This is a genomic window from Antiquaquibacter metalliresistens, assembly GCF_029211225.1.
GTDB lineage: Bacteria > Actinomycetota > Actinomycetes > Actinomycetales > Microbacteriaceae > Rhodoglobus > Rhodoglobus metalliresistens.
Window position 1 is genome coordinate 114,565 of the sequence record NZ_JARGEM010000006.1, and the last position, 57,671, is coordinate 172,235.

Below are 57,671 nucleotides of genomic sequence, written 5' to 3' on the forward strand. Positions count from 1 at the left end.
AGTCCGTGACGCTCGAGCAGCTGCTGGCGATCCATCCCGTCGCCGCGTTCTTCTCGAACGGGCCGGGCGACCCCGCCGCCTCCGACCAGCATGTCGAGCTGCTGCAGGGCATCCTGCGAGAGCGCCTGCCGTTCTTCGGCATCTGCTTCGGCAATCAGCTGCTGGGCCGTGCACTCGGGTTCGGCACTTACAAGCTGCCGTTCGGCCACCGCGGCATCAACCAGCCGGTCGTGGATGTCGCGACCGGCCGCACCGAGATCACGAGCCACAACCACGGATTCGCCGTCGACGCCCCGATCGGGCAGGTCACCGACTCGCCCGCCGGCTTCGGTCGCGTCGAGGTCAGCCACGTCAACCTCAACGACGACGTCGTGGAGGGGCTGCGGGCCCTCGACATCCCGGCCTTCTCCGTGCAGTACCACCCCGAGGCGGCCGCAGGCCCCCACGACGCCAACTATCTGTTCGATCGCTTCCGCGATCTGGTGATTGAGAGCAAGCGTGCCTAAGCGCGATGACATCAACTCGGTCCTCGTGATCGGGTCCGGCCCGATCGTGATCGGTCAGGCCGCGGAGTTCGACTATTCGGGCACCCAGGCCTGCCGCGTGCTGCGCAGTGAGGGCGTGCGCGTCATCCTGGTCAACTCCAACCCGGCCACGATCATGACCGACCCCGACTTCGCCGATGCGACCTATATCGAGCCGATCACCTGGGAGGTGATCGAGTCGATCATCGCCAAGGAGCAGCCCGATGCGATCCTGCCGACCCTCGGCGGGCAGACGGCGCTGAACGCGGCGATCCAGCTGCACGAGCACGGCATCCTCGAGAAGTACGGCGTGGAGCTCATCGGTGCGAACTTCGAGGCGATCAACAAGGGCGAGGATCGCCAGCTCTTCAAGCAGCTGGTGATCGACGCGGGCGCGGATGTCGCCCGCAGCTTCATCGCCCACACCGTCGGCGAGGCCATCGATTTCGCCGAGGAGCTCGGCTATCCGCTCGTGATCCGCCCGAGTTTCACCATGGGCGGCCTCGGCTCCGGCTTCGCCTACGACCGCGACGAGCTGATCCGCATGGTCACCGACGGGCTGCACCAGTCGCCGACCACCGAGGTGCTGCTCGAGGAGTCCATCCTCGGGTGGAAGGAGTACGAGCTCGAGCTCATGCGCGACACCTCGGACAACACCGTGGTGGTGTGCTCGATCGAGAACGTCGACCCGGTGGGCGTGCACACGGGCGACTCGATCACCGTCGCTCCCGCGTTGACGCTGACCGACCGCGAGTACCAGAACCTGCGCGACATCGGCATCGACATCATCCGGGCCGTGGGCGTCGACACCGGCGGGTGCAACATCCAGTTCGCCGTCGACCCGGCCACCGGTCGCGTGATCGTCATCGAGATGAACCCCCGGGTGTCGCGTTCCAGTGCGCTGGCCTCGAAGGCGACCGGCTTCCCGATCGCGAAGATCGCGGCCATGCTCGCGATCGGCTACCGGCTCGACGAGATCCCGAACGACATCACCAAGGTGACGCCGGCATCCTTCGAACCCACGCTCGACTACGTCGTGGTCAAGGTGCCGCGGTTCGCCTTCGAGAAGTTCCCGATGGCCGACACGCGACTGACGACGACCATGAAGTCGGTCGGCGAGGCGATGGCGATCGGCCGCAACTACACGACGGCGCTGCAGAAGGCGCTGCGTTCGCTCGAGAAGCGGGGTTCGAGCTTCCACTGGCAGGGTGAGCCGGGCGACAAGGCGGCGCTGCTCCAGCTCGCGAGCGTGCCCACCGACGGCCGCATCGTCACGGTGCAGCAGGCGATGCGGGCCGGCGCGAGCATCGAGGAGGTCTTCGAGGCCACCAAGATCGATCCCTGGTTCATCGACCAGATCGCCCTCATCAACGAGGTCGCGCTCGAGATCGCCTCGTTCCACCTGCTCGACGAGCGGATGCTGCGCCTCGGCAAGGACCATGGCTTCAGCGACGCGCAGATCGCCCAGTTGCGCGGCATCGCGGAGCACGAGGTGCGCGCACTGCGCTGGCAGCTCGGCGTGCGCCCGGTCTACAAGACCGTCGACACCTGCGCGGGGGAGTTCCCGGCGCTCACGCCCTACCACTACTCGAGCTACGACAGCGAGACCGAGGTGCAGCCGTCGGATCGCCGCAAGGTCGTGATCCTCGGCTCCGGACCGAACCGCATCGGGCAGGGCATCGAGTTCGACTACTCGTGCGTGCACGCATCGTTCGCCCTCTCGGCCGCCGGGTTCGAGACGATCATGATCAACTGCAACCCCGAGACCGTATCCACCGACTACGACACGAGCGACCGGCTCTACTTCGAGCCGCTCACCCTCGAGGACGTGCTCGAGATCATCCACGCCGAGTCGCAGTCCGGCGAGCTCGTCGGCGTGATCGTGCAGCTCGGCGGGCAGACGGCCCTCGGGCTCGCTCAGGGCCTCAAGGACGCGGGCGTGCCGATCCTCGGCACAACGCCGGAGGCCATCGACCTCGCCGAGGAGCGCGGTCTGTTCTCCGCGATCCTCGCCGACGCCGGCCTGCAGTCTCCGAAGAACGGCACGGCGACGGATGCCCCGTCCGCCGTCGTCGTCGCCGAGTCGATCGGCTACCCCGTGCTGGTGCGCCCGAGCTACGTGCTCGGCGGACGCGGCATGGAGATCGTCTACGACACTCCGAGCCTCGAGGACTACTTCGACCGCGTGCGGGAGCAGGCCATCATCGGACCCGGCTCGCCGCTGCTCGTCGACCGCTTCCTCGACGACGCCGTGGAGATCGACATCGACGCGCTCTACGACGGCACCGAGCTGTATGTCGGCGGCATCATGGAGCACATCGAGGAGGCGGGCATCCACTCCGGCGACTCCGCGTGCACGCTGCCGCCCGTGACACTCGGGCGCGACATCCTGCACCGCGTCGTCGAGGCGACCGAGGCGATCGCTCGCGGCATCGGCGTGCGTGGACTCATCAACGTGCAGTTCGCGATCGGCCAGGGCATCCTCTACGTGCTCGAGGCGAATCCTCGGGCTTCGCGCACGGTGCCGTTCGTGTCGAAGGCGCTCGGCATCCCGCTCGCGAAGGCGGCGTCGCTCGTGATGGTGGGCCGCAGCATCCGCTCGCTCGTGGATGACGGACTGCTGCCCGAGCAGGACGGTTCGCGGGTGCCGATGGACTCGCCGGTCGCCGTGAAGGAGGCGGTGCTGCCGTTCAACCGCTTCCGCACCGCCGAGGGGCAGGTCGTGGACTCGGTGCTCGGGCCGGAGATGCGCTCCACCGGCGAGGTGATGGGCATCGACTCGAACTTCCCGAAGGCCTTCGCGAAGAGCCAGGAGGCCGCGTACGGCGGCCTGCCCTCGAGCGGTTCGGTGTTCGTCTCCGTCGCCGACCGTGACAAGCGCGCGATCGTGCTGCCCGTGATGCGGCTGAGTCAGCTGGGCTTCACGATCCTCGCGACCGAGGGCACGGCAGAGGTGCTCGCCCGCTATGGGATCGCGGCCCGGGTGGTGCGCAAGTACTTCATGGGCCAGGCGGTCGTCGAGGGCGAGCCCTCGATCGTCGAGCTCATCAACCAGGGCGAAGTGGATGTCGTCATCAACACCCCGAGCGGCCGCAGCGCCCGCGCCGACGGCTACGAGATCCGCATGGCCACCGTCGCCGCCGACAAGCCGCTGTTCACGACGATCGCCCAGCTCGGCGCCGCCGTGGCCTCGATCGAGTCGATCCGCGAGGGCTTCACGGTGCGCTCCCTGCAGGACTACGCGCGCGATCGCGCCGCGGCGCTGGCGGACTCGCGTGCCTGATTTCGGCGCGCGCCTGGATGCCGCCTTCGATGCTCGGGGGCAGCTGTGTCTCGGGCTCGACGCGCACGCGTTCCTGCTCGAGGCGTGGGGGCTGCCCGACAGCGCGGCGGGCGCACGAGAGTTCGGACTGCGCGCGGTGGAGGCCGCCGTCGGCGTGGTCGGCATCGTCAAACCGCAGATCGCGTTCTTCGAGCGTCATGGCGCGGCCGGGTATGCGGCCCTCGAGGCGGTCATCGCCTCGGCACGCGCGGCCGGTCTGTTGGTGATCGCCGACGTCAAGCGTGGCGACATCGGATCGACGATCGACGCCTACGGGGCGGCGTGGCTCACGCCGGGGTCGCCGTTCGAGGTCGACGCGATGACGCTCGTGGCCTACCAGGGCGTCGGATCGATCGCCGGCCCGATCGACCTCGCCCGGCGCACCGGCAAGGGCGTCTTCGTTCTGGCCGCCACCTCGAACCCGGAGGCGCGTGCGCTGCAGACGGCGGTGCTGGCCGAGGGTCCCTACGCCGGTGCAACGGTGGCCGGCGGTATCGTCGGAGAGGTGGACGAGCTCAACTCCGGCGAGGGTCTCGGGTCGGTCGGTGTCGTGCTCGGCGCGACCGTGGACCTCGCCGACTACCGCATCGAGCCCGGTGTACTCTCCCGCACCCCGATTCTCGCGCCCGGCTTCGGAGAGCAGGGCGCGCAGTTGACGGACCTGCCACGGCTCTACGGCGCGGCGGCGGTGAACGTGGTGGCCAACATCGGACGCGCCGTGCTGCGGGACGGGCCGGCCAGGGTCAGGCCCGAACTCCAGCGCCACGTCGATACGCTGCGGAACGCGTCGGCATGAGTCCGCGACCGGACCCGCCCGAGGTCGACCGCGCCGCTGCAAGCCGCGCGGCGATCGCGGCACGCCGCGCCCGCGCCGCGGTGAAGGCCGCGATCGCGAGCCGAACCAGGACGGCGCTGGATGTCGCGCAGGTCGCGTGGGAGCATCCCGACAGCGTCGAGGCCGGCCTGCGCGTGCGCGAGATGCTGGCGAGCATGCCCTCGCTCGGCCCCACCAGAACCGAGCGCGTGATGAGCCGACTGGAGATCTCCCCGCGCAAGCGCGTCGGCGGCCTCGGCGCGCGCCAACGCGAGCGTCTGGGCGAGTGGCTGCGGTCGCGCGTCGGCGGTTCGCACCGGCTGGTCGTGCTGGCTGGGCCCACCGCCGTCGGCAAGGGCAGCGTCTCGGCCTACATCCGCGAGCACTATCCCGATGTGCTGCTGAGCGTCTCGGCGACGACGCGCGCGCCGCGGCCCGGGGAGATCGACGGCGTGCACTACTGGTTCGTCTCGGATCAGGAGTTCGACCGACGCATCGCGGCGGGGGAGCTGCTCGAATGGGCGGTCGTGCACAACTCCTATCGCTACGGCACGCCACGGCCCCCGATCGAGCAGGCGCTCGCCGCCGGTCGACGCGTGCTGCTGGAGATCGACCTGCAGGGTGCCCGGCAGGTGCGCGCGGCGATGCCGGAGGCGCTGCTGGTGTTCCTGCTGCCGCCGAGCTGGGAGGAACTCGTGCGCCGTCTCACCGGCCGCGGCACCGAATCGGCCGAGGAACAGGCCCGCCGACTCGACACCGCACGGGTCGAACTCGCCGCCCAGGACGAGTTCGATGTGCGTGTCGTCAACAACGACGTCGGCGAAGCGGCACGCGAAGTCGTAGAATTGATGGATGCGCCGTTTCGCGCGACCACTTCTTCCCAAGCCTGAGGAGCTCCACCATGGTTGACAAGCACTCCGGGATCATCGATCCTCCCATCGACGAGTTGCTCTCGAAGGTCGACTCCAAGTACCAGCTCGTGATCTTCGCGTCCAAGCGTGCGCGCCAGATCAACGACTACTACGCGGATCTGCACGAGGGCTCGCTGTTCGACAATGTCGGCCCGCTGGTGGACTCGACGATCGACGACAAGCCGCTCTCGGTGGCGCTGCACGAGATCAACGAGGACAAGCTCGAACTCAAGCGTCTGAGCTCCGAGTAGCGCCAACCACCGCATCGGGTGTCGAGTCCGTCGGGACGCGCATGAACATCGTCGTCGGTATCACGGGCGGTATCGCGGCCTACAAGGCCGTGAACGTGGTGCGTGCGTTCGTGCTCGCAGGCCACGACGTGCACGTCGTCGCGACGCCGAACGCGCTGCGCTTCGTCGGTCGTCCCACCCTGGAGGCGATCAGTCGCAACCTCGTGCACGACGATCTGTACGAGGGCGTCGCCGAGGTGCGGCACGTGGCGATCGGGCAGGCCGCCGACCTCATCGTGGTGGCACCGGCGACGGCGAACACGATCGCCAAACTCGCTGGGGGGTTCGCCGACGATCTGCTCGGCAACACGATCCTCGCGAGCACCGCGCCGTTGGTGATCGCTCCGGCGATGCACACCGAGATGTGGCAGAACCCCGCGACCGTTGCGAACATCGCGACGCTCCGCTCCCGGGGCGTGACGATCGTCGGTCCGGCGACCGGCCAGCTCACGGGCAAGGATGCCGGACCCGGCCGCATGGCCGAACCGGACGTGATCGTGGCCGAGGCGCTCGCAATCGTTGGTCCTCGCGATCTGGCGGGCAGGCGCATCCTGGTCACGGCCGGAGGCACTCGGGAACCGCTCGACCCGGTGCGCTTCATCGGCAACCGTTCCAGCGGACGACAGGGCGTCGCGATCGCGACCGCCGCGGCCGCGCGCGGCGCCGACGTCACGCTCGTGGTCGCCAATCTCGAGGTCGACACCCCCGTGGGCATGGCGGTGCAGCATGTCGGCTCCACGCTCGAACTCGCCGAGGCCGTCGCGGCCGCGGCACCGGCGGCGGACGTCGTGATCATGGCCGCCGCCGTCGCGGACTACCGTCCCGAGTCCGTGGCCGAGGGCAAGATCAAGAAGGAGACGCAGGGGGAGCGTCTCGACCTGCGCCTGATCAAGAATCCGGACATTCTCAAGGCCGTCGCCGAACGGCGCTCGCCCGGGCAGGTCATCGTCGGCTTCGCGGCCGAGACCGAGCCGGATGACGCGGCACTGCTCGAACTCGCACGCGCCAAGATCGCCCGCAAGGGCGCCGATCTGCTGGTCGTCAACAGGGTGGGCTGGAACGAGGGTTTCGCCACCGCCGACAACGCCGTGACCGTCATCGATCGTCATGGCAGCATCGTGATCGAAGCCAGTGGCAGCAAGCGGTCGGTCGCCGACCGTATTCTTGACGTGCTGTCCGACTGAGTCGGCCTCTTTCTGTCACGAACGACGATCCTGGAGCCAAGCCGTATGAGCACCCCCCTGCGCCTCTTCACATCCGAATCCGTCACCGAGGGGCACCCGGACAAGATCTGCGATCAGATCTCGGACAGCATCCTCGACGCGATGCTCGAACAAGACCCCCAGGCGCGGGTGGCGGTTGAAACCCTCGTGACCACCGGCCTCGTGCACGTCGCGGGTGAGGTGACGACCTCCAGCTACGTCGACATCCCGTCGATCGTGCGCCAGCGCATCACCGACATCGGCTACACCTCGTCCGACGTCTGGTTCGACGGTCGCTCCTGCGGTGTGAGCATCTCGATCGGCGGGCAGTCGCCCGACATCGCGCAGGGCGTCGATTCCGCAATCGAGACCCGCGAGGGCACGAGCGAGGATGCCGGCGACCAGCAGGGCGCGGGCGACCAGGGCATCATGTTCGGCTACGCCACCACGGAGACCGCCGAGCTCATGCCGATGCCGATCTGGCTCGCGCACCGGATGGCGGAGCGGCTCGCCGAGGTGCGGCACGCGGGCGAAGTGGACTACCTCCGCCCCGACGGCAAGACCCAGGTGACCATCGGATACGAGGGTGCCGTGCCCCGATCCGTCGACACTGTCGTGCTCTCCACGCAGCACTCCACGTCGGTGAGCAACGAGCAGCTGCGGGCCGAGGTCGAAGAGCTCGTGATCCGCCCCGTGCTCGCGCGCACCGACCTCGACACGAGCGACCTCAAGGTGCTCATCAACCCGACCGGGCGTTTCGAGATCGGTGGCCCTCAGGGCGATGCGGGACTGACGGGACGCAAGATCATCGTCGACACCTATGGCGGGGCATCCCGTCACGGCGGCGGCGCCTTCAGCGGCAAGGACCCGTCGAAGGTCGACCGCTCCGCCGCCTACGCCATGCGCTGGGTCGCGAAGAACGCGGTGGCCGCGGGGTTGGCAGACCGCCTCGAGGTGCAAGTGGCTTACGCGATCGGCAAGGCGGCGCCGGTCGGCCTCTATGTCGAGACCTTCGGCACCGCGCACGTGCCCGAGGAGACCATCATCGGCGCGATCCGCGAGGTGTTCGACCTGCGGCCCGGTGCGATCATCCGCGACCTCGACCTCCTGCGTCCGATCTACGCGAAGACCGCCACCTACGGGCACTTCGGTCGTGAGCTCCCGGACTTCACCTGGGAGCGCCGCGACCGGGTCGACGCATTGCGCGCCGCAGTCGGACTGTAGGAGCGCCGTGGCATCCGTCGCCCGGGTGCTCGTGGACTCGCCCCTGCCGCAACTCGACCGTCTGTTCGACTATGCGATCCCGGACGCGCTGCGCGAGGCAGCGCGGCCGGGTGTGCGGGTGCGGGTGCCATTGCGCTCAGCGGGCCGGATCGCCGACGGCTACATCGTCGAGCTCGCTGAGCCGAGCGCGGACTTCCACGGCACGCTGAGCGAGCTGGATGCGGTGGTCTCGTCGATCCCGGTGCTCACGCCCGAGGTCTGGGCGCTCGCCCGCAAGGCCGCGGATCGCGCCGCCGGCTCGGCGAGCGACATCGTGCGGCTGGCGGTGCCGTCGCGCCAGGTGCGGGTGGAGAAGGCATACCTGGCGAGCACCGAGAACGAGCCGTTCACGGTGGTGCCCGCGCCGCCGATCGCCGGCTACGGCGCCGGGGTGATCGAGGGCGTGGTCGCCGGGGCCGAACGGGCGGCCGTGGATGCGGTCCCGCTCGTGCAGCAGGTCGCCGGCGGCGCCTGGGTGGGAGCGTGGGCGGTCACGATGGCGGCGGCCGCGGCATCCGCGGTCTCAGCCGGACGCAGTGCGATTCTCGTGGTGCCGGACTATCGCGACCAGGAGCAACTGCAGGCGGCGCTGAGCGCGGTGCTGCCCGCGGAGGCGATCGTGCACCTCGATGCGCGGCAGTCGAACCCCGATCGGTACCGCGCGTTCCTGCGCTGCCTGGGGGATGCCCCGCTCGCGATCGTCGGCAACCGCTCGGTGGTCTACGCCCCTGCCGCGAACCTCGGCCTCATCGCGCTGTGGGATGACGGCGATCCGCTGCACAGCGAACCGCTCGCGCCCTACGTGCACAGCCGCGATGCCGCACTGCTGCGCCAGGAGCAGGCCGGGTGCGCGCTGCTCTTCCTCGGGCACTCCCGCAGCACCGAGGTCGAGCGGCTCGTGGAGATCGGCTGGTTGCGGTCGATCGCTCCGGTGCCGCGGGTGCTGCCGAAGGTCGTGCCGACCGCGCAGCAGGCCGGGGGAGACCGCCTCGCGGCGCAAGCGCGCATCCCGTCGTCGGCGTGGCAGACGGCGCGCGCGGCGCTCGAACACGGGCCGGTGCTCGTGCAGGTCGCGCGTCCCGGCTACGCACCTCGGCTCGCCTGCGCCGACTGCGACCAGACCGCCCGGTGCGCGCGCTGCGAGGGACCATTGACGCAGAAGTCCGCGCGGGCGCAGCCCTCATGCGCGTGGTGCGGAGCCCTCGCGGTGGATTGGCGCTGCAGTAATTGCGAAGGAACGCGGTTGCGCTTCGTGGGCACCGGAGCCACCCGCACCGCCGAAGACCTCGGCCGCGCCTTCCCCGGCGTGCGGGTGATCATCGCCGACGGGGAGCGGCCCGTCCTCTCGGTCGGCGCGGAGCCAGCGCTCGTGATCGCCACCCGCGGCGCGGAGCCGATCGCCGCCGGCGGCTATCGCGCCGTGCTGCTGCTCGACGGCGAGCGCATGGTCGCCCGCGAGAGCCTCAGGGTCGGTGAGGACTGCCTGCGCTGGTGGTCGAACGCGATCGCCCTCGCCGCACCCCGCGCCACGACCGTGCTCGTGGGGGTCGGCGGTGCGCTCGCCTCCGCACTCGTGACCTGGAACCACGCGGAGTACGCCCGCAACGAGCTCGCCGACCGGCGTCGGCTTCGCTTTCCGCCCGCCGTACGCGTGGCGACCCTCACCGGCACGCTCGAATCGGTCGCCCGCGCCGTCGCCGCGACCTCGGTGCCCGAGTCGGACGTGCTCGGTCCCGTCGACATCGGCGACTCCACCGTGCGCACGATCCTGCGCTTCGACTACGGCCACGGCCCGGAGATCGCCGCCGACCTTCGCGCCGAGGTGATCCGCGCTGCGACGTCGCGCCGCCGCGCTCCCGGCCAGCGCGGGCCGAGCGCGCCGACGCTGCGCACGCGGCTCGACGACGTGGAGCCGTTCCTCGAGTCCTGAGTGCGACCCGCGGCGGGGGAGAATAGTCGGATGACCGCCCTCCGCCTCGTCTTCGCCGGCAGCCCAGCGGCGGCGGTTCCCAGCCTCCGCGTCCTCGCCGCGAGCGGACACGCTATCGCCGCGGTGATCACCCGCACGGACTCCCCGCAGGGCCGCCGCGGCGTGCTCACCCCGACGCCCGTGGCCGAGGTCGCCGAGGCCCTCGGCATCCCGACGATCAAGGCCAACCGCTTGGCGGGGGATGCCACCGACGCCGTCACCGCGCTGCAACCCGATCTCGGGGTGATCGTCGCGTACGGCGGCCTCGTGCGCGAGCCCCTGCTGTCCACCCCGCGCCTGGGCTGGATCAACCTGCACTTCTCGCTGCTGCCACGGTGGCGGGGTGCCGCACCCGTGCAGCGCGCGATCATGGCCGGCGACGAGCAGACCGGAGCGACCGTGTTCCAGCTCGTCGAGGAGCTCGACGCGGGCGACGTCTACGGTCGCATCGCCGAGCCCATCGGGCGGTTGCAGACCGCGGGCGGCCTGCTCGGTGAGCTCGCGGCATCCGGCGCCGAGCTCTTGCTCAAGGTCGTGGATGCCCTCGCCGACGGCACCGCGAAGGCCGAGCCGCAGCGCGGCGAGGTGACCCTCGCGCCCAAGCTGAGCCTCGCCGACGGCGAGATCGACTGGAACCAGCCGGCCGAGCGCGTGCACGACCTCATCCGCGGGGTCACCCCGGAGCCGGGCGCGTTCACGGACGCCGACGGCGCGCGACTCAAGGTGCTCGCGGCGGCGATCGCCAGGGATGCGCCGCCGCTGGACCCGGGCATGTTCGCGCTCGTCGGCAAGCGCGTGCTCGCGGGCACGACGACGCATCCGATCGAGCTCATCCAGGTGCATCCGGCCGGGCGCAAGGCGATGGATGCCGCCAGCTGGTGGCGCGGACGACCGGCGGTCGCCCAGTGAGCGTGCAGCCCGCGCGCCGGATCGCCCTCGACGTGATCCTCGCGGTGCGCGACTCGGATGCCTATGCCAATCTGCTGCTGCCGGTGCGGCTCGGCAGGGCGAAGCTCTCGGACGCCGACGCGGGGCTCGCTACGGAGCTCACCTACGGCACGCTGCGCATGCAGGGCTACTACGACCGCGTGATCGCGCTGGCCGCGAACCGGCCCGTCGAGCAGATCGATGCGCCCGTGCTCGACGTGCTGCGCCTGGCGTGCCACCAGATCCTCTCGATGCGCATTCCCGCGCACGCCGCCGTCGACGAGTCGGTCGAGCTCGTGCGTTCGGTCGCCTCGCGCTCCGCGGTCGGGTTCGCCAACGGGGTGCTGCGCACGATCACCCGCACCGATGCCGACACGTGGCGTGAACGGGTGCTCGCGACGGCGGGCTCCGGCGAGGAGCGCCTCGCGATCGAGTACTCGCACCCCCTGTGGGTCACGCGCGCTTTCCGCCAGGTGCTCGTCGCTGAGGGCCGGGAGGCCGAGCTCGAGCCGCTGCTGGTCGCCGACAACGTCGCCCCGCGCGTGAGCCTCACCGCCCTGCCCGGCTTCGCCGCGCCGGAGGGCTACACCACCGAGTTCTCGCCCGTGGGCATGGTGCTCGACGGCGGCGACCCGCTGCGCATCCCGGGCGTACGCGAGGGCCGCGTGCGGGTGCAAGACGAGGGTTCCGCCCTCGCGGCCCTCGCGCTCAGCCGCGCGCGGCCGATCGTGCCGGGGGAGCGCTGGCTCGACCTGTGTGCCGGCCCGGGAGGCAAGGCCGCGCTGCTGGCCGCGGAGGCCGCGATCGGCGGCGCCACGCTGACCGCCAATGAACTCGTCCCCGCCCGCGCCGAGCTCGTGCGCAAGGCCCTCGCGGTGTTCGACGCCCCGCCCGAGGTGCTCGAGAGCGACGGCACGACGATCGGCGAGCGGTTCCCGGCGGCGTTCGACCGCATCCTGCTCGACGCCCCCTGCACCGGACTCGGCGCGCTGCGTCGCCGCCCCGAGGCGCGCTGGCGCAAGCAGCCGAGCGACGTCGCGGGGCTCGGCGCGCTCCAGGCGAAGCTGCTGGGCTCCGCCCTCGATGCGCTCAAACCCGGGGGAGTGCTCGCCTACGTCACGTGCTCGCCGCACGCCGCCGAGACGAAGGCGATCGTGGCATCCACGCTGCGCACCCGCACCGATGTCGAGCGGCTCGACACGCCCGCGGTGCTGCAGTCGATCGTGAAGACGCCGCTCGACCTGCCCGAGGCCAGCCACGTGCAGTTGTGGCCGCACCGCCACGGCACCGACGCGATGTTCATCCAGCTGCTGACTAAGGTCGAGGCATGACGGTGCGCATCAACCCCAGCATCCTGGCCGCGGACTTCGTCAACCTCGAGCGCGAGCTGGGTCGCATCGCGACCGCCGACCTCGTGCACGTCGACGTGATGGACAACCACTTCGTGCCGAACCTGACGTTCGGCCCGCAGATGGTCGGTCGCATCCAGGATGTCTCGGCCATCCCGCTCGACGTGCACCTCATGATCGACGACCCCGCCCGCTGGGCGCCGGGTTACGCCGAGCTCGGCGCCTACTCCGTGACCTTCCACGCGGAGGCGACGGATGACCCGGCCGCCGTCGCCCGCACCCTGCGCGCCATCGGGGCCCGCGCCGGCCTTGCCCTCAAGCCCGGCACCCCCGTGGAGCCCTACCTCGAGCTGCTGCCCGAGTTCGACCAGGTGCTCGTCATGACGGTCGAACCCGGCTTCGGCGGTCAGAAGTTCATGGCCGAGACGATGCCCAAGCTCGCGCTCTTGCGCGCGGCCGTCGGTGACCGCGACCTCTGGCTGCAGGTCGATGGCGGCATCGACGAGCGCACGATCGTGATCGCGGCCGAGGCGGGGGCCGACACCTTCGTGGCAGGATCGGCGGTGTTCCGCGCCGACGATCCTGCCGTGCAGATCGAGCGACTGCGCGCGGTCGCGACCGAGCATTCGCATCTCTGATTGACTGGTACGCATGACTGATTCACCCAAGACCAAGCCCGAGATCGACTTCTTCGAGGGTCCCGCCCCGACCGAGCTCGTCATCCGTGACATCGAGGTCGGCACCGGTGCCGAGGCCAAGCCGGGCGACACGGTCGAGGTGCACTATGTGGGCGTCGACTTCGAGACCGGCGAGGAGTTCGACTCCTCGTGGGGCCGCGGCGAGTCGATCGCGTTCCCGCTCGCGGGCCTCATCAAGGGCTGGCAGGATGGCATCCCCGGCATGAAGGTCGGCGGCCGTCGCGAGCTCATCTGCCCGCCCGCGCTCGCCTACGGTCCCGCCGGCGGTGGGCACCGCCTCTCCGGTCGCACGCTCACCTTCGTGATCGACCTGCTCGACGTCAAGTAGTTCACGTCGTCGAGCGACGTCGAGACCGTGAACTCGACGTCGCTCGGCCGCCGTGACGTCGGCGGCCCTCGATCACCGGTACCGTTGTACCCGTGAAGACCTTCGACGATCTCTTCGCTGAGTTGAGCGAGAAGGCCGTGACGCGCCCAGAGGGCTCGGCCACCGTCGCCGAGCTCGACTCCGGCGTGCACGGCATCGGCAAGAAGATCGTTGAAGAGGCCGCCGAGGTGTGGATGGCGGCCGAGTACCAGTCCGACGAGGAGACCGCTGCCGAGATCTCGCAGCTGATCTACCACCTTCAGGTGCTCATGGTCGCGAAGGGGCTGACCCCCACGGATGTCTGGCGACATCTCTAGAGAGACGTCGCCCATCCCACTTCGACCTGAGAGAGAACCATGCTGAGAATCGCCATCCCGAACAAGGGATCGCTGAGCGAGACCGCCGCCGAGATGCTGCTCGAGGCCGGATACACCGGCCGCCGCGACCCGCGCGCGCTGAGCGTGCGCGACGAGCGCAACGACGTCGAGTTCTTCTACCTGCGCCCGCGCGACATCGCCACCTACGTCGGCTCGGGCGCGCTCGACGTCGGCATCACCGGCCGCGACCTGCTGCTGGATTCCCGCAGCCCCGCCGTCGAGATCTCCACCCTCGACTTCGGCGAGTCCACCTTCCGATTCGCGGGCCCGCCCGGGGCGTTCACGACCCTCGACGACCTCAAGGGCGTTCGCGTCGCCACGAGCTACCCGGCGCTCGTCGGCGACTTCCTCGCTCGCGAGGGCGTGCAGGTCATCATCGTGCCGCTCGACGGCGCCGTCGAGTCCGCCGTCAAGCTCGGGGTCGCGGATGCCGTCGCCGACGTGGTCTCGACCGGCTCCACGCTGCGCGCCCAGGGCCTGGAGATCTTCGGTCCCGTCATCCTGGACTCCACGGCCGTACTGATCTCGTCGGGCGCCGACCACCCCGGGGTGGGCACACTGCAGCGTCGGTTGCACGGCGTGCTCGTCGCCCGGCAGTACGTGCTCATCGACTACGACGTGCGGCTTGCCGACCTGGAGCGCGCCACCGAGGTGACCCCTGGGATCGAGAGCCCGACGATCTCGCCACTGCACGACCCCGAGTGGGTCGCCGTGCGCGCGATGGTGCCGCGCGCCGACACCAACCACGTGATGGACGAGCTGTACGAGATCGGCGCGCGCGCGATCCTCGTGAGCGCGATCCACGCGGCACGGCTATGACCCTCGCCGTGCGCGTCATCCCGTGCCTCGACGTCGCCGCGGGCCGGGTGGTCAAGGGCGTCAACTTTCTGAACCTGCGGGATGCCGGCGACCCCGTCGAGCTCGCCGCGAAGTACTACGAGCAGGGCGCCGACGAGATCACCTTCCTCGACGTGACCGCCACGGTCGACGAGCGCGCGACGATGTACGACGTCGTGCGGGCGACCGCCGAGCAGGTGTTCATTCCGTTGACGGTCGGCGGCGGCGTGCGCAGCGCCGATGATGTGGCACGGCTGCAAGCGCACGGCGCCGACAAGGTCGGCGTGAACTCGGCGGCCATCGCGCGACCCCAGTTGCTCGACGAGATCGCCGACCGGTTCGGCGCGCAGGCTCTCGTGCTCTCGCTCGACGTCAAGCGTCGCGGGGATGGCTGGGTGGTCACGACCCACGGTGGTCGCACCGAGACCGACCTCGACGCGCTCGACTGGGCGCGCGAGGCGATCGAACGCGGTGCGGGGGAGTTGCTCGTCAACTCGATCGACGCCGACGGCACCAAGCGCGGCTTCGATCTGGAGCTCATCGCCGCGATGCGCGAGCTGAGCTCCGTGCCGGTGATCGCCAGCGGTGGCGCCGGCGCGGTCGGCGACTTCGCGCCCGCGGTCGCGGCCGGCGCCGATGCGGTGCTCGCGGCATCCGTCTTCCACAATGGAGAACTCACGGTCGGCGACGTCAAGCTCGCGCTGGCCGAGGCAGGAATGGTGGTGCGATGAACGAGACGGATGCCCAGGCCGTCGTCGAGCGCGCGCGCTTCGCCGACAACGGCCTGCTGCCGGCGATCGTGCAGCAGTGGGACACCGGGGAGGTGCTCATGCTCGGCTATCAGGACGCGGAAGCGCTGCGGCGCACCCTCACGGGCGGCCGTGTGACGTTCTGGAGCCGTAGCCGCCAGGAGTACTGGCGCAAGGGCGACACGAGCGGCAACATCCAGGTGCTGAAGTCTGCCGCGCTCGACTGCGACGGCGACACGGTGCTGCTGAAGGTCGAGCAGCACGGTCCCGCGTGCCACACCGGCGCGCACTCCTGTTTCGATGTGGGGCCGATCGATGTCTAGTACCACCACGCCCGAGGACTTCACCGACCGCTTGCAGGCCGGTCACCGCGTCATCCCCGTGATCCGGGAGATCTTCGCCGACGGCGAGACGCCGATCGGCGTGTACCGCAAGCTCGCCGCCGGTCGGCCCGGCACCTTCCTGCTCGAATCGGCGGAGCAGGGCGGCATCTGGTCGCGCTTCTCGTTCGTCGGTGTCTCGAGCTTCGGCGTGCTCACCCAGCACGGGGATCTGGCGACCTGGATCGACTACGGTCTGCCGGTGGAGCGGGCGCTCGGCGCCGATCACCCGACGGCGCCGCTCGAGGCGCTCGCGCACCTCTATGCCCGCTGGAGCACGCCGCGCGTCGAGGGGCACCCGCCGCTCACCGGCGGTCTGGTCGGCTTCATCGGCTGGGAGGCGATCCGCCAGATCGAGCACCTGCCCGATTCGCCGCCGGCCGACTTCGATGTGCCGGGCCAGGCGCTCGGTTTCGTCTCCGAGCTGGTCGTACTCGACCACCGACGTGGCACGGTGCTGCTGATCGCCGCGGCCCTGGGCGATGGCCTCGAGGAGCGCGACGTGTTGTGGGGTGACGCACAGCGACGACTCGACGCCATGCAGGAGGCGCTCTCGCAGCCGACGCAGGCGTGGCTCGCCGAGGTCGACCTCACGATCGTCGCCGACCCGATCTCGCGCGTGGAGCCGGCAGAGTACGCGGAGGCGATCGAACGCTCGAAGCAGTACATCCGCGATGGTGACGTCTTCCAGGTCGTCATCTCGCAGCGCTTCGACCTGGCGGTCACGGCGGAGCCGATCGACGTGTACCGGGTGTTGCGCACCCTCAACCCCTCGCCGTACATGTACCTGCTCACGCTCGTGGATCCGTCCGGCGAGCCGTACTCGATCGTGGGGTCGAGCCCGGAGGCGCTCGCGAAGGTTTCCGAGGGGCATGTGACGATGCATCCGATCGCCGGCTCGCGTCCGCGCGGGGACACCCCCGAGCGTGACGGGGAGCTCGCGGACGAGCTCCTGGCGGACGCGAAGGAGCAGGCAGAGCACCTCATGCTCGTCGATCTCGCGCGCAACGACCTGCTCAAGGTGTGCGTACCGGGCACGGTCGAGGTCACCGAGTTCATGCAGGTGGAGCGCTTCAGCCACATCATGCACCTGGTCTCCACGGTCGAGGGCGAGCTGCGATCGGATGCCGGCGCCGTCGACGTCTTCCGCGCTACCTTCCCGGCTGGCACGCTCTCGGGCGCGCCGAAGCCACGGGCGCTCGAGATCATCGACGAACTGGAGCCCGCGCAGCGGGGCGTCTACGGGGGAGTCGTCGGCTACTTCGACTTCGCCGGGGATGCCGACCTCGCGATCGCGATCCGCACTGCGACGATCGTCGACGGCGTCGCGCACGTACAGGCCGGTGCGGGGCTCGTCGCCGATTCCGACCCGGCGGCGGAGCACGAGGAGTCGCGCAACAAGGCCGCCGCCCCGTTGCGCGCCGTCGCCGTCGCCAATGCCATGCGTCGTATCCAGTGACTCCCGCACGATTGCGCCTCACACTCGTGCTGGCAGGGCTCGCGCTCGGCGCGGCCGTGCTGCTGGCCTGGACGCAGAACTGGGTGGCGGTGACGCTCGTCGATGGCACGGTGCTGTCGGTCGCCGGCCAAGCGGCCGCACCCGTGCTCTCGACGCTCGGCATCGCCGTGCTGGCCCTGAGCGCCGCCCTGACGATCGCCGGGCCGATCCTGCGACGGGTGCTCGGCGTGCTCCAGGCGTTGATCGGTGCGGCGGTCGTCTCCGCGGCGACGACCGCGCTGGTTGACCCGATCGCGGCATCCGCTTCGACGATCACCGCAGCGACCGCCGTCGCCGGCCATGATTCGGTGACGGCGCTCGTCGCCTCTGCGGCTGCCTCGGTCTGGCCGTGGTTCGCCGCCGTCGCGGGCGTGCTGCTGCTCGCGGTCGGCATCGCGGTGCTGATCACCGCACGGCGTTGGCCGCGCGCGAGCCGCAAGTACGATGCCGAGCGCACCGCCGACACCTCGAACGCGGGAGCGTGGGACGCGTTGAGCGAGGGCGACGATCCCACGTCCCGCTAGAATCGAAGCGAACCATCCGCCGAAGAAACCCAGGAGTACCGATGAGCGCTGAGACCGAACCCGGCCACGGAAACTCTCCGGCCGCCTGGACGGCGGTCACGATCATGCTCGTGGCGTTCATCATCGGCACGTTCGCGTTCTGGTTCGATGTGCAGTGGCTCGTGTGGGCCGCGGCCGGCCTGCTCGTCGTCGGCTTCTTCGTGGGAGTGCTGCTCGCTCGCGTCGGCTACGGCGTCGGTGGCGACAAGCTGAAGCCCAAGGCGCACAACTAGCGTGCTCACCGACCTCGTCACCGGAGCGCTCGCCGACGCTTCGGAGCGTCGCGCTGCGCTCAGTCTCGCCGCCGTCGAGACCGCCGCTCTCGCCGCCGTGCCTGCCCTGGATGCCCTCGCAGCGCTCGCGCCCCGCGACCGCGTGCACATCATCGCCGAGATCAAGCGCGCCAGCCCCTCGCGGGGTGCCCTTGCCGAGATCGCCGATCCTGCATCGCTTGCCGTCTCCTACGAGTCCGGGGGTGCGAGCGCGATCAGCGTGCTGACCGAATCGCGACGGTTCGGCGGCTCGCTCGACGACCTGCGCGCGGTGCGCGCCGTCGCGTCGGTGCCGCTGCTGCGTAAGGACTTCATCGCCGATCCCTATCAGGTGTTCGAGGCCCGCGCTGCGGGGGCCGACCTGGTGCTGCTGATAGTCGCGGCTCTCGATCAGCCCACGCTGGCGTCCCTGTTCGCCCTGATCACCGAACTCGGCATGACGCCGCTCGTCGAGGCGCACTCGGCCGACGAGGTCGCCCGCGCCGTCGACCTCGGCGCCGGGCTCATCGGCGTGAACGCTCGCGATCTCAGCACCTTCGAGCTCGATCAGGATCTGTTCGGGCGACTCGCCGATTCCATTCCGAGCGGCGTCATCCGGGTCGCGGAGTCGGCCGTGAAGTCGGCGGCGGATGTCGCGCACTACCGCCGCGCGGGTGCCGATGTCGTGCTCGTCGGCGAGGCCCTGGTGACCGGCGGCGATCCGGCGGCGACCCTGCGCGAGTTCTTGGGAGCATGATGACCGACCTGCGCAATGAACTCGGGCCGTACTTCGGCGACTTCGGTGGCCGCTACGTGCCCGAGTCGCTCATCGCCGCCCTCGACGAGCTGGATGCCGCGTACACGGCCGCCAAGACCGACCCGCTCTTCCAGGCCGAACTCGCCCAGCTGCACGCCACCTACACGGGTCGGCCCAGCATCATCACCGAGGTGCCGAGGTTCGCCGAGCATGCCGGCGGCGCGCGCATCATCCTCAAGCGCGAGGACCTCAACCACACCGGCTCGCACAAGATCAACAACGTGCTCGGCCAGGCCCTCCTGGCGCGTCGACTGGGCAAGACCCGTCTGATCGCCGAGACGGGCGCGGGCCAGCACGGCGTCGCGACCGCCACCGCCGCGGCGCTCTTCGGCATGGAGTGCGTGGTCTACATGGGCGAGGTCGACACCGAGCGTCAGGCGCTCAACGTCGCGCGCATGCGCCTGCTCGGCGCGGAGGTCGTCGCCGTGACCACCGGCTCGCGCACGCTCAAAGACGCGATCAACGACGCGCTGCGCGACTGGGTGGCCAGCGTCGACACCACGCACTACGTGCTCGGCACGGTCGCTGGACCGCATCCCTTCCCGGTGATGGTGCGCGACTTCCACAAGATCATCGGCGAGGAGGCCCGCGCGCAGGTGCTCGAGCTCACCGGTGCGCTCCCGGACGCCGTCACGGCGTGCGTGGGCGGCGGCAGCAACGCCATGGGCATCTTCCACGCCTTCCTCGACGACCCCACGGTCGCGCTCTACGGCTACGAGGCCGCCGGCGAGGGGCACCTCACCGAGCGGCACGCCGCGACCATCACGCGCGGGCGCCCTGGCGTGCTGCACGGCGCGCGCTCCTACATGCTGCAGGACGAGGACGGCCAGACCATCGAATCGCACTCGATATCCGCCGGTCTGGACTACCCGGGCGTCGGTCCCGAGCACGCGTGGCTGCACGACATCGGTCGCGCGAGCTACCTGCCGATCACCGATGACGAGGCGATGCAGGCGCTGCGGCTGCTCTCGCGCACGGAGGGCATCATCCCGGCGATCGAGTCGGCGCACGCGCTCGCGGGCACGATGAAGCTCGGCCGCGAGCTCGGGCCGGACTCGACGATCCTCGTGAACCTCTCCGGTCGTGGTGACAAGGACATGGAGACCGCCGCGAAGTACTTCGAGCTCTTGGACGGCCAGGCGTGAGCCGCGTCGCCGAGGTCATCGCCGAGCGCAAGGCCGCCGGGTCCGGCGCGCTCGTCGGCTACCTGCCGGTCGGCTTTCCCGACCTTGCCACGAGTGTGGATGCCGCGGTCGCGATCATCGACGCCGGCGTCGACATCCTCGAGCTGGGCCTGCCCTACTCCGATCCGGTCATGGACGGCACCGTCATCCAGCGCGCCACCCAGGCATCCCTCGCCGCGGGATTCAAGCTCGCGCACGGTTTCGACGCCGTGAAAGCGATCACGGCCCGCGTGGACGCGCCCGTGCTGGTGATGACGTACTGGAACCCGGTGCTGCAGTACGGCGTCGACCGGTTCGCCGACGATCTCGTCGCCGCGGGCGGCGCGGGGCTCATCACCCCCGACCTCGTGCCGGACGAGGCAGGGGAGTGGATCGCCGCCTCCGAGCGCACCGGGCTCGACCGCGTGTTTCTCGCGGCCCCCAGCTCCTCCGACGCCCGCCTGGCCCGCACGGTGGAGCTCAGCCGCGGCTTCGTCTACGCCGTCTCGACCATGGGCATCACCGGCGCCCGCACCGAGATGGACAGCGCGGCGCGCGACCTCGTCGCCCGCTTGCGTTCGGTGGGCGCGACGAGCACGTGCGTCGGTCTCGGCATCTCGACCGCCGAGCAGGTGCGCGATGTGCTGAGCTACGCGGATGGCGCGATCGTGGGTTCCGCGCTCGTCACGGCGCTCGCGGACGGCGGTGTCGACGCGGTCGCCCGCACGGCGGAGGCCCTCGCCGCCGGTACTAGACTCGCCTAGTTCGCGTGTCCTCTGAAAGGTGACTGGCTTGTCGTTCCTGCCGCTCAGCATCCCCAGCCCGCCCGAAGACTGGCAGATCCCGGTGCGGATCCCGATCGGGCAGTGGCTGCCGTTCCTCGGCGAGAACACCGTCTTCCAGGTCCACACCTACGCGCTGTGCATTCTGCTCGGCATCGTGCTCGCCACGATCTGGGTCAACCAGCGGCTCAAGGCACGCGGCGCCGAGTCAGGTGTCGTGCTCGACGTGATCATCTGGGCGATCCCGCTCGGGCTCGTCGGGGCGCGGTTGTGGCACGTCTTCACCCACCCGAACGACTACTTCTTCGAGGGGGCGGACCCCTGGGAGATCATCCGCATCTGGAACGGCGGCAACGCCATCTTCGGCTCCCTGGTCGGTGGCGCGGTCGGTGCCTGGATCGGCTGCCGCATCGCCGGACTTCGGTTCTGGACCTTCGCCGACGCGCTCGCACCGGCAATGCTGCTTGCGCAGGCGCTCGGCCGTCTCGGCAACTACTTCAACCACGAGCTCTTCGGCCAGCCGACCGACCTGCCGTGGGGCCTCGAGATCGAGTCCACCAACCCCGCGTTCCCCGCCGGGCTGCCCGAGGGCACGCTGTTCCACCCCACGTTCCTGTACGAGATGATCTGGAACGTCGTCGGCATCGTCTTCCTGCTCGCCCTCGAGCGCGCGTGGCACTTCGAGAAGCGGTCCATTCTCGGCGTCACCCTGCCCGTGCCGGTGGGCGCGCGGGTGCCGCGCCTGCAGTGGGGCAAGGTCTGGGCGCTGTACATGATCTGGTACGGCCTCGGTCGCGCGTGGTTCGAGTCGATCCGCGTGGATCCGAGCGAGGTGTTCCTGGGCATCCGCAGCAACATCTGGGGGGCGTTCGCGGCGATCGCGCTCGGTATCGTGCTCTACCTCGTGCAGCGGCGGCGGCATCCCGGCATCGAGCCCGGACCCTACCTGCCGGGCCGGGCGCCCGAGGGTACGGTAGACTCCGTTGAAACCTACTCGGACACTGACGAACCCGACGATGATGTCGAAGGCGCCGAGAAGCTCGCCACAAGCGGAGCAGGTACCAAGAAGCCCTGATCGACTGGGCCGCACCCACCTGGGCCGCAGACGTCCCACCACACCAGCACCATCGTGAGGACGGTATCCATGGCTCTCACGCCACCCTTCGAGCGTTTCAGCGCGCTTCCCGCCGCAGCGGGCCTCTACGACCCTGCCCGGGAGAAGGACGCCTGCGGCCTCGCGATGGTCGCGACGCTCCGCGGCACCGCCGGGCACGACATCATCGCGACCGCGTTGGGTGCCCTGCGCAACCTCGAGCACCGTGGCGCCGTGGGATCGGATGCCGGCACGGGTGACGGCGCCGGCATCATCACCCAGATCCCCGACGCCTTCCTTCGCGCCGTGGTGGACTTCGAGCTGCCCCAACTCGGACGCTACGCCGTCGGCATGGCGTTCCTGCCCAACGACGCCGCCGAGCGCGAGGCCGTGAAGTCGGGCGTGGCCGCTCTCGCCGCCGAAGAGGGTTTGCGGGTGCTGGGCTGGCGCGACGTGCCGACCGACCCCGAGCACCTGGGCAACCTCGCGCGCGGCGCGATGCCCGCGTTCGAGCAGCTCTTCCTGCAGTCCACCCGTGCCTCCAGCTCGGGAGCGGAGGGCAAGACCGCCGGCGGCCTCGACCTCGAGCGTCAGGTGTACCGGCTGCGCAAGCGCGCCGAGCACGAGCTGCACGCCTACTTTCCGTCGCTGTCCGCGCGCACCCTCGTCTACAAGGGCATGGTCACGACGCTGCAGCTCGAGCCGTTCTACCCCGACCTCTCCGACGAGCGGTTCGCGTCGAAGCTCGCGCTCGTGCACTCCCGCTACTCGACGAACACGTTCCCGTCGTGGCCGCTCGCGCAGCCGTTCCGCATGATCGCGCACAACGGCGAGATCAACACGGTGCAGGGCAACCGCAACTGGATGCGGGCGCGCCAGTCGCAGCTCGAGTCCGAGGTGCTCGGCGACATGACGCCGCTGCTGCCCATCAACACGCCCGGCGCGAGCGACTCCGCCTCGTTCGACGAGGTCGTGGAGCTGCTGAACCTCGCCGGCCGGTCCCTGCCGCACGCGATGATGATGATGGTGCCGGAGGCCTACGAGAACCAGGTCGACGTCGACCCGGCTCGGCGGGCGTTCTACGAGTACCACGGCACCCTCATGGAGCCGTGGGACGGCCCCGCGGCGCTCGTCTTCACCGACGGCTCGCTCGTCGGCGCAACCCTCGACCGCAACGGACTGCGCCCCGGTCGCTACCTCGTCACCGACGACGGCCTCGTCGTGCTCGCGAGCGAGATCGGCGTGCTGCCGGATGTCGATCAGTCCAAGGTCGTGCGCAAGGGTCGACTGCGTCCCGGCAAGATGTTCCTCGTCGACACCGTCGAGGGTCGCATCATCGAGGACGACGAGGTCAAGGCCGAGCTCGCGGCATCCAAGCCCTGGGGTGAATGGCTCGAGCAGAACCGCATCGCCCTGAAGGACCTGCCCGAGCGCGAGCACATCGTGCACACCCCGGCCTCCGTCACCCGGCGCCAGCGCACCTTCGGGTACACCGAGGAGGAGGTGCGCATCCTCATCAGCCCGATGGCGGCGAATGGCGCCGAGCCGCTCGGCGCCATGGGCTCTGACACGCCGATCGCGGTGCTCTCCGACCGCCCGCGGTTACTGTTCGACTACTTCACCCAGCAGTTCGCGCAGGTCACGAACCCGCCCCTGGACTCGATCCGGGAGGAGGTCGTCACCTCGATGAAGCTGGGCCTCGGCCCGGAGCGCAACCTCCTGGATGCCACGCCCGAGCACGCACGCCAGGTCTCACTCGACTTCCCGGTGATCGACAACGACGAACTGGCGAAGATCCAGCACATCAAGCCCGGTTCCAGCCTGACCTACACCGTGCGCGGCCTGTACCGCATGGACAAGGGCCCGAAGGCGATGGAGAAGCGCCTCGCGAAGATGTGCGAGGAGGTGGACGAGGCGATCACGAACGGCGCGGAGTTCATCGTGCTCTCCGACCGCGACTCCACCAAGGAACTCGCCCCGATCCCGTCGCTGCTCATGCTCGCGACGGTGCACCACCACCTGATCCGCGAGCAGAACCGCATGAAGGTCGGGCTCATCGTCGAGGCGGGCGATGTGCGCGAGGTGCACCACGTGGCACTGCTCGTGGGCTACGGCGCGTCCGCGATCAACCCGTACCTGGCGATGGAGACCGCCGAGGAACTGGTGCGCAGCGGCATGCTCACCGGCATCACCGCCGAGAAGGCCGTCAAGAACCTCATCAAGGCGCTCGGCAAGGGCGTGCTCAAGATCATGTCCAAGATGGGCATCTCGGTCGTCGGTTCCTACGCCGGTGCCCAGGCCTTCGAGGCGGTCGGCCTCTCGCAGGAGTTCGTCGACCAGTACTTCACGGGAACCTCGAGCCTGCTCGGCGGGGTCGGACTCGACGTCATCGCCGCCGAGAGCGCCGCGCGCCACGCCGCCGCCTATCCCGAGGATGCCGCGGCCAGCGCCCACGAGCGCCTCGCCACCGGCGGCGAGTACCAGTGGCGCCGCGAGGGTCCGCCGCACCTGTTCAACCCGGAGACGGTGTTCCGGCTGCAGCATGCGACCCGCTCGCGCCGCTACGACATCTTCCGCGACTACACGAAGCTCGTCGACGACCAGGCCGAGAAGCTCATGACGCTGCGCGGCCTGTTCAAGATCAAGACGGGTGAGCGTCCGCCGGTGCCGATCGACGAGGTCGAGCCGGTCGAGTCGATCGTCAAGCGCTTCAACACGGGGGCGATGAGCTACGGCTCGATCAGCCAGGAGGCCCACGAGACGCTCGCCATCGCGATGAACCGCCTCGGCGCGCGGTCCAACACCGGCGAGGGCGGCGAGGACGTGGAGCGGTTGCTCGACCCCGAGCGGCGCAGTGCGATCAAGCAGGTGGCATCCGGTCGTTTCGGCGTGACGAGCATGTACCTCACGCACGCCACCGACATCCAGATCAAGATGGCGCAGGGCGCGAAGCCCGGCGAGGGCGGCCAGCTGCCGGCCGGCAAGGTGTACCCGTGGATCGCTCGCACGCGTCACGGCACCGCGGGCGTCGGGCTGATCTCGCCGCCACCGCACCACGACATCTACTCGATCGAAGACCTCAAGCAGTTGATCTTCGACGTCAAGCGCGCCAACCCCGAGGCACGCGTGCACGTCAAGCTCGTGAGCCAGTCGGGCATCGGCGCCGTCGCGGCGGGTGTCGCGAAGGCGAAGGCCGACGTGGTGCTCGTCTCCGGCCACGACGGCGGCACGGGCGCGAGCCCGCTCAACTCGCTCAAGCACGCCGGCACCCCCTGGGAGATCGGTCTCGCCGAGGCGCAGCAGACGCTCATGCTCAACGGCATGCGTGATCGCGTGGTGGTGCAGGTCGACGGTCAGATGAAGACCGGCCGGGACGTGATCATCGGTGCGCTGCTCGGTGCCGAGGAGTACGGGTTCGCGACTGCGCCGCTCGTGGTCTCCGGGTGCATCCTGATGCGGGTCTGTCATCTCGACACCTGTCCGGTCGGGGTCGCCACCCAGAACCCGGAACTGCGTGCGCGTTTCACCGGCAAGCCGGAGTTCGTCGTCAACTTCTTCGAGTTCCTCGCCCAAGAGGTGCGCGAGTACCTCGCCGAGCTCGGCTTCCGCAGCCTCGAAGAGGCGATCGGTCACAACGAGTTGTTGGAGACCGACCGTGCACTCGAGCACTGGAAGGCCGACGGTCTCGACCTGACGCCGATCTTCGTCGGTCCGGAGTTCGCCGAGGACGAGCCGCGCACCAACCGCGTGCCGCAAGACCACGAGCTCGAGAAGCACTTCGACCAGCAGCTCATCAGGCTGTCCGCCGACGCGCTCGATGCGGGCCTGCCGGTCGTCATCGACCTGCCGATCCGCAACACCGAGCGCGCGGTCGGCACGATGCTCGGCCATGAGGTCACGAAGCGGCACGGCGAGAACGGCCTGCCGGGCGGCACCATCGAGGTGCGTCTGACGGGCACCGCCGGCCAGTCCCTCGGCGCGTTCATGCCCTCCGGCATCACGCTGCGCCTCGAGGGCGACAGCAACGACTACGTGGGCAAGGGGCTGTGCGGTGGCCAGATCGTCATCCGCCCGCCCCGTGCGAGCGTCTTCCAGGCCGAGCGCAACGTCATCGCCGGCAACGTGATCGGCTACGGCGCGACGCAGGGCAGCCTGTTCCTGCGCGGCATCGTGGGGGAGCGCTTCCTCGTGCGCAACTCCGGCGCGACGGCCGTGGTCGAGGGTGTGGGCGACCACGCGCTCGAGTACATGACCGGCGGTCTCGCCGTGATCCTCGGCGGCACCGGTCGCAATCTGGGTGCCGGCATGTCCGGCGGCACGGCGTACATCTACGACCTGCGTCCCGAGCGCGTGAACCCGGATGCGATCGCCTCCGGCGAGCTCGAGCTGCTGCCGCTCGGCAGCGGCGACGTCGAGATCCTCACCGACCTGCTCAAGCGGCATGTCGACGAGACCGACTCGACGGTGGCCGCCAAGATGCTCGCGAATCTCGAGGAGGCGCTTCCGCGCTTCGTGAAGGTGCTGCCGCGGGACTACGCCGCCGTGCTGCAGACCCGCGCCGAGCTCGTTCAGGAAGGCCTCGACCCCGATGGCGATGTGGCGTGGAAGCGGATCCTGGAGGTGACCGGTGGCTGATCCCAAGGGATTCCTCAAGGTGCAGGAGCGCGAGCTTCCGCCCCGCCGCCCCGTGGCGCTGCGGCTCATGGACTGGAAAGAGGTCTATGAGGCGCAGGACCCGACGCAGTTGCGCCGCCAGGCCGGCCGTTGCATGGACTGCGGCGTGCCGTTCTGCCACCAGGGCTGTCCGCTCGGCAACCTGATCCCCGAGTGGAACGACCTGATGTGGCGCGGCGAGGGCGCGCAGGCCATCGAGCGTCTGCACGCCACGAACAACTTCCCGGAGTTCACCGGCCGCTTGTGCCCCGCACCGTGCGAGAGCTCCTGCGTGCTCGGCATCAACCAGCCGGCGGTCACGATCAAGCAGATCGAGGTCTCGATCATCGACGAGGCCTACGCCAACGGTCTGGTCACCCCGCACCCGCCCGAGCGGCTCACCGGCAAGACGGTGGCCGTGGTCGGGTCCGGGCCGGCCGGGCTGGCGGCCGCGCAGCAGCTGACGCGCGCGGGGCACACGGTCGCGGTGTTCGAACGCGATGACCGGATCGGGGGGTTGCTGCGGTACGGCATCCCCGATTTCAAGATGGAGAAGAAGCACCTCGAGGCGCGTCTGAGCCAGATGCAGGCCGAGGGCACCCGATTCCGCGCTGGCGTGAACGTGGGCGTCGACATCACCTGGGACGAACTGCGCGCGCGCTACGACGCGGTGATCGTCGCGACCGGTGCGACCGTGCCACGCGACCTCGCGATTCCCGGGCGCGACCTGCCCGGCGTGCACTTCGCGATGGAATACCTGGTGCAGGCCAACCGGGCTGGTGCGGGCGACGCCCTGCACGACCAGATCAGCGCGGAGGGCAAGCACGTCGTCGTGCTCGGCGGCGGCGACACCGGTGCGGACTGCATCGGCACCGCGCACCGCCAGGGCGCGCTCTCGGTGACGAACCTCGCGATCGGCGTGCAGCCGCCGTCGGAGCGCCCCGACCACCAGCCCTGGCCGATGGCGCCGACGCTGTTCGAGGTGTCGAGCGCGCACGAGGAGGGCGGCGAGCGGGTGTACCTCGCCTCCACCGTCGAGTTCCTTGCCAACGACGCCGGCGAGCTGCGCGCGATCCGCGTTGCCGAGACCGAGTACCTCGACGGACGGCGCGTGCCGAAGTCGGGCACCGAGCGCGAGATCCCCGCGGACCTCGTGCTGCTCGCGCTCGGGTTCACCGGGCCCGAGTCGGAGACGCTCACGGAGCAGTTGCCCGTGCCGTTCGACGAGCGCGGCACGATCGAGCGCGACGCGCAGTACGAGACCAGCGAGTCCGGCGTCTTCGTGGCCGGGGATGCCGGACGCGGGCAGTCGCTCATCGTCTGGGCCATCGCGGAGGGTCGAGCCGCGGCATCCGCCGTCGACCGCTTCCTCGAGGGCGAGACCCGCCTGCCGTTCCCGGTGCGCCCCACCGATCGCGCGATCGCCATCTAGTCTTCTTCCGACCCACCACCACTGCCACCACCAGTAAGGAAGTCATGAGACGAGCCAAGATCGTCGCCACCCTCGGGCCGGCGACGTCGAGCTACGAGAACATCAGGGCGATCATCGATGCAGGTGTCGATGTCGCTCGCATGAACCTCAGTCACGGCAGCTATGCCGTGCACGAGGAGGTCTATGCGAACGTGCGGAAGGCCGCGGACGACTCCGGTCGCGCGGTCGCCGTCATGGTCGATCTGCAGGGCCCGAAGATCCGGCTCGGCAAGTTCGCCGACGGGCCGCACGAGCTCGAGGTGGGTGACATCTTCAAGATCACCACCGACGACGTCCTCGGCACGAAGGAGCTCGTCGGCACCACGTTCAAAGGTCTGCCCGGGGATGTCTCACCCGGCGACTTCCTGCTCATCGACGACGGCAAGGTGAAGGTCAAGGTCGTCTCGGTCGATGGTCCCGTGGTCACGACCGAGGTGATCGTCGCCGGTCCGGTCTCCAACAACAAGGGCATCAACCTGCCCGGCGTCGCCGTCAACGTGCCTGCGCTCTCCGAGAAGGACGAAGACGATCTGCGCTGGGGCCTCAAGCTCGGTGCCGACCTCATCGCCCTCTCGTTCGTGCGCAACGCCGAGGACATCGTGCGCGTGCACGAGATCATGGCCGAAGAAGGCCGCAAGGTGCCGGTGATCGCGAAGATCGAGAAGCCGCAGGCGGTCGACCACCTCGAGGACATCATCAACGCCTTCGACGCCATCATGGTGGCTCGTGGCGACCTCGGCGTCGAGCTCCCGCTCGAAGCGGTGCCGATCGTGCAGAAGCACACCATCGAACTGGCCCGGCGCATGGCGAAGCCGGTGATCGTCGCAACCCAGATGCTGGAGTCGATGATCTCCTCGCCCGTGCCCACTCGCGCTGAGACTTCCGACGTCGCCAACGCCATCCTCGACGGTGCCGACGCGGTGATGCTCTCGGGCGAGACCAGCGTCGGCCAGTATCCGGTCGTCACGGTGCAGACCATGGCGCGCATCGTCGCGTCCACCGAGGCGCACGGCCTCGATCGCATTCCGCCGCTCGGCACGAAGCCGCGCACGCAGGGCGGGGCGCTCACGCTCGCGGCCGCCGAGGTCGCCGACTTCGTCGACGCCAAGTTCGTCTGCGTCTTCACCGAGTCCGGTGACTCGGCGCGACGGATGTCCCGACTGCGGTTCCGGATCCCGATGCGGGCGTTCGCGACCGACGAGGCGATCAGACGACGCATGGCGCTGATCTGGGGCATCGAGTCCTTCGTCGTCGATCGTGTGACGCACACGGACGCGATGTACCGACAGGTGGACGAGGTGCTGCTGCGCGAGGGCCTCGCCGAGGTCGGCGACAAGGTCGTGGTGATCTCGGGATCGCCTCCCGGCATCCCCGGCTCCACCAACGACCTGCGCGTGCACGTGATGGGCGACGCCATCAACGCCGTCGCGCCGGTCTGGCAGTCGGGACAGCACGCCGACTGAGGTCGGATCCATAGTCCTTTGGTCCCTGCCGGGCGCACGCCCGGTCCCATAGTCTTCGCTGGACACCACGATGCGGTGTCCAGCGAAGGAGGGGACGTGCAGGATCGGTCTCCTCGGGTTGTCTTCTTCGTCTCCGACAGCACCGGGATCACCGCGGAGACGCTCGGCAACGCGCTGCTGTCGAACTTTCCGGAGTTCGGATTCGTTCGACGCACGCTCCCATTCGTGGACAGCGTCGATCGCGCCCGCGAGGTCGTGCGCGAGATCGACGACGCCACGGGGGGCCCGGCCGCACCCCTGGTGTTCACGACGGTGAGAACCGGCGCCGTGCAACAGGCGGTGCAGTCGTCCAGGGCCATCACGATCGACCTGCTACACGGTCATCTCGCCGAGCTCGAGCACATCCTCGACACGCGGGCCTCGGAGCATCCCGGGCAATATCACGGCATCGGGGATGCCGCGCGATACCACGAGCGCATGCGCGCCGTCGAATACGCGCTCGAGCACGACGATGGGCAGAGTCTGCGCTCGCTCGACGAGGCCGACGTCATCATCATCGCCCCATCGCGGTGCGGCAAGACCCCGACCACGATGTACCTGGCGCTCCAGTACGGTCTGCTCGTTGCGAACTACCCGCTGACCGACGACGACCTGCCCGCGCAGGGACTTCCACGGCCCATCGCGCCGCACGCCCAGCGCTGCTTCGGGCTGATCACGACGCCGCAGCGGCTCAGCCAGGTGCGCCAGGAGCGGCGGCCCGGCTCGCGATACGCCTCGCTCGAGCAGTGCACCGCCGAGCTGCGGCATGCGGAGGACCTCTATCGACGGCTCCGCGTCCCGTATCTGAACTCCTCGACCAAGAGCGTCGAGGAGATGGCGGCCGTGATGCTGCACACCATGAACCTGCGGGCCTAACGCCGGCAACACCAGAGAGGAGCACGCTGATGCAGAACATCCTGTGGTTCGAAGAGATCGGCATGGAGGACCTGCCCCAAGTGGGCGGCAAGAACGCCTCGCTCGGCGAGATGGTCTCGAAGCTCGCGGGCACCGGAGTGCGCGTTCCCGGCGGTTTCGCGACGACCGCGGACGCCTATCGGGGCTTCCTCGCACTCGACGGGCTCGATCAGCGCATCTGGTCGGCGCTGGACGCACTCGACATCGAGGATGTCGCCGAGCTCGCCCGCGTCGGCGCGGACATCCGCTCGTGGATCGAGGCTCAGCCGCTGCCTGCGGACCTCGAGCGCGACGTGCGCGCTGCCTACGCGAAGCTCATCGCGGGAGACGCCGATCCGGAGTCGGTCACGTGGGCCGTGCGTTCGAGCGCCACCGCCGAGGATCTGCCGGATGCCTCATTCGCCGGCCAGCAGGAGACCTACCTCAACATCGGCGGTGTCGAGAACATCCTCGGCGCCATTCGCAGCGTCTACGCGTCGCTCTACAACGATCGCGCCATCACCTACCGCGTGCACCACGGCTTCGACCATCGCGATGTCGCGCTCTCGGCCGGGGTGCAGCGGATGGTGCGCTCCGACGTCGGGGCATCCGGCGTGATGTTCACCGTGGACACCGAGTCCGGGTTCGCCGGTGCCGTGTTCATCACGAGCGCCTACGGACTGGGCGAAGCCGTGGTGCAGGGCTCGGTGAACCCCGACGAGTTCTACGTCTACAAGGAGGCGCTGCGTGCCGGACGGCCGTCGATCCTCAAGCGCTCGGTGGGGGAGAAGGCGATTGCCCTCCGCTACGCCTCCGGCACGGGCGTCGTCGGTTCGACGGAGTTCACCGACGTGCCCGAGGAGGACCGCCGGCGGTTCTCGATCACCGACGACGAGGTTCAGGAGCTCGGTAGGCATGCCCTCACCATCGAGGAGCACTACGCGCGGGCGATGGACATCGAGTGGGCGAAGGACGGTGTCGACGGGCTGCTCTACATTCTGCAGGCGCGACCGGAGACGGTCGTCTCCCGCGAGAGCGGCACCGTGATGCGCCGCTCGGTGCTGCAGGAGCACGGGCCGGTCGCGGTCACCGGTCGCGCGATCGGTCAACGCATCGGGGCGGGCCCCGTGCGCGTGCTCACGTCGATCGCCCAGATGGACCGCTTTCAGCCCGGTGACGTGCTCGTGGCGGACATGACGGATCCGGATTGGGAGCCGATCATGAAGCGGGCGAGCGCCATCGTGACCGATCGCGGTGGGCGCACGTGTCACGCGGCGATCATCGCGCGTGAGCTCGGCATCCCGGCCGTCGTGGGCACCGGCACCGCGACGCAGGTGCTGGCGGACGGGTCACCGGTCACCGTCTCCTGCGCCGAAGGCGACGACGGCGTGGTCTACCAGGGGATGCTGCGCTACGTCGAAGAGGAAACTCGGCTCGACGAGATGCCCGAGTCGCCCGTGAAGATCATGATGAACGTCGCGACGCCGGAGCAGGCTTTCGGCCTCGCCAAGCTGCCGAACAACGGGGTCGGACTCGCGCGGCTGGAGTTCATCATCAACCAGCAGATCGGCATCCACCCGCAGGCACTGCTCGACTTCGATGCCCTTCCCGAGCCGCTCAAGCACGACGTGGCAGACCGGATCGCCGCGTATCCCTCGCCGAGGGAGTTCTTCATCCGCCGTGTCGCCGAGGGGGTGTCGATGATCGCGGCGGCGTTCGCGCCGCAGCCGGTGATCGTGCGGCTGAGCGACTTCAAGTCCAACGAGTACGCGAACCTGATCGGCGGCGATCGATACGAACCCCGCGAAGAGAACCCGATGATCGGATACCGCGGCGCGTCGCGATACATCTCCCCGGGTTTCCGGGAGTGCTTCGATCTGGAGTGCGCCGCCCTGCGGTTCGTGCGTGAGGAGATGGGGCTCACGAACGTCGAGATCATGGTGCCGTTCGTGCGCACAGTGAAGGAGGGCGCCGCGGTGCTCGACCTGCTCGCCGAAAACGGTCTGCGGCGGGGGGAGAACGGTCTCAAGGTGATCATGATGTGCGAACTGCCCAGCAACGCGGTGCTCGCGGACGACTTCCTCGAGCACTTCGACGGGTTCTCCATCGGGTCCAACGACATGACCCAGCTCACACTCGGTCTGGACCGGGACTCCGCGCTGGTCGCCCAGACCTTCGACGAGCGCGACCCGGCGGTGCTGCGGATGTTCTCGATGGCCATCGAGGCATGCCTGCGCAAGGGCAAGTACATCGGCATCTGTGGCCAGGGTCCGAGCGACTACCCCGACCTTGCGGAGTGGCTCGTGCGCGAGGGCATCCAATCGATGTCGCTCAACCCCGACAGCGTCGTGGCGACCTGGTTGCGGCTGGCAGGCATGAGCGACTCCACACCGCGAGCGGGTGCTGGGGCATGAGCGAACCGAGACCTCCGCTCGCCGACATCCCCCCCGGCCGGTACCGCCACTTCAAAGGCTCGACCTACGTCGTCGTCGGGATGGCACGCCACAGCGAGACCGAGGAGCCGTTCGTGGTGTACCACCCCGAGGGCTCCGGGGAACTGTGGGTGCGTCCCGCCGCGATGTGGACCGAGACCGTGCACCGCGACGACTACGACGGTCCGAGATTCACGGCGCTGCCCTGAGCAGCCACCCGAACGTTCGAAAGGGACGCCCCCTGACGGAGACGTCCCTTTCGAACGTGCCGGATGTGGGACTTGAACCCACACACCCTTCCGGGCGGAGCATTTTGAGTGCCCTGCGTCTGCCATTCCGCCAATCCGGCTCTCCCACGAGCGTATCGCAGGTGGCCGGGCCGAATACCGTAGGCTCTAACCCGTGAATGATCAGGATGCTGCAACCTCGGCCCCACGCCGCGTCGTCGTCGCGGAGGACGAGTCGCTCATCCGCATGGACATCGTCGAGATCCTGCGAGACAACGGTTTCGAGGTGGTCGGCGAGGCCGCGGATGGCGAGACCGCCGTCGCCCTCGCGACGGAGCTTCGCCCCGACCTCGTGATCATGGACGTGAAGATGCCCCAGCTCGACGGCATCTCGGCGGCGGAGCGTCTGAGCAAGAACCACATCGCGCCGGTCGTGCTGCTCACCGCGTTCAGCCAGAAGGAGCTCGTCGAGCGGGCCTCGGAGGCCGGTGCACTCGCCTACGTGGTCAAGCCGTTCACGCCCAACGACCTGCTGCCGGCCATCGAGATTGCGCTGAGCCGCTACACCCAGATCATCACGCTCGAGGCCGAGGTCGCCGACCTCGTCGAACGGTTCGAGACCCGCAAGCTCGTCGACCGCGCCAAGGGCCTGCTCAACGAGAAGATGGGCCTGACCGAGCCGGAGGCTTTCCGCTGGATTCAGAAGGCATCCATGGATCGCCGCCTGACCATGCACGACGTCGCCCAGGCGATCATCGAGCAGCTCTCCGCCAAGAAGTAGTCATCCGGATGCCCGGCTCGGTGGTCATCACCGGTGGCGGCCGCGGCGTGGGCAAGGCCATCGCCGAGACGCTGCTCGCGCGCGGCCTCGCGGTCGTCGTGCTCGATCTCGAGGCGCCGGACTGGACGCATCCGCTGCTGACCGCCGTCACCGGCGACGCGGCGGACCCCACCGATGTCGCGCGCGCCGCGACTGCCGCCGTGCAGGCCGCTCCGCTCGTCGGGTGGGTGAACAACGCGGCGGTGTTCGACGACGCGTTCCTGCATTCCGACCCGGCCGGGGTGTTGGAGGTGATCGCCGCCAACCTCGTTCCGGCCGTCGTGGGTTCGGCGGAGGCCGTGAACCGGTTCCTCGCCGCAGGCAGCTCCGGATCGATCGTCAACGTCTCATCGCATCAGGCGCAGCGCGCGGTCGCCGGAGCTCTGCCGTACTCGACGGCGAAGGCCGCGATCGAGGGACTGACCCGCGCGACCGCCGTCGACTACGCCCGCGACCGGATCCGCGTGAACGCCGTCGCCCTGGGCTCGATCGTCACGGAACGCTTCGACGGCGACGCAGCCATCACGGGCGCCGTGCATCCCGTGGGCCGCATGGGTGCCGCGAGCGAGGTCGGCGACGTCGTCGCCTGGCTGCTCTCGAACGCCGCCACGTTCGTCACGGGCACGGTGATCCCGGTCGACGGCGGGCGCGCCGCCTGGGGACGCGACCCCGAGGAGAAGTGGCCGACGTCAGTCGAGTAGCGACCGCAGTCGCAGAGGATTCAGGCGTCGCGCAGGATGTTCGTCATGCGCACGGTCGAGAGCCGCCGGCCCTCTTCGTCCCGGATGACGATCTCGTGGGTCGCGAGCGTGCGGCCCAGCACGAGCGCGTCGCACGTCGCCGTCACGACTCCGTGGTCGATCGAGCGGCTGTGGGTGGCGTTGATCTCGATGCCCATCGCGATGCGACCCGGGCCGGCGTGGATCGCCGAGGAGATCGAGCCGAGCGATTCGCCGAGCACGACGTGCGCTCCGCCGTGCAGGATGCCGATCACCTGGGTGTTGCCGAGCACGGGCATGGTCGCCACCGAGTGCTCGGCGGAAAGCTCGAGGTACTCGATGCCCATCTTGGCGGTCAGCGCGCCGCCGTTCGAGGCGACGAGACGCTCGTAGAGGTTCGGATCGAGGTCCGCGGGGTACTTCGTGGGCATCGTTCTCTCCACCTCGATGTGTCGGATGTCACGGCTAGGCTGGCCGGGTGCCGGACTCGCAAAAGCCTACTCTGCTCGTGATCGACGGCCATTCGCTGGCCTTCCGTGCGTTCTATGCGCTGCCCGTCGACAGTTTCACGACCCGCGACGGACAGCACACCAACGCCATTCACGGGTTCCTGTCGATGCTCATCCTGCTGCTGCAGAACGAGAAGCCCACGCACCTCGCGGTCGCGTTCGACATCTCGCGCTACTCGTTCCGCACCCGCGAGTACGCCGAGTACAAGGGCACCCGCAGCGAGACGCCGCCCGAGTTCGTGGGGCAGGTGCCGCTGCTCGAGGAGGCACTCAAGGCCATGGGCGTCGCCACCATCACGAAGGAGGACTTCGAGGCCGACGACATCCTCGCGACCCTCGCGACGCAGGGCCACGATCAGGGCTTCGACGTGCTCGTCGTCTCGGGCGATCGGGATGCCATCCAGATGGTTCGCCCCGGCGTCACGCTGCTGTACCCGAACGCCCGCGGCGTCTCCGAGCTCAAGCGGTATGACGAGGACGCGGTGCGCGAGCGTTACGGCATCGAGCCCGCGCAGTATCCGGACGTCGCAGCGCTCGTGGGGGAGACCTCGGACAACCTCATCGGCATCGACAAGGTCGGCGAGAAGACCGCGGTGAAGTGGATCACCCAGTACGGCAGCCTCGACGAGGTGCTCGCGCACGCCGACGAGATCACCGGCGTGGTCGGGCAGAACCTGCGCGACCAGATGGACCGCGCCATCCGCAACCGCAAGCTCAACCGGCTCGTCACCGACGTGCCGCTGCCGCTCGGGCCCACCGACCTCGAACGCAAGCCGATGGACGTCGCCGCGGTGCGCGACGTCTTCGAGCGCCTGCAGTTCAAGACGCTCCTGGAGCGCGTGCTGAAGATCGCCGCCGCGGAGCTGGGGGAGGATGCCGTCGCGGCGTCGGCACCGGCCGCCGCCGGCATCCCCGTGATCCGCACCATGATCGACGAGGAGCTCGCGAAGTGGATCGCGACCCAGTCCTCGAACGGCGTCAACGCGCTCGGGTTGCGGGTCGAGAGCGCGAACGGCGAAGTCACCGGTTTCGGCCTCGCCGCCGCCGATGAGACCGCGTTCGTGCCGTGGGCACCCGGTCGACCCGACTACGTCGCGCTCGAGGAGTGGCTGCGCAGCGATGCGCCGAAGGTCATGACGTCGGCGAAGGCCCAACTGAAGATCGCGCGCGATTCCGGGCTCGACATCGGCGGCATCGCCTACGACACGATGCTCGCGGGCTGGTTGCTGCGTCCCGGTTCCAAGCCGGACACCCTCGAATCGCAGGTCGAGTACTACCTCGGCGAGACGCTGCAGCAGTCCGACCCCAATCAGCTCGTGCCCGAGACCGAGCCGGCGAGTCCGGCCACCGAGGCGTGGTACTCGCTGCGGCTCTCGGCCTACCTCTCCGAGAAGCTCGACGCCGGGTCGCTCGACGTGCTCGAGCAGATCGAGATGCCCCTCGTCCCGGTGTTCGCGACGATGGAGCGCACCGGCATCACCGTCAACCGCGGCATCCTCGCCCGGCTGACCGCCGATCTCACCGCGAAGGCCACCGAGGTCGCCAAGCAGGCCTTCGCCGAGATCGGCCGGGAGATCAATCTCGGCAGCCCCAAGCAGCTGCAGGAGGTGCTGTTCGACCAGCTCGGCATGCCGAAGACCCGCTCCAACAAGACCGGCTTCTCGACGGATGCCGCGAGCCTGGCCGACCTGCAGGAGCAGGCCCCGCATCCCTTCCTCGACCTGCTGCTGCAACACCGCGATGCGACCAAGCTGCTGCAGATCATCGCCTCGATCGACAAGGCGGTCGATGTCACGGGCCGCGTGCACACCACGTACGAGCAGGCCGGTTCCGCAACCGGGCGCATCGCCTCGAACGACCCGAATCTGCAGAACGTGCCGGTGAAGACCGAGGTGGGTCGCGAGATCCGCTCCGCGTTCGAGGCGGGCGAGGGTTTCGAGACGCTCTTGACCGCCGACTACTCGCAGATCGAGATGCGCATCATGGCGCACCTGTCGAAGGACGAGGGGCTCATCGAAGCCTTCAACTCGGGTGAGGACCTGCACCGCTTCGTCGGCGCACGCATCTTCGGTGTTGCCCCCGAAGACGTGACCCCCTTCATGCGCACGAAGGTCAAGGCCATGTCGTACGGCCTCGCGTACGGGCTCAGCGCGTTCGGGCTCTCGAAGCAGCTGCGCATCGAGACCAGCGAGGCCAAGGAGCTCATGGCGGACTACTTCGCCCGATTCGGTGCCGTGCGCGACTATCTGCGCAACGTGGTCGAGCAGGCGCGGGTCGACGGGTACACGACGACGATCTTCGGCCGCCGCCGCCCGTTCGCCGACCTGTCATCGAACAACCGCGTGCTGCGTGAGAACGCGGCCCGGCAGGCGCTCAACTCGCCGATCCAGGGTTCGGCCGCCGACATCCTCAAGCGCGCGATGATCGAGATCGACCGCGACATGGTCGGCATGGACTCCCGAATGCTGCTGCAGGTGCACGACGAACTCGTGTTCGAGGTGGCGCCCGGCGAACTCGATGCGCTCACCACGATCGTGCGCGAGCGCATGGCGGGTGCCGCATCGTTGAGTGTTCCACTCGACGTGCAGATCGGCACGGGTCCAAACTGGGATGCTGCGGCACACTGAACCACGCCGCATCGATCAGTCAGGAGCACCACATGGCCGAACGCACCGTCGCCGTCGCCTCGAGCATCGGCCTGCACGCGCGACCCGCGTCGCTGTTCGCGCAGGCCGCGGCCCGCACCGGCGTGCTCGTCACGCTCACGGCGCCGTCGGGTCGCAGCGTGAACGCGGCCAGTATCCTCGGCGTGCTCTCGCTGGGGATCGGGCACGGCGAGACCGTGACCATCGCGGCCGAGGGCGACGGCGCCGACGCCGCGCTCGATGAGCTCGCCGCGCTGTTGGCGCGGGATCTCGAGAACGAGTAGCCCGAGACTAGGCTCGACCACATGACTGACACACCCTCGAGAAAGCCGACCGCGATCGACGAGATCGCCGAGAACTGGGTCACCACGATGGTCGACCTCGACCCCGACGTGGCCATCTGGGTCGGGCTCGAGGGCCGCATCGGCGAGATCGGCGACACCTCACCGGCCGGCCACGAACGGTACATCGCGGAGGCGAAGAAGGTCATCGCCGCGCTCGAAGCCGCCGCACCCGTCGACGACGTGGACGCGGTGACGAAGGCCGACATCGTCTCCGAGCTCGGCCTCGAGGTGCGCGCCTCGGAGGCGAAGCTGTTCGAGCGCGATCTCAACGTCATCGCCTCGCCGGCACAGGGCATCCGCGACATTTTCGACCTCATGCCCCACGCGAACGAACACGACTGGTCGCTGATCGCCAAGCGCCTCGGCAACGTTCCCGGCGCAATCGACGGATACATCGAGACGTTGCGCAAGGGCATCGCCGATGGCGTAGTGCCCGCCCGTCGGCAGGTCGCGGAGGTCGCACAGCAGGCGCGCAAGCACGGCGATCCGCTCGGCTTCTTCTTCGACTTCACCGGTGCTGCGACGCTCGAGGACGGCGGCGCGGTGCCGGAGTCGCTCGGCGCGGACCTACGCAAGGGGGCCGAGGCATCCGCCGACGCCTATGCGCGGCTCGCCGAGTTCCTCGAGACCGAGCTCGCCCCTGTCGCGACCGAGCAGGATGCGATCGGTCGCGAGCTGTACGAGCTGCGTTCGCAGCACTTCCTCGGCGCGAAGATCGACCTCGACGAGACCTACGAGTGGGGCCGCGAGGAGCTCCAGCGCATGATCGACGAGCAGACCCGCATCGCGAACGAGATCAAGCCGGGCGCGAGCGTGGAGGAAGCCATCGCCTTCCTCGAGCAGGATCCGTCACGCAAGCTGCACGGCACGAAGGCCCTGCAGGAGTGGATGCAGCAGCTCAGCGACCGTGCCATCGCCGAGCTCTCCCGCGATCACTTCGACATCCCGGAGCCGGTGAAGGCCCTCGAGTGCATGATCGCTCCGACCCAGGAGGGCGGCATCTACTACACCGGCCCCAGCGACGACTTCTCGCGCGCCGGCCGCATGTGGTGGAGCGTGCCGGAGGGTGTGACCGAATTCGACACCTGGCGGGAGACCACCACGGTCTACCACGAGGGCGTGCCCGGCCATCACCTGCAGATCGGCCAGGCGGTCTACAACCGCGCCACGCTCAACACCTGGCGCCGGCAGTTCGGCGGCACGAGCGGCCACGCCGAGGGCTGGGCGCTGTACGCCGAGCGCCTCATGGAGGAGCTCGGCTACCTCGCCGACCCCGCGGACCGGCTCGGCATGCTCGACGGCCAGCGCATGCGTGCGGCGCGTGTCGTGCTCGACATCGGCGTGCACCTCGGCAAGCCCAACCTCGAGGGCACGGCCGTCTGGGATGCCGACTATGCCCTCGAGTTCATGCGCAAGAACGTCAACATGAACGACTCGTTCATCCGGTTCGAGGTCAATCGCTACCTGGGTTGGCCGGGTCAGGCACCGTCGTACAAGGTGGGGCAGCGCATCTGGGAGCAGATCAGGGATGCCGCGCAGACCCGCGAGGGCTCGGCCTTCTCGTTCAAGCACTTCCACAAGCGTGCCCTCGATCTCGGCGGGGTCGGACTCGACACCCTCAAGTCCGCCCTGCTGAAGTGAGCTCGACGGTTGCCGAGCGTTCGCCGTGGGAGGCGGCGCTCGGCGATCGCTTCGCCCTGCTTCACCCTCGGCTCTCCGAGTACCTCTCTCGCATCCCCGACGGTTTCGTCGGTCGCGGCGATGGAGTGTTCGATCACGTTGGTACCCCGCGTCGCTGGTTGTGGCCGGTTCTTGCGATCCTCGCGCGCCAAGGTGTGCTGTTTGCGGTGTGGGAGCGCTCCGTGCCATTCACGGTGATCAATCGGCCGCGAGGAGCATGGGTGGATGCGGTGCGCATCTTCCGCTTTCGCTCGGGAACGCGCGTGATGGTCGACTCGATCACATCGGCCCGCGGGCTCGTCATCGATGCTCTGGGCTTCGGGGGTGCGATCCGCGCGGCGCTCGTGCCGGATGTCGTGGATGGCGCCCTCGTGCTGCGTTCGACGGCCGCCGGCATCCGCATCGGACGATTGCGCGTGCGTCTTCCGGGACCCACCGTGCGGCTCACCGAGCAGTTCGATGACACCGTCTCGCGCCAGCGGGTCCGGCTCGAACTGCGGGTGCCCCTGATCGGTCGAATCTACGAGTACTCGGGCACGTTTCAGTACGAGGTGGTCCCCGAATGAACGACCGGATCGTGATCGCCGGGGCTTCGGGCTTCATGGGCACCTACCTGGCCGAGCAGTTCCGGGCCCAAGGCTGCGTAGTGCTGACGATCGGCCGCACCGGCGGCGACGCGATCTGGGGCGATGGGCCGGGCATCCGTGCGCTGATCGACGGTGCGGACCTGCTGATCAACCTCGCCGGTCGCAGCGTGGACTGTCGCTATGACGCTCCGCATCGCGAGGAGATCCTGCGCTCGCGCGTCGAGACCACACGGGAGCTGGCGCGGGCGTTGACCGAGTGTGTCGCGCCGCCGTCGCTGTGGATCAACTCTTCGACGGCAACGATCTACCGGCACGCCGAGGATCGCCCCATGACGGAGTCGACGGGCGAACTCGGTGAAGGCTTCTCGGTGAGCGTCGCGCGTGCGTGGGAGGAGGCGTTCTTCGAGCGGGAGCTGCCGGGGGTGCGACGGGTGGCACTTCGAACGGCGATCGTGCTGGGAAACGGCAGTGCCCTCACGCCGCTCATCCGGCTCGCGAGGCTCGGGTTCGGCGGCCCGCAACTGGACGGGCGATGGATACGCACCTCGGCACGGCGGGCCGCAGGCACCTTCCACGAGTTCGGTGCTCGCGGCGGGCGCCAGCGCTTCAGTTGGGTGCACCTGGCCGATGTGCTCGGCGTGGTGCGCTTTCTGCGGGCGCACCCGGAGCTGGAGGGCGTCGTCAACCTCTCGGCCCCGAACCCGACCGACAACGCCGGGTTCATGCGGGCGGTGCGGCGCGTGCTCGGCGTGCCCTTCGGCATCCCGACGCCCCGGTTCGTGTTGGAGCTCGGTGCGATGGTGATCCGCACCGAGACCGAACTGGTGCTCAAGAGCCGCTGGGTGCTGCCCGAGCGACTGCTTGCGGCCGGCTACCGATTCGAGTACCCGGATCTCGAGCCGGCGCTGCGTCAGATCGTGAACGCGGGCGCACGGCGCCCACGACCCAGTGCCCTGGTGGTGGGCGCATGAGGGGCGTACGAAGGCGCTTGCGCCTCACCCTCGGAGCGGACGAGGCGTTCTGGGCGCGTGATCGCGCCGGCGTCATCGCCGACCTCGGCGCCACGGAGGCGGGCCTGAGCGACGAGCAGGCCGCCGTCGCCCTGCAGGCGCAGCGCTTGATGATGCGCGAGCGCCACCCGCACGGGTTCGCGCCCTGGCTGCGACTGCTGGTGGGGCAGTTCAGCAGTCCGATCATCCTCATCCTCGTGGCGGCGACGATCATCTCGATTATCGCGGGGGATGTGCTCGACGGCGTGATCATCCTGGTCATCATCCTTGCGAGCGGCCTCCTGGGTTACTGGCAGGAGTTCCGGGCGAACGAGGATGTCGCGGCACTCCTGAAGACCGTCGAGGTCACCGTTCCGGTGCTGCGCTCGGGGCGCGAGGTGGAGGTCCCGGTGCGCGAGGTGGTGCATGGGGATGTCGTGGTGCTACGCGCGGGTGGGATCGTGCCCGCGGACTGCCGACTGCTCGACTGCGACGAACTGCTGGTCGACGAGTCCGCGCTGACGGGGGAGTCCTTCCCGGTCGAGAAGCGCCCGGATGCCGTCGTGCCCGAGCAGTGCGAGCTCGGCGACCGACTGAACGCCGCATTCCTCGGCACTCATGTGGTCAGCGGGAGCGGTCGCGCGGTCGCGGTGCGCACGGGGGCTCGCACGCAGTTCGGAGCGGTGTCGCATGAGCTGCAGACACGTCGCGTGGTCACCGCCTTCACCCGGGGCACGACCCGATTCGGCCTGATGCTCGTGCGCCTTATGCTCGTGCTCACCGTCTTCATCTTCGTCGTCAACTGGGCGCTCGGGCGCCCGCTGATCGACTCGCTGCTCTTCTCGCTCGCCCTGGCCGTCGGCCTCACGCCGCAGATGCTGCCGGCGATCGTCTCCCTGAGCCTGTCCACGGGTGCCCGCCGCATGGCCAGGCAGCGCGTGATCGTCAAGCGTCTCGACTCGATCGAGGATCTCGGCTCCCTCACCGTGCTGTGCACCGACAAGACGGGCACGATCACGGATGGTGCAGCGGTGCTCTCCTCCGCTCTCGATCCGGATGGCGCCGAGAGCGAGGAGGTGCTCTCACTCGCGAGTCTCAATGCCGGTCTGCAGGAGGCCTTTCCGAATCCGCTCGACACCGCGATCCTCGATCGGCGGCGTCCGCCCCAGTCGGCCACGCTGCTCTCCGAGAACCCCTACGACTTCACCCGCCGTCGGCTGACGGTGCTGGCCGCGGTCGGCGACGACCGTCTGCTGATCAGCAAGGGCGCGTTCGAGGGGATGCTCGACATCTGCACGACCGTGCGCATCGCCGGCGGCACCCAGGCCATCGACGCGCACCGGGATGCGCTGCGAACCAGGTTCCAGACCCTCAGCGAGCAAGGATTCCGGGTGCTCGGGCTGGCGACCAGGTCGATGCCCGAGAACGTCTCGGAGATCGACCTGAACGCGGAGACGCAGCTCGAGTTCCGTGGCTTTCTGGCCTTCCACGACCCGGTGAAGCCGGACGCCGCGGCCGCGATCGCCGAGCTGGAGTCCTTCGGGGTCGCGGTGGTCGTCATCACCGGCGACAACCACGTCGTGGCCGGAGCCATCGCGGCATCCGCCGGTCTCGATGCGAGCACCATCGTGACCGGTGCCGACATCGACGCGCTCGACGATGCCGCGCTCGCGCAGCGCGTGGTCGGTGTGAGCGTGTTCGCGGAAGTGGCGCCGTTGCACAAACGCCGGATCGTCGCGGCCATCCGCAGCAACGGCGAGACCGTGGCCTATCTCGGCGATGGGATCAACGACGCACCGGCGCTGCACGCCGCCGATGTCGGCATCTCGGTCAACACCGCTGTCGATGTGGCGAAGGAAGCCGCGACCGTCGTGCTGCTCGACAAGAGCCTCACCGCGATCACCGCCGGCGTCACCCTCGGCCGGGAGACCTTCGCCAACACGCTCAAGTACGTGCGCGTCACCACGAGCGCGAACTTCGGCAACATGATCTCGATGGCGGCCGCCAGCCTCTTCCTGCCGTTCCTGCCACTGCTGCCCCGCCAGATCCTGCTGCTGAACTTCCTCAGCGACTTTCCCGCAACGACGATCGCGGCGGACCGGGTGGACCCGGAACACCTGCAGCGTCCAGGCACGTGGGACGTTCGCGGCATCCGCAACTTCATGATCATCTTCGGTTCGATCTCGACCGCGTTCGATCTGGCCACCTTCGCGGTGCTCATCTGGGGTTTCGGGGCGGATGACACGCTCTTCCGCAGCGCGTGGTTCATCGAGTCGACGCTCACCGAGATCGTCGTGCTCATGTCGCTGCGCACCGCGCGGCCGATTCTGCGATCCAGGCCGGGGATCGGCCTGCTGATCTCCAGTCTGCTCGTCGCGATCATCACGGTGGCGCTTCCGTACATTCCGCCCGTCGCGGACCTGCTCGGGCTCGCTCCGGTCGCGCTGCCGGTCGTGCTCACGCTGTTGGGCCTGACCGCTGCCTACCTGCTTGCCAATGAGCTGCTGAAGAAGCGATTCCTCGAGCGCTGATCCGATCGAGGGACCTTCGCCCTGGTGTCAACGTGGCCGCGCGCGCACGATGGAGGCATCATGGCAGGTTGGAACGAGGACACGCTCGCGGGCACCGCGGGACCGGATGCGGTGACGATCATCGAGGGCGCCGCATTCTGCGTCTCGCACGCGGACGGCGACATGGAGGCCGGTCGTCCGCACGGGCTGTTCATGTACGACACGCGCCTCGTCTCCACGTGGACGACGCGGATCAACGGTCACCCCATCGAGGTGCTCTCGGCGATGGTGCGCGAGCCGTACCACGCGACGCTGCTGGGTCGGGTGCATCACGGCGACGCCGAGCCGGATGGATCGCTGCTGGTGCGACGGGAACGCTGGGTGGGGGTTGGCCTGCGCGAGCGCATCGCACTCACGAACTCCTCGCCGGTGCCGGTCGAGGTGCTGCTCGAGGTGACGGTGGAGACCGACTTCGCGGACGTCTTCGACGTGAAGGCTTCCCGCCCGATGCAGGCGCACACCCCCGAGGGTGCCACGGTGCTGCACGGCCTTGCCTTCGAAGGCGGTGCGGAGCACGAGTTCCGTGGGGTGATCGTCGAGTCCCCAGGTGCGGCCGTCGAGGGTCAGAGCCTGCTCCATCGCACCCGTCTCGGTGCGCATGAGACCTGGACGACGACATTCTCTGCGGTCCCCACCCGCTCCGGGGTGCCCATCGTGGCCCGCTCCGACGAGGAGCAGCCGCAGCACGAACGCGAGATCGAGCGCAGGTTCATGGCGTGGCACGAGGATGCGCCGTCACCGACGGTCGAGAACGATGCCATCGAGACGGCCATCCGGCGCGGTCAGTCGGATCTCGGCTCGCTGCGGATCTTCGACCCGGCGCACCCGGATCGGCAGGTGATCGCCGCCGGCGCCCCCTGGTTCATGGCGCTGTTCGGTCGCGACTCGATCCTCACCTCGATCATGTCGCTCGCGGTGGATCCGAGCCTGGCGCTCGGCACCTTGCGCACGCTCGGCGACCTGCAGGGCAGCATCCACGATCCACGCACCGAGGAGCAGCCGGGCAAGATCCTGCACGAGGTGCGCCTCGGCGCGAGCGTCAATGCGGCCCTCGGCGGCCGAACGACCTACTTCGGCACGGTCGATGCCACACCGCTGTTCGTCGTGGCGCTGGGGGAGCTGGCCGAGTGGGGCGCTTCCACGGCCGACATCGCGGCGCTGCTCCCGCACGCCGATCTCGCGCTGCGCTGGATGACCACGCACGGCGACGCGGACCGCGACGGTTTCATCGAGTACCAGCGCAGCGATGAGCTCGGACTGCACAACCAGGGCTGGAAGGACTCCTGGGACGCCATCTCGTTCGCAGACGGCACGCTCGCCGAGCCGCCGATCGCGCTGTGCGAGGTGCAGGGATATGCCTACGCCGCGTTTCGGGCGCGCGCGGGGCTGGCCCGAGCCGTCGGGGACGCGGAGACCGCGGAGCGTTGGGATCGCGCGGCCGCGACGTTGAAGGAGCGCTTCAACGAGCAGTTCTGGATGGCCGACCGCCAGTATTTCGCCATCGCGCTCGATCGCGACAAGCGCCAGGTCGATGCCTGCGCCTCCAACATGGGCCATTGCCTGTGGAGCGGCATCGTCGACGACGACAAGGCGCCGCACGTGGCCGAGCGGCTGCTCTCGGACCAGATGTTCGGGGGCTGGGGTGTGCGAACCCTCGCGACCGACATGGCCCGATACAACCCGGCGAGCTACCACAACGGGTCGGTCTGGCCGCATGACAACGCGATCATCGCCGCGGGCCTGATGCGCTACGGATTCGTCGAGGCGGCACAACGCGTGGCGCTCGCGATCTTCGACGCGTCCGAGCACTTCGGCGCCAGGCTTCCCGAGCTCTTCTGCGGCTTCTCGCGCGAGAGCTACGAGCGGCCAGTGCCCTACCCGAACGCGTGCTCGCCCCAGGCATGGGCGGCCGCGGCGCCGATTTCGCTGGTTCGCACCCTATTGCGGCTCGAAGCCGATGTGCCCAACCGCCAGGTGTGGCTCGCCCCCGCACTTCCCGCGTCGTTCGGTGGCGTCCAGATCGACAATGTGCGGCTCGCCGGGGCTCGGGTGCGAGTGGAGGTCGCTGGGGGGATGACGCGGCTCTCCGGCCTGCCGGAAGGCATCAGCGTGCACGCCGTACCCCGGTACGGGGAGCGATAGCGCCATGCGCATCGGATTGATCGCCCCGCCGTGGCTCGCGATCCCGCCCGGAGCGTACGGCGGGATCGAGTACATGATCGAGGCGCTCGCGGTCGCGCTGCAGCGCGCCGGGCACGATGTGGTGCTCGCGGCATCGGGGGACAGCACCTGCCCGGTGCCCCGGCTCTCGGCGTTCCCCCCGTCGGACCCGCAGACGATGGGGCAGAGCCTGGCCGAGTTGCGGCACGTCACGCGGGCGTACCGCGAGCTGCACGACGTCGAGGTGATTCACGACCACAGCCTCATCGGCCCGCACTTGCGCGAGCGCCCGCAGGGCGTACCCGTGGTGACCACCGCCCACGGCCCCTTCACCCCGGCGATCCTCGACACCTTCACCGCCCTTCCTCGCGACGTCTCGGTGGTGGCGATCTCGCGGCACCAGGCCTCCACGGCGTCCGGGGTGCCGATCGCGCGCGTCATCCATCACGGCATCGACGTGAGCACGATTGCGTTCGGTCCGGGCGCCGGCGGCTACGCGTGCTTCGTCGGACGGATGAGCCCGGACAAGGGCGTCGCGAGGGCGATCGATGCGGCCCGCCGGGTCGGAATGCCCCTGCGGATCGCCGCGAAGATGCGCGAACCGCTGGAACGGGAGTACTTCGAGGCCTGGGTGAGGCCGCAGCTCGGACCGGCGGTGGAGTTCCTGGGCGAGTTGACCCGGTCGGAGAAGGCGCAGCTGCTCGGTGGTGCGATCGCGCTCATCAACCCGATCGCCTGGGACGAGCCCTTCGGCCTTGTGATGATCGAGGCCCTCGCCGCAGGCACGCCGGTGGTCGCGACCCCGCGCGGATCCGCTCCCGAGATTATCGACTCCGGCCGCACCGGCTTCATCTGCAGCACCCCGGAGGAGTTCGATGCCGCGCTCGCACGCGTCGCGGAGCTCGATCGGCGGGACTGCCGAAGGGAAGCGGAGGGGCGCTTCAGCGCGACCCGGATGGCGCGTGACTACGTCGAGCTCTACCGACAGCTCGCCTGAATGCGCGCGCGGCGCCACTGGCCCTGGAACGTGTGAAGCGCTAAGCTGGAACGTCGCAATTGCGACTTCTATCCGCCTGCCATCGGCGAACACACCAAGCACCACCAGCCATGGCCTGATTCTGTCCCCATCCGGAGCAACTACTACATGACAATCGCAACGACCGCCACGGCCCCCAAGCAGATCGCGATCAACGACATCGGATCCGCTGACGACTTCCTGGCCGCGGTCGAGAAGACGCTGAAGTTCTTCAACGACGGAGACCTCATCGAAGGTACCGTCGTCAAGATCGACCGGGACGAGGTTCTCCTCGATGTCGGTTACAAGACCGAGGGTGTCATCCCCTCCCGCGAGCTCTCCATCAAGCACGACGTGGACCCCACCGAGGTCGTCCAGGTCGGTGACACGGTCGAGGCCCTCGTTCTCCAGAAGGAGGACAAGGAAGGCCGGCTCATCCTCTCCAAGAAGCGCGCACAGTACGAGCGCGCCTGGGGCGATGTCGAGAAGATCAAGGATGCCGATGGCGTCGTCACCGGTTCGGTGATCGAGGTCGTCAAGGGCGGTCTCATCGTCGACATCGGCCTGCGAGGCTTCCTGCCCGCATCGCTCATCGAGCTGCGCCGTGTTCGCGACCTCACGCCGTACCTCGGCCAGGAGATCGAGGCGAAGATCCTCGAGCTCGACAAGAACCGCAACAACGTCGTGCTGTCGCGCCGCGCGCTGCTCGAGCAGACGCAGAGCGAGAGCCGCACGACCTTCCTCAACAACCTCGCCAAGGGCCAGGTTCGCAAGGGTGTCGTCTCGTCGATCGTCAACTTCGGTGCGTTCGTCGACCTCGGCGGTGTGGACGGTCTCGTGCACGTCTCTGAACTGTCGTGGAAGCACATCGAGCACGCCTCCGAGGTGGTCGAGGTCGGCCAGGAGGTCACCGTCGAGATCCTCGAGGTCGACCTCGAGCGCGAGCGCGTGTCGCTCTCGCTCAAGGCGACCCAGGAGGACCCGTGGCAGGTCTTCGCCCGCACCCACGCCATCGGCCAGGTCGCGCCCGGCAAGGTCACCAAGCTCGTTCCGTTCGGCGCGTTCGTTCGCGTCGCGGAGGGCATCGAGGGCCTCGTGCACATCTCCGAGCTCTCCGGCAAGCACGTCGAGCTCGCCGAGCAGGTCGTGTCGGTCGGCGACGAGGTCTTCGTCAAGGTCATCGACATCGACCTCGAGCGTCGCCGCATCTCGCTCTCGCTGAAGCAGGCGAACGAGGGCGTGGACCCCGAGGGCACCGAGTTCGACCCGGCGCTCTACGGCATGCTCACCGAGTACGACGACCAGGGCAACTACAAGTACCCGGATGGCTTCGACCCGGAGACCAACGAGTGGAAGGAAGGCTTCGAGGAGCAGCGCGCCAAGTGGGAGGCCGACTACGCGGCCGCCCAGGCCCGCTGGGAGCAGCACAAGAAGCAGGTCGCCGCGGCCGCGCTCCAGGAGGACATGCCCTCGACGGGCGTGCCCGCCGGTGCGTCGTCGTTCTCGAGCGACGAGGCGTCCAGCACGGGCGGCACCCTCGCCGACGATGAGGCGCTTGCGGCGCTCCGCGAGAAGCTCGCGAGCAACAACTCCTAGTCACCCACGAACGAACGGCCGGTCCCTCGGGGCCGGCCGTTCGTCGTTCGTTCACACCGAGGTGCTCGCGGCCTCTCGCCTCCGTCGACCGCGCCGACGCAGCAGCAGCACGAAGCCGACCACCACGCCGCCGAGCGCCACGATCACCAGCACCGGGATCAACAGCGCGAGGAAGCTCAGGATGACGCTGCCGACGTCTTCGGCGGTGCTCACGACCGGCGCCGCGGCCCCCACGGTGACCGCATTGAGCGCGGGACGGGAGGCCATCTTGGTCACGTGCGTCACGAGCGCGAGCACGACACCGACGGCCACCGGCACCCACGCCGACGACGTGAAGAACGAGGCCGGATCGGTGACGACCGCGGTCTGCGAGGCGGCTCCCGTGCCGAAGGCGATGCCACCGGCGGCCGGTCGCACGATGGTCTGCAGCCAATCGTTCACCGAGTCCACGACCGGGATCTTGTCGGCGACGATCTCGATCACGAGCAGCACGCCGAGGATGCCGAGTACCCACTCGTTCTCCAGCCACGCCCACCCCGCCGGCAGCACGACAAAGTCGAGGAAGCGGCCGGCGAGACCCAGGATCAGCAGCGGGATGTAGGCGTTCAGTCCGGCCGCCACGGCCAGCCCGGATCCGGTGAGCACCTCGAGCATCGTCGCATCCCTCCTGCTGTTGCAGCCGAGGCTAGCATTGCAGGATGATCCAGATCGCCCTCACCGGAGGCATCGCTTCAGGCAAATCGGTGGTGGGCAATCGGCTGGTCGAGCACGGCGCGGTGCTCATCGACGCGGACACCATCGCGCGCGAGGTCGTGCGCCCCGGCACCCCCGGGCTCGCCCGGATCGTGGAGGAGTTCGGCGCCGGCGTGCTCGCCGCGGACGGCACGCTCGATCGGCCGGCGCTCGCGGCGATCGTGTTCGCGGACCCGACGCGCCGCGCCGCACTCAACGCGATCACGCATCCGCTCATCGCCGCGCGGTCGCGAGAGCTCGTCGCCGCCGCTGCGAAGGACGCGGTCGTGGTGCACGACATCCCGCTCCTGGCCGAAGGCACTCGCAAGGGCGACGGGTTCGACCTCGTGGTCGTGGTGCACGCGCCGGTCGAGACGCGCCTGCGCCGAATGATGGACGACCGGGGGATGACGCGGCAGGAGGCCCAGCAGCGCATCGACGCGCAGGCTTCCGACGCCGACCGCCTCGCCCTCGCGGACGTCGTGATCGAGAACGACGGCGAACTCGCCGACACCTTCCACCAGGTGGACGAGCTGTGGGCGAGCCTGCAGCGCAGGCGCGACGCGGTCTAGCGTTCGCCGCTCGCCGAGGCGGCGTCGAGCAGGGCGATCACGTCCTCTTCAGTCGTGGGGGAGAAGTCGCGGTAGTGCGCGCCGACCGCCCAGAACTGATCGGGTATCGCCAGGCAGACCACCTCATCCGCGTCGTCGATGCTCGAGAGCGCATCCGCCGGGCCCACCGGCACCGCGAGCACCACGCGCGCGGCGCCGAGCGCGCGCGCAACCTGGCAGGCCGCCCGTGCCGTCGCACCCGTGGCGATGCCGTCGTCCACGATGATCGCGGTGCGGCCATGGAGGTCCAAGCGTTCCCGGCCCAGGCGGAACCGTCGAGTGCGGGCCACCAACGTCGCGCGCTCCCGTTCCTCGACCTCGCGCAGCGCCGTCTCGTCCACCCCGAGGCCCGAGATGAGGCGACGATCGAGCACTCGAACCTCGCCTTCGCCGATCGCGCCCATCGCGACCTCAGGCTGGAACGGAACCCCGAGCTTTCTGACGACGATGACGTCGAGCGGCAGCCCCAGCACCCGCGCGACCTGCGCCGCCACCGGCACGCCGCCTCGCGGCAGGCCGAGCACCACCGCGTCCGTGCCCCGGAATCGTTCGAGGCTCCCGGCCAGCCGACGCCCCGCGTCGATCCGATCCTCGTAGACGACCATGACTATCCCGTGAGGCCTCGCCCGGGTACGCCCGGCGCCGTGCCCGTCGTGTAGCGCAGGATCGCGGCGACGGCTCCGCCGCCGGGCACGGGCACCGCGGTGCTCGGCACGAGCAGGGCCCCCGTCAGCAGCGCGCGCCTGACGACCTCGTCGACGATGCAGTAGTTGCCGGCATCGTCCTGCTGTGCCGGGGCGATCGTGCCATCGCGCTCGTCCATTACGCCCGGCACGTCGGCATCGCCGTCGAAGAACAGCGTGCGGATCGCGCCCTCCGTCGCCGACCGCGCGACCTCGCTCAGGTCGGTGGCCGTGCGCCCGGCGCCGACGTTCTCCTCGTAGTCGGCCGCCAGGTGCTCCGCCTCCCGCGCGCGAAGCGCGGCGACGTGCGGGCGCCCGCCTGCGGCGAGATCGTGGTCGGACGTTCGCTCCGGGTTCCCGTCGACGGTGGTCGGCACCAGACCGGGTCGGGTCGATGCGGACCGGAAGATCGACGCGAGCGGCTCCGCAGCCGCGATCACGAGGGGCCAGTCGGGCACGCCCGGGTCATCGTTGAGTGCTCGATCGATCGCTCGGCTGTACTCGAGCATGCGCAGTTTCGGATCCTCCGACGTCTGAAGGTGCGCATAGGTCTGGCGATCGTTCGTGAGATCGAGTGCGGTGGCACTGCGAAGGTCGGCCGGCATATCGGGGACCTCGAGGGACGACGCGGAATCGTCAGCGCCGACCGCCACCAACCGCACGGAGTCCTGGGCGAGCGCGAGCACCAGGAACGCGTCCGCCGCGTGCACCGCAGCGAGCAGCGGGGTCAGGTGGAACCGGTCGGCCACGTGCGCGGACGCCGACACGGTCACCGGCAGCGGATGCGCGACGAGTCGCGTCGCACTCGCGAGCACGACGAGCCCATGCCACTGGTGCCGCCAGGCCGCAGGATCCTCGAGCAGTCCGGTGACGGATGCGACCACGGCGCCCACCACGGACTCGTCTGCGCCCGCTGCCTCCAGTTGGGTCACGGCATCCCGGAGCACGTCCTTCAATCCGATGCGGGCGAGATCGGCATCCGCGCCCAGCGGACTCGCCGGAACGTAGAGCGAGACGCAACCCGCTTCACGAACCCGCGCCAGCGCCTCGATGCTCTGCGGATCCATTCCCTGCAGCCACCGGGGTGGCATCGTGGTCGACATCGGCGTGCTCCCATCGAGATGATTGCGTCCGACGGTAGAACGGGTCGTGCATGCCCGACCAGGGCACAAGGTCCCGCCCAGAGCGAACACCCGACGGGCTGTCAGCGGCCCTGCCTAAGCTGATGGACATGCAACCCACTCGTTCCGTGCGCCCGTTCGAGGTGATCAGCGAGTACGCGCCGAGCGGCGATCAGCCGCAGGCCATCAAGGAGCTCGCGCAGCGCATCAACGCGGGCGAGACCGACGTCGTGCTGCTCGGCGCCACCGGCACCGGCAAGTCCGCGACGACGGCGTGGCTCATCGAGCAGGTTCAGCGGCCGACCCTCGTGCTCTCGCACAACAAGACGCTCGCGGCGCAGCTCGCGAACGAATTCCGCGATCTGATGCCCAACAACGCGGTCGAGTACTTCGTGAGCTACTACGACTACTACCAGCCCGAAGCGTACGTTCCGCAGACCGACACCTTCATCGAGAAGGACTCGTCCATCAACGCCGAGGTCGAGCGCCTACGGCACTCCACCACGAACGCGCTGCTCAGTCGACGCGACGTCGTGGTTGTCTCCACCGTCTCCTGCATCTACGGACTCGGTGCCGCCGAGTCGTACCTCGAGGCGATGATCGCCCTGCAGGTGGGCATGCGCATCGATCGCGAGGCCCTCATCCGCCGTTTCGTGGAGATGCAGTACAAGCGCAACGACTACGACTTCTCGCGCGGCAGCTTCCGGGTGCGCGGCGACACCATCGAGATCATCCCGGTCTACGAAGAGCTGGCGATCCGCATCGAGATGTTCGGCGACGAGATCGAGGCGCTCTACGCCCTGCATCCGCTCACCGGCGACGTGGTGCGACAGATGGATGCCGTCTCGGTGTTCCCGGGCACCCACTACGCCGCGAGCCCGCAGACCATCCAGCGCGCGATCGTGTCGATCCAGGAGGAGCTCGCCGAGCGCCTGCAGGAGCTCGAGCGCCAGGGCAAGCTGCTCGAGGCGCAGCGGCTGCGCATGCGCACGACCTTTGACATCGAGATGATGCAGCAGATCGGCTTCTGCAACGGCATCGAGAACTATTCGCGGCACATGGACGGGCGCGCGCCGGGGGAGGCCCCGCACTGTCTGCTCGACTACTTCCCCGAGGACTTCCTGGTCGTCATCGACGAATCGCACGTCACGGTGCCGCAGATCGGTGCGATGTACGAGGGGGATGCCTCGCGCAAGCGCACCCTCGTCGAGCACGGGTTCCGGCTGCCGAGCGCACTCGACAACCGTCCGCTGAAGTGGGAGGAGTTCCTCGAGCGCGTCGGCCAGAAGGTCTACCTCTCGGCGACGCCCGGCAAGTACGAGATGGGGATCACCGACTCGGTGGTCGAGCAGGTCATCCGGCCGACCGGTCTCGTCGACCCGGCCATCATCGTCAAGCCCTCCAAGGGACAGATCGACGACCTGCTCGAGCAGATCCGGCTGCGCGTCGACCGCAACGAGCGTGTGCTCGTCACCACGCTGACCAAGAAGATGGCTGAGGAGCTCACCGAGTTCCTGGGGGAGCACGGCGTGCGCGTGCGCTACCTGCACTCCGACGTGGACACGCTGCGCCGCGTGGAGCTGCTCACCGAGCTTCGACAGGGCGTCTACGACGTGCTCGTCGGCATCAACCTGCTGCGCGAGGGCCTCGACCTGCCCGAGGTGTCGCTCGTGGCGATCCTCGACGCCGACAAGGAGGGGTTCCTGCGCTCGGGCACCTCCCTCATCCAGACCATCGGCCGCGCCGCCCGCAACGTCTCCGGCGAGGTGCACATGTACGCGGACGTGATCACCGACTCGATGGCCGCGGCGATCGAGGAGACCGACCGTCGCCGCGAGAAGCAGGTCGCGTACAACACGGAGCGCGGCATCGACCCGCAGCCGCTGCGCAAGAAGATCGCGGACATCACCGATCAGCTCATGCGCGAGGCGGCGAACACCGCGGAGCTTCTCGACGGTCGCAAGGGCAAGCGCGCCCCCACCCCGAATCTCAAGCGCGAGGGACTGGCCGCTGAGGGCGGCACGAACCTCGAGGAGATCATCGCGGACCTCAACGCGCAGATGCTCCAGGCCGCCGGGGAGCTCAAGTTCGAGCTCGCGGCTCGGCTGCGCGACGAGGTCGCCGACCTCAAGAAGGAGCTGCGGCAGATGGAGCAGGCGGGTCATCTGCGCTGAGACCGCGCGCAGGCGTTAGCATCGAGCCGTCGCCCGGACCACTGCGGAGCAGTCTCCGCCTCCTGAGCGGCCAGGAAGTCCGAGCTGACATGTCGTCGACTCCCGCACGCTCCGCATTCGCCGCCGTGCTCTCACCATACGCATCGCTGCTGCGCCCGCCCGGGCGGAAGGCACTCGTGGTCTCCGCCTGGTTCGGCAGATTCCCGAAGTCCAGTCTCGGTCTCGGCCTCATCCTGATGGTCGCACTCCTGGGGGAGAGCTACGCCCTGGCCGGGGCCGTCTCGGCGGTCTTCGTGTTCTCGCTCGCCATGAGCGGGCCGCAGTGGTCGCGCGCGATGGACCGCTTCGGGCAGGCGCGTGTGCTGCGTGTCGCCGCGGTCGCCTTGGTCGTCTCCTCCGGATTGCTGCTCACGGCGATCCTCACCGGTTGGGCCGTCTGGACCTGGTTCGTGTTCGCCGCGCTGAGCGGGTTGAGCGTGGTCGACATGGGCTCCGCGGTGCGCTCGAGGTGGGCATCCACACTCCCGCGGGACCAACGCGCGCCGGCGTTCGCACTGGAGACCATCAACGACGAGCTCGTGTTCGTCATCTCCCCGCCGGTCGTGACCGTGATCGCGGCACTCGTCCATCCCGCGCTCGGCTTCCTCGTCGGCCTGGCGATCGGTGTGGGCGGCTACCTCGTGTTCGCCACTCGCAGCGGCTCCGCCGTCGTGCCGGCAGCCGTCGGGCAACGGCGAGGGTTCTGGATGCCGCCCCGCATCCTCGGCGTCGTGCTCGCGTTCGTGGGCCTCGGCGCCGTCTTCGGCTCGTTCGACGTGGCGACCGTGGCGCTTGCGGAGCATGCCGGCGCCCCAGCGGCGACCGGTCTGCTCATCGGCCTGTTCGCGCTGGCGAGCGCCACCTCCGGCATCGTGCTCGGTTCACGGCAGCTGCCCGGTGACGCCCGCAGCCGCTTCCTCGCCACCGCCGCCGCGTTCGGCCTGGTCGTGCCTGGCCTGGTCTTCTCGAGCGACCTCCTCTGGGCCGCAGTGTTCGCGATGCTCGCCGGTGTCGTGACGTCGCCCCTGCTGATCACCGGGCTCAGCCTCGTCGAAGAGCGGGCGGAGGTGGTGCGACTCACCGAGACGCTCGCCTATCCGACCGCAGGACTGGCGATCGGAGGCACGTTCGGCGCGTTGTGTTGCGGCGCGGTCGTCGACCTCGCGGGTGCGCAGGCCGGATTCCTGGTGACCGCGGGCGCGGCGGGCTCGGCGGCGGTCGCGGCATTCGCCGGGGAGTGGGTGCTCGCCCTGGCGCAGCGGGGAAGCGCACGCTCGAACGCACCGTACGGTGCGACCTCGCCCTGAGCGAACGGCCGGGCCGATGTCGGTGGCCTCCGTAGAATGGTGAGAGTGTCCATCACCGAGGTCGAGGAACTCGACGAGTCCAGCATGATCGCGGCGATCCAGGCACGGTCGTCGAGTCCGACCAGTTCGCTGAGCGTGCGCGGAGCGCGGGTGCACAACCTGCGCAACGTCGATCTCGAGATCCCGCGCGACTCGCTCGTCGTCTTCACCGGCCTCTCCGGTTCCGGCAAGTCCAGTCTCGCCTTCGACACGATCTTCGCGGAGGGGCAGCGCCGCTACGTCGAATCGCTGTCGGCCTACGCGCGGCAGTTCCTCGGGCAGGTCGACCGTCCCGACGTGGACTTCATCGAGGGCCTCAGTCCCGCGGTGTCCATCGACCAGAAGTCGACGAACCGCAATCCGCGCTCGACGGTCGGCACGATCACCGAGATCTATGACTACATGCGCCTGCTCTGGGCGCGAATCGGTGTGCCGCACTGCCCGGTGTGCGGGGAGCGCATCGAGAAGCAGTCGGTGCAGCAGATCGCCGACCAGCTCATGACCCTCGAGACCGGTGTGCGATACCAGATCGTCAGCCCGGTGATCACGCAGAAGAAGGGCGAGTTCGTCGACCTCTTCAAGGAGCTCGCGAGCAGCGGGTACTCGCGAGCGATCGTCGACGGCGAGCAGATTCAGCTCAGCGACCCGCCGACGCTCAAGAAGTCCTTCAAGCATGACATCTCGGTCGTCGTCGACCGCCTCGTCGCCAGCGACGACATCCTCACCCGACTCACGGACTCGCTCGAGACCGCGCTGCGTCTGACGGACGGCATTGTCGCCATCAACTTCGTCGACGAAACGGGGGATGCCGCGTGGCGCACCTTCTCCGAGAAGCTCTCCTGCCCCAACGACCACCCGATCCAACTGACCGAGATCGAACCGCGCACCTTCTCGTTCAACGCCCCGTTCGGCGCGTGCCCGGAGTGCTCGGGCCTCGGCACGCGCATGTCGGTGGACGCCGACCTGCTCATTGCCGACGACTCCGTGAGCATTGCCGATGGCGCCATCCTGCCCTGGACCAGCGCTGGCAAGGGGCTGTTCAACTACTTCGAGAAGCTGCTCGACGGACTCGCCCGCGACCTCGACTTCTCGCTCGACACCCCGTGGGGCGAGCTGCGCGACGACGTCAAAGAAGCGGTGCTGCGGGGCAACAACTTCCAGGTGACGGTGAAGTGGAAGAACCGCTACGGCCGTGAGATGAAGTACTCGACGGGCTTCGAGGGCGTCATCCCCTACATGGAGCGCAAGTACATCGAGGCGGAGACCGACAGCCAGCGCCAGCGGGTTGCCGAGTATCTTCGTGAGATCCCGTGCCCGGTGTGCGACGGCAAGCGGCTCAAGCCCGAGGTGCTCGCGGTCACGGTCGACGGTCAGAGCATCTCCGACGTCTGCGAGCTGAGCCTCGTCAAGTCCTACGAGTTCATGCAGCAGCTGGAGCTCTCCGACCGGGATGCCCGCATCGCCGCGCAGGTGCTGCGCGAGATCCGGCTGCGGCTGGAGTTCCTCATCGAGGTGGGGTTGAGCTACCTCGACCTCATGCGCGCCGCAGCGACCCTCAGCGGTGGCGAGGCCCAGCGCATCCGGCTGGCGACCCAGATCGGCTCGGGGCTGACGGGCGTGCTCTATGTGCTCGACGAGCCGTCCATCGGTCTGCACCAGCGCGACAACCGTCGGCTCATCGAGACCCTCGTCAAGCTCAAGAACCTCGGCAACACGCTGATCGTGGTCGAGCACGACGAGGACACGATCCGCACCGCGGACTGGATCGTCGACATCGGCCCCGGCGCGGGCGAGCACGGCGGTGAGGTCGTGCACTCCGGTTCGTACCAGGCGCTGCTGCGCAACGAGCGGTCGATCACCGGCGACTACCTCTCCGGCCGCAAGGCGATCGAGACGCCGAAGACGCGCCGCACGGTCGATCCGGCACGCAAGATCACCGTCGTCGGCGCGCGCGCGAACAACCTGCGCAACGTCGACGTGGAGTTCCCGCTCGGCGTGGTCACGGC

General features: G+C 69.1%; 48 protein-coding genes and 1 tRNA gene (2 of these 49 only partly in view). 44 read left to right on the top strand and 5 right to left on the bottom strand.

Translation table 11 applies throughout. The annotated features are described in order from the left end of the window. The 29 genes from carA to PYV02_RS12205 form a co-directional block, all read left to right on the top strand. On the top strand, window positions 1-506 hold the 3' portion of the coding sequence (gene carA, locus PYV02_RS12065; protein WP_275759285.1) for a glutamine-hydrolyzing carbamoyl-phosphate synthase small subunit. Its footprint begins 628 nt before the window's first position; 506 of the gene's 1,134 nt are visible here — the last part of the coding sequence; the start codon falls outside the window, past its left edge; it ends in the stop codon at window positions 504-506. After that, window positions 499-3,807: a carbamoyl-phosphate synthase large subunit gene (carB, locus tag PYV02_RS12070; RefSeq protein WP_275759286.1), complete on the top strand. Its 3,309-nt coding sequence runs from the start codon at window positions 499-501 to the stop codon at window positions 3,805-3,807. Before carA ends, carB begins: the two co-directional genes overlap by 8 nt. Next, window positions 3,800-4,642: an orotidine-5'-phosphate decarboxylase gene (pyrF, locus tag PYV02_RS12075; protein WP_275759288.1), complete on the top strand. Its 843-nt coding sequence runs from the start codon at window positions 3,800-3,802 to the stop codon at window positions 4,640-4,642. The genes carB and pyrF overlap by 8 nt, the downstream gene beginning before the upstream one ends. After that, window positions 4,639-5,550: a guanylate kinase gene (gene gmk / locus PYV02_RS12080; RefSeq protein WP_275759289.1), complete on the top strand. Its 912-nt coding sequence runs from the start codon at window positions 4,639-4,641 to the stop codon at window positions 5,548-5,550. Before pyrF ends, gmk begins: the two co-directional genes overlap by 4 nt. 11 nt (window positions 5,551-5,561) lie before the next feature. Continuing rightward, window positions 5,562-5,822, top strand: coding sequence for a DNA-directed RNA polymerase subunit omega (gene rpoZ, locus PYV02_RS12085; protein ID WP_275759290.1), 261 nt, complete (start codon window positions 5,562-5,564; stop codon window positions 5,820-5,822). Window positions 5,823-5,863: 41 nt separating this feature from the next. Then, window positions 5,864-7,045 (top strand): bifunctional phosphopantothenoylcysteine decarboxylase/phosphopantothenate--cysteine ligase CoaBC, encoded by a 1,182-nt coding sequence (gene coaBC / locus PYV02_RS12090; RefSeq protein WP_275759291.1) that lies wholly within the window; start codon window positions 5,864-5,866, stop codon window positions 7,043-7,045. Between the two features lie 45 nt (window positions 7,046-7,090). Beyond that, the gene (gene metK / locus PYV02_RS12095) at window positions 7,091-8,287 is read left to right on the top strand and encodes a methionine adenosyltransferase (protein WP_275759292.1); all 1,197 of its coding nucleotides are present in this window, start codon (window positions 7,091-7,093) and stop codon (window positions 8,285-8,287) included. 7 nt (window positions 8,288-8,294) lie between these two features. After that, window positions 8,295-10,256 (top strand): primosomal protein N' family DNA-binding protein, encoded by a 1,962-nt coding sequence (locus tag PYV02_RS12100; RefSeq protein WP_275759293.1) that lies wholly within the window; start codon window positions 8,295-8,297, stop codon window positions 10,254-10,256. Between the two features lie 30 nt (window positions 10,257-10,286). Then, the gene (fmt, locus tag PYV02_RS12105) at window positions 10,287-11,204 is read left to right on the top strand and encodes a methionyl-tRNA formyltransferase (RefSeq protein WP_275759295.1); all 918 of its coding nucleotides are present in this window, start codon (window positions 10,287-10,289) and stop codon (window positions 11,202-11,204) included. Further along, entirely contained in the window at window positions 11,201-12,553 is a 1,353-nt protein-coding gene (locus PYV02_RS12110) for an RsmB/NOP family class I SAM-dependent RNA methyltransferase (RefSeq protein WP_275759297.1), read from the top strand. Before fmt ends, PYV02_RS12110 begins: the two co-directional genes overlap by 4 nt. Next, complete coding sequence (gene rpe, locus PYV02_RS12115) at window positions 12,550-13,209, top strand: ribulose-phosphate 3-epimerase (RefSeq protein WP_275759299.1); 660 nt, start codon at window positions 12,550-12,552, stop codon at window positions 13,207-13,209. Before PYV02_RS12110 ends, rpe begins: the two co-directional genes overlap by 4 nt. Window positions 13,210-13,222: 13 nt before the next feature. Then, on the top strand, window positions 13,223-13,597 hold the full coding sequence (locus tag PYV02_RS12120) for an FKBP-type peptidyl-prolyl cis-trans isomerase (protein WP_275759300.1): 375 nt from the start codon (window positions 13,223-13,225) through the stop codon (window positions 13,595-13,597). A 92-nt stretch (window positions 13,598-13,689) separates the two neighbouring features. Beyond that, window positions 13,690-13,953 carry a phosphoribosyl-ATP diphosphatase gene (locus PYV02_RS12125; RefSeq protein ID WP_275759301.1) on the top strand — a complete coding sequence of 88 codons (264 nt, stop codon included), beginning with the start codon at window positions 13,690-13,692 and terminating at the stop codon, window positions 13,951-13,953. Window positions 13,954-13,992: 39 nt separating this feature from the next. Further along, window positions 13,993-14,832, top strand: coding sequence for an ATP phosphoribosyltransferase (gene hisG, locus PYV02_RS12130; protein WP_275759302.1), 840 nt, complete (start codon window positions 13,993-13,995; stop codon window positions 14,830-14,832). Beyond that, window positions 14,829-15,581: an imidazole glycerol phosphate synthase subunit HisF gene (hisF, locus tag PYV02_RS12135; protein WP_275759303.1), complete on the top strand. Its 753-nt coding sequence runs from the start codon at window positions 14,829-14,831 to the stop codon at window positions 15,579-15,581. The genes hisG and hisF overlap by 4 nt, the downstream gene beginning before the upstream one ends. Continuing rightward, on the top strand, window positions 15,578-15,922 hold the full coding sequence (hisI, locus tag PYV02_RS12140; RefSeq protein WP_275759304.1) for a phosphoribosyl-AMP cyclohydrolase: 345 nt from the start codon (window positions 15,578-15,580) through the stop codon (window positions 15,920-15,922). The genes hisF and hisI overlap by 4 nt, the downstream gene beginning before the upstream one ends. Beyond that, window positions 15,915-17,438, top strand: coding sequence for an anthranilate synthase component I (locus PYV02_RS12145; RefSeq protein WP_275759305.1), 1,524 nt, complete (start codon window positions 15,915-15,917; stop codon window positions 17,436-17,438). The genes hisI and PYV02_RS12145 overlap by 8 nt, the downstream gene beginning before the upstream one ends. Continuing rightward, window positions 17,435-18,001: a Trp biosynthesis-associated membrane protein gene (locus PYV02_RS12150; RefSeq protein WP_275759306.1), complete on the top strand. Its 567-nt coding sequence runs from the start codon at window positions 17,435-17,437 to the stop codon at window positions 17,999-18,001. Before PYV02_RS12145 ends, PYV02_RS12150 begins: the two co-directional genes overlap by 4 nt. Before the next feature lie 41 nt (window positions 18,002-18,042). Beyond that, window positions 18,043-18,273, top strand: coding sequence for a DUF6704 family protein (locus tag PYV02_RS12155; protein WP_275759307.1), 231 nt, complete (start codon window positions 18,043-18,045; stop codon window positions 18,271-18,273). A 1-nt stretch (window position 18,274) separates the two neighbouring features. After that, a complete protein-coding gene (trpC, locus tag PYV02_RS12160) occupies window positions 18,275-19,048 on the top strand; it encodes an indole-3-glycerol phosphate synthase TrpC (RefSeq protein ID WP_275759308.1) in 774 nt (257 codons plus the stop codon). Further along, a complete protein-coding gene (trpB, locus tag PYV02_RS12165; RefSeq protein ID WP_275759309.1) occupies window positions 19,048-20,253 on the top strand; it encodes a tryptophan synthase subunit beta in 1,206 nt (401 codons plus the stop codon). Before trpC ends, trpB begins: the two co-directional genes overlap by 1 nt. Beyond that, window positions 20,250-21,035, top strand: a complete 786-nt coding sequence (gene trpA / locus PYV02_RS12170; RefSeq protein ID WP_275759310.1) for a tryptophan synthase subunit alpha — start codon at window positions 20,250-20,252, stop codon at window positions 21,033-21,035. Before trpB ends, trpA begins: the two co-directional genes overlap by 4 nt. A 28-nt stretch (window positions 21,036-21,063) precedes the next feature. Next, window positions 21,064-22,128, top strand: coding sequence for a prolipoprotein diacylglyceryl transferase (lgt, locus tag PYV02_RS12175; protein ID WP_420833632.1), 1,065 nt, complete (start codon window positions 21,064-21,066; stop codon window positions 22,126-22,128). A 69-nt stretch (window positions 22,129-22,197) separates the two neighbouring features. After that, entirely contained in the window at window positions 22,198-26,781 is a 4,584-nt protein-coding gene (gltB, locus tag PYV02_RS12180; protein WP_275759311.1) for a glutamate synthase large subunit, read from the top strand. Further along, window positions 26,774-28,231, top strand: coding sequence for a glutamate synthase subunit beta (locus PYV02_RS12185; RefSeq protein WP_275759313.1), 1,458 nt, complete (start codon window positions 26,774-26,776; stop codon window positions 28,229-28,231). The genes gltB and PYV02_RS12185 overlap by 8 nt, the downstream gene beginning before the upstream one ends. 44 nt (window positions 28,232-28,275) lie before the next feature. Continuing rightward, on the top strand, window positions 28,276-29,733 hold the full coding sequence (gene pyk, locus PYV02_RS12190) for a pyruvate kinase (RefSeq protein WP_275759314.1): 1,458 nt from the start codon (window positions 28,276-28,278) through the stop codon (window positions 29,731-29,733). A 96-nt stretch (window positions 29,734-29,829) separates the two neighbouring features. Beyond that, a complete protein-coding gene (locus PYV02_RS12195; RefSeq protein WP_275759315.1) occupies window positions 29,830-30,648 on the top strand; it encodes a pyruvate, water dikinase regulatory protein in 819 nt (272 codons plus the stop codon). Window positions 30,649-30,677: 29 nt separating this feature from the next. After that, entirely contained in the window at window positions 30,678-33,080 is a 2,403-nt protein-coding gene (gene ppsA / locus PYV02_RS12200; RefSeq protein WP_275759316.1) for a phosphoenolpyruvate synthase, read from the top strand. Then, complete coding sequence (locus PYV02_RS12205; RefSeq protein ID WP_275759317.1) at window positions 33,077-33,307, top strand: DUF1653 domain-containing protein; 231 nt, start codon at window positions 33,077-33,079, stop codon at window positions 33,305-33,307. The genes ppsA and PYV02_RS12205 overlap by 4 nt, the downstream gene beginning before the upstream one ends. Before the next feature lie 57 nt (window positions 33,308-33,364). Here the strand turns inward: PYV02_RS12205 and PYV02_RS12210 are convergent. Next, window positions 33,365-33,447, bottom strand: a tRNA-Leu gene (locus tag PYV02_RS12210). Window positions 33,448-33,500: 53 nt separating this feature from the next. Between PYV02_RS12210 and PYV02_RS12215 the strand changes: the two genes are divergently transcribed. Both PYV02_RS12215 and PYV02_RS12220 read left to right on the top strand, forming a co-directional pair. Further along, entirely contained in the window at window positions 33,501-34,106 is a 606-nt protein-coding gene (locus PYV02_RS12215) for an ANTAR domain-containing response regulator (RefSeq protein WP_275759318.1), read from the top strand. Between the two features lie 8 nt (window positions 34,107-34,114). Beyond that, window positions 34,115-34,846, top strand: a complete 732-nt coding sequence (locus PYV02_RS12220; RefSeq protein WP_275759320.1) for an SDR family NAD(P)-dependent oxidoreductase — start codon at window positions 34,115-34,117, stop codon at window positions 34,844-34,846. Between the two features lie 20 nt (window positions 34,847-34,866). Here PYV02_RS12220 and PYV02_RS12225 read toward each other — a convergent pair whose 3' ends face one another. Then, window positions 34,867-35,295, bottom strand: a complete 429-nt coding sequence (locus tag PYV02_RS12225) for a hotdog fold thioesterase (protein WP_275759321.1) — start codon at window positions 35,293-35,295, stop codon at window positions 34,867-34,869. Between the two features lie 47 nt (window positions 35,296-35,342). Here PYV02_RS12225 and polA point away from each other — a divergent pair, with 47 nt between their 5' ends. The 9 genes from polA to rpsA all read left to right on the top strand — a co-directional run bounded on the left by polA (window position 35,343) and on the right by rpsA (window position 48,959). Beyond that, entirely contained in the window at window positions 35,343-38,000 is a 2,658-nt protein-coding gene (polA, locus tag PYV02_RS12230) for a DNA polymerase I (RefSeq protein WP_275759322.1), read from the top strand. A 32-nt stretch (window positions 38,001-38,032) separates the two neighbouring features. Then, on the top strand, window positions 38,033-38,302 hold the full coding sequence (locus PYV02_RS12235) for an HPr family phosphocarrier protein (RefSeq protein ID WP_275759324.1): 270 nt from the start codon (window positions 38,033-38,035) through the stop codon (window positions 38,300-38,302). A gap of 21 nt (window positions 38,303-38,323) precedes the next feature. Then, window positions 38,324-40,003 carry a DUF885 domain-containing protein gene (locus PYV02_RS12240; protein ID WP_275759325.1) on the top strand — a complete coding sequence of 560 codons (1,680 nt, stop codon included), beginning with the start codon at window positions 38,324-38,326 and terminating at the stop codon, window positions 40,001-40,003. Further along, complete coding sequence (locus PYV02_RS12245; protein WP_275759326.1) at window positions 40,000-40,608, top strand: DUF4166 domain-containing protein; 609 nt, start codon at window positions 40,000-40,002, stop codon at window positions 40,606-40,608. The genes PYV02_RS12240 and PYV02_RS12245 overlap by 4 nt, the downstream gene beginning before the upstream one ends. Further along, window positions 40,605-41,600, top strand: a complete 996-nt coding sequence (locus tag PYV02_RS12250) for an epimerase (protein WP_275759327.1) — start codon at window positions 40,605-40,607, stop codon at window positions 41,598-41,600. The genes PYV02_RS12245 and PYV02_RS12250 overlap by 4 nt, the downstream gene beginning before the upstream one ends. A 17-nt stretch (window positions 41,601-41,617) precedes the next feature. After that, a complete protein-coding gene (gene mgtA, locus PYV02_RS12255; protein WP_275759328.1) occupies window positions 41,618-44,149 on the top strand; it encodes a magnesium-translocating P-type ATPase in 2,532 nt (843 codons plus the stop codon). 60 nt (window positions 44,150-44,209) lie between these two features. Further along, a complete protein-coding gene (locus PYV02_RS12260; RefSeq protein ID WP_275759329.1) occupies window positions 44,210-46,330 on the top strand; it encodes an amylo-alpha-1,6-glucosidase in 2,121 nt (706 codons plus the stop codon). Window positions 46,331-46,334: 4 nt separating this feature from the next. Beyond that, window positions 46,335-47,345 carry a glycosyltransferase family 4 protein gene (locus PYV02_RS12265; RefSeq protein ID WP_275759330.1) on the top strand — a complete coding sequence of 337 codons (1,011 nt, stop codon included), beginning with the start codon at window positions 46,335-46,337 and terminating at the stop codon, window positions 47,343-47,345. Between the two features lie 147 nt (window positions 47,346-47,492). After that, window positions 47,493-48,959 carry a 30S ribosomal protein S1 gene (gene rpsA / locus PYV02_RS12270; protein ID WP_275759331.1) on the top strand — a complete coding sequence of 489 codons (1,467 nt, stop codon included), beginning with the start codon at window positions 47,493-47,495 and terminating at the stop codon, window positions 48,957-48,959. A gap of 51 nt (window positions 48,960-49,010) precedes the next feature. On the opposite strand, the gene PYV02_RS12275 is transcribed toward rpsA, so the two are convergent. Further along, window positions 49,011-49,613 carry a DUF4126 domain-containing protein gene (locus PYV02_RS12275; protein ID WP_275759332.1) on the bottom strand — a complete coding sequence of 201 codons (603 nt, stop codon included), beginning with the start codon at window positions 49,611-49,613 and terminating at the stop codon, window positions 49,011-49,013. A 44-nt stretch (window positions 49,614-49,657) separates the two neighbouring features. Between PYV02_RS12275 and coaE the strand changes: the two genes are divergently transcribed. Beyond that, window positions 49,658-50,263, top strand: a complete 606-nt coding sequence (gene coaE, locus PYV02_RS12280; protein WP_275759333.1) for a dephospho-CoA kinase — start codon at window positions 49,658-49,660, stop codon at window positions 50,261-50,263. Here the strand turns inward: coaE and PYV02_RS12285 are convergent. Further along, a complete protein-coding gene (locus PYV02_RS12285) occupies window positions 50,260-50,907 on the bottom strand; it encodes a phosphoribosyltransferase (protein WP_275759334.1) in 648 nt (215 codons plus the stop codon). The two genes, coaE and PYV02_RS12285, sit on opposite strands and share 4 nt — an antisense overlap. Before the next feature lie 2 nt (window positions 50,908-50,909). Continuing rightward, window positions 50,910-52,088, bottom strand: coding sequence for a baeRF11 domain-containing protein (locus PYV02_RS12290; protein ID WP_275759335.1), 1,179 nt, complete (start codon window positions 52,086-52,088; stop codon window positions 50,910-50,912). Between the two features lie 128 nt (window positions 52,089-52,216). On the opposite strand from PYV02_RS12290, the gene uvrB reads away from it, so the two are divergent. The 3 genes from uvrB to uvrA form a co-directional block, all read left to right on the top strand. Then, window positions 52,217-54,280: an excinuclease ABC subunit UvrB gene (gene uvrB, locus PYV02_RS12295; RefSeq protein WP_275759336.1), complete on the top strand. Its 2,064-nt coding sequence runs from the start codon at window positions 52,217-52,219 to the stop codon at window positions 54,278-54,280. Window positions 54,281-54,369: 89 nt separating this feature from the next. After that, window positions 54,370-55,626, top strand: a complete 1,257-nt coding sequence (locus PYV02_RS12300; protein WP_275759337.1) for an MFS transporter — start codon at window positions 54,370-54,372, stop codon at window positions 55,624-55,626. 84 nt (window positions 55,627-55,710) lie between these two features. After that, window positions 55,711-57,671: the 5' portion of an excinuclease ABC subunit UvrA gene (gene uvrA, locus PYV02_RS12305; RefSeq protein ID WP_275759442.1), read on the top strand. The gene runs 925 nt beyond the window's last position; the window shows 1,961 of its 2,886 coding nt (coding positions 1-1,961); the start codon lies at window positions 55,711-55,713; its stop codon lies off the right edge, out of view.

What these genes read in the sequence shown, in the direction of transcription:
- hisF (WP_275759303.1), top strand. Translation starts at nt 14,829, where the DNA reads ATGACCCTCGCCGTGCGCGTCATCCCGTGCCTCGACGTCGCCGCGGGC.
- PYV02_RS12145 (WP_275759305.1), top strand. Translation starts at nt 15,915, where the DNA reads ATGTCTAGTACCACCACGCCCGAGGACTTCACCGACCGCTTGCAGGCC.
- uvrB (WP_275759336.1), top strand. Translation starts at nt 52,217, where the DNA reads ATGCAACCCACTCGTTCCGTGCGCCCGTTCGAGGTGATCAGCGAGTAC.
- PYV02_RS12275 (WP_275759332.1), bottom strand. Translation starts at nt 49,613, where the DNA reads ATGCTCGAGGTGCTCACCGGATCCGGGCTGGCCGTGGCGGCCGGACTG.
- hisI (WP_275759304.1), top strand. Translation starts at nt 15,578, where the DNA reads ATGAACGAGACGGATGCCCAGGCCGTCGTCGAGCGCGCGCGCTTCGCC.
- PYV02_RS12300 (WP_275759337.1), top strand. Translation starts at nt 54,370, where the DNA reads ATGTCGTCGACTCCCGCACGCTCCGCATTCGCCGCCGTGCTCTCACCA.
- pyk (WP_275759314.1), top strand. Translation starts at nt 28,276, where the DNA reads ATGAGACGAGCCAAGATCGTCGCCACCCTCGGGCCGGCGACGTCGAGC.
- hisG (WP_275759302.1), top strand. Translation starts at nt 13,993, where the DNA reads ATGCTGAGAATCGCCATCCCGAACAAGGGATCGCTGAGCGAGACCGCC.
- gmk (WP_275759289.1), top strand. Translation starts at nt 4,639, where the DNA reads ATGAGTCCGCGACCGGACCCGCCCGAGGTCGACCGCGCCGCTGCAAGC.
- ppsA (WP_275759316.1), top strand. Translation starts at nt 30,678, where the DNA reads ATGCAGAACATCCTGTGGTTCGAAGAGATCGGCATGGAGGACCTGCCC.
- PYV02_RS12155 (WP_275759307.1), top strand. Translation starts at nt 18,043, where the DNA reads ATGAGCGCTGAGACCGAACCCGGCCACGGAAACTCTCCGGCCGCCTGG.
- rpsA (WP_275759331.1), top strand. Translation starts at nt 47,493, where the DNA reads ATGACAATCGCAACGACCGCCACGGCCCCCAAGCAGATCGCGATCAAC.
- PYV02_RS12285 (WP_275759334.1), bottom strand. Translation starts at nt 50,907, where the DNA reads ATGGTCGTCTACGAGGATCGGATCGACGCGGGGCGTCGGCTGGCCGGG.
- PYV02_RS12225 (WP_275759321.1), bottom strand. Translation starts at nt 35,295, where the DNA reads ATGCCCACGAAGTACCCCGCGGACCTCGATCCGAACCTCTACGAGCGT.
- rpe (WP_275759299.1), top strand. Translation starts at nt 12,550, where the DNA reads ATGACGGTGCGCATCAACCCCAGCATCCTGGCCGCGGACTTCGTCAAC.
- PYV02_RS12265 (WP_275759330.1), top strand. Translation starts at nt 46,335, where the DNA reads ATGCGCATCGGATTGATCGCCCCGCCGTGGCTCGCGATCCCGCCCGGA.
- PYV02_RS12290 (WP_275759335.1), bottom strand. Translation starts at nt 52,088, where the DNA reads ATGTCGACCACGATGCCACCCCGGTGGCTGCAGGGAATGGATCCGCAG.
- PYV02_RS12250 (WP_275759327.1), top strand. Translation starts at nt 40,605, where the DNA reads ATGAACGACCGGATCGTGATCGCCGGGGCTTCGGGCTTCATGGGCACC.
- trpB (WP_275759309.1), top strand. Translation starts at nt 19,048, where the DNA reads ATGACCGACCTGCGCAATGAACTCGGGCCGTACTTCGGCGACTTCGGT.
- gltB (WP_275759311.1), top strand. Translation starts at nt 22,198, where the DNA reads ATGGCTCTCACGCCACCCTTCGAGCGTTTCAGCGCGCTTCCCGCCGCA.
- fmt (WP_275759295.1), top strand. Translation starts at nt 10,287, where the DNA reads ATGACCGCCCTCCGCCTCGTCTTCGCCGGCAGCCCAGCGGCGGCGGTT.
- PYV02_RS12220 (WP_275759320.1), top strand. Translation starts at nt 34,115, where the DNA reads ATGCCCGGCTCGGTGGTCATCACCGGTGGCGGCCGCGGCGTGGGCAAG.
- rpoZ (WP_275759290.1), top strand. Translation starts at nt 5,562, where the DNA reads ATGGTTGACAAGCACTCCGGGATCATCGATCCTCCCATCGACGAGTTG.
- coaBC (WP_275759291.1), top strand. Translation starts at nt 5,864, where the DNA reads ATGAACATCGTCGTCGGTATCACGGGCGGTATCGCGGCCTACAAGGCC.
- PYV02_RS12235 (WP_275759324.1), top strand. Translation starts at nt 38,033, where the DNA reads ATGGCCGAACGCACCGTCGCCGTCGCCTCGAGCATCGGCCTGCACGCG.
- PYV02_RS12205 (WP_275759317.1), top strand. Translation starts at nt 33,077, where the DNA reads ATGAGCGAACCGAGACCTCCGCTCGCCGACATCCCCCCCGGCCGGTAC.
- metK (WP_275759292.1), top strand. Translation starts at nt 7,091, where the DNA reads ATGAGCACCCCCCTGCGCCTCTTCACATCCGAATCCGTCACCGAGGGG.
- PYV02_RS12120 (WP_275759300.1), top strand. Translation starts at nt 13,223, where the DNA reads ATGACTGATTCACCCAAGACCAAGCCCGAGATCGACTTCTTCGAGGGT.
- coaE (WP_275759333.1), top strand. Translation starts at nt 49,658, where the DNA reads ATGATCCAGATCGCCCTCACCGGAGGCATCGCTTCAGGCAAATCGGTG.
- PYV02_RS12260 (WP_275759329.1), top strand. Translation starts at nt 44,210, where the DNA reads ATGGCAGGTTGGAACGAGGACACGCTCGCGGGCACCGCGGGACCGGAT.
- PYV02_RS12240 (WP_275759325.1), top strand. Translation starts at nt 38,324, where the DNA reads ATGACTGACACACCCTCGAGAAAGCCGACCGCGATCGACGAGATCGCC.